We start from the raw sequence: 54,499 nt of genomic DNA, 5'->3' as shown, positions 1-54,499 counted from the left end.
CCAACCCATGGCCATGGATGGCGGCACCGACACCATAAGGCGCGGGCGGAACGTATCGCCGCCCAGCTGGCGCGCGACGCTGCCGATCTCCTGGAAGGCCATGGTCAGCCTGGGCAGCATCTCTACGCCGGCCTCGGTGAGGACGACGCGCCGGTTGACGCGGTGGAACAGCTTGCGGCCCATCTGCTCCTCGACCGCGCGGATGAGCTGGCTGACGGCAGCGGCCGACACCGAAAGCTCTTCCGCTGCCGCGGCAAAGCTGCCTGTACGGGCCGCAGCCTCGAAAGCTTGAAGTCCTTTGAGAGAGGGAGGTACGGCCATAATCACCGAATAGATAAGTTCTGCTTATCTAGATTGCAGAAATCGTCGTTTTTGGAAAGGTTGTTCATTGGCTACAATGGGTTCATCAAACTCCAGTCTGGATCGAAGCACGTGGATCATCGTGACGTAATTTCATCGTTGACGCAGGAGGAGCGCAACCGGCTGACCGCCAAGTCTGATGTTGCGGGCCTCGTTCAGCTTGCTGCTCATTGGGGCGCGATCGTGGTCGTCGGATCGCTGATCGCCGCCAAGGTGCCGTTCTGGCCATTGCTGATGCTGCCGCAAGGTATCCTCATCGTCTTCCTGTTCACGCTGCTGCACGAGACGGTTCATCGTACGGCTTTCGAGGCGCAATGGCTGAACGATGCCGTGGCGCGGGTGTGCAGCCTGGCGATCGCGCTCCCGGCCGACTGGTTCCGCTACTTCCACTTCGCCCACCATCGATACACGCAAGATCCCGACAATGATCCGGAACTGGCGTTCCCCAAGCCGGAGACATGGCGGCAATACCTCGTCCACATATCCGGCATCCCGTTATGGTGGGGCCACCTGAAGACGCTTTATGCCAACGCGGCGGGCGGTGGTCGCGAAAGCTACGTTCCGCCAAAGGGCTATGATAAGGTGCGCATCGAGGCACGCGCCATGATTGCCTTTTATGCCGTGATCCTTCTGCTGGCCGTCTATTTCCGGCTCTCGGTGCTTGTCTATGTCTGGATCTTGCCCGCTCTGTTGGGGCAGCCGTTTCTGCGCCTCTATCTCTTAGCCGAGCACGGCCGTTGTCCGTTCGTCGCCAACATGCTGGAGAACACCAGGACCACGCTGACCAATTGGCTGGTCCGCAGGCTGGCGTGGAACATGCCGTTCCATGCCGAGCATCATGCCTATCCAGGCGTGCCGTTTCATCAACTGCCGCGGTTTCATGCGCTGATCGAGCGGCATCTCAAGGTGGTCGAGCCCGGCTATGTCAGCTTCCACGGCAAATACATCGACACGCTGCGTTGACGATGGCCGGCCTCAGCCGGTCTGGCTGTGCAGTGCTCGGGATTTCAACAGACGCTGGATCTCGGCCGCCGTTGACGGCACGCCGATCAGATAGCCCTGCGCCTCTGTGCAGCCATTGCCGCGCAGGATGTCGAGTTGCACCTCGGTCTCGACCCCCTCGGCGGTGACAGTGATGCCAAGCTCGGCGCCCAGCCCGATGACGGTGCGAACGATCGCCGCGGCGTCACGATTGCCCAGGTCGTGGATGAACGAACGATCGATCTTGATCTTGTCGACGGGAAAACGCCTGAGATAGCCGAGCGAGGAATAGCCGATGCCGAAATCGTCCAGCGCGATGCGGATGCCGAGTTCGCGCAACTGCCGCAGCGTCCTCAGCACCGCCTCGCTTTCGTCCATCAGCACGGTTTCGGTGATTTCAAGTTCCAACCGATCGGCTGGCACGCCGGAGAAAGCCAGCGCCGAGATGACGCTGCGGGCGAAGCTGCCGCTTTTAAGTTGCACGGCCGAGACATTGACCGCGACGCGCAGGCCGGCGGGCCAGTCGGCCGCCGCCGTGCAGGCTTTCCTCAGCGCCCATTCGCCAAGCGGCACGATCAATCCAGTGTCTTCGGCGACCGGAATGAAGCTGTCCGGCGCCACCGTGCCGCGTGTCGGCGAATGCCAGCGCATCAAGGCTTCGGCGCCGACGATCTCCCCGGATGCGATGTTCATGATGGGCTGGAAGTCGAGGTCGAATTCCTGGCGCGGCAGCGCGGTCTCGAGGTCGATCTCCAGCGCACGCCGTGCCTGTACCATAGCGTCCATTCCGGGTTCGAAGAACCGATACTGATTGCGCCCTTCACTCTTCGCCCGGTAAAGCGCCGTATCGGCGTTCCTCAGCAGCGTGTCGGCATCTCCACCGTCGTCGGGGAAAACCGCGATGCCCAGGCTGATGCCGACATGCATCTCGCGGCTCTTGTCGCGGAACGGCTTTCCGATTGTCTCGACGATGCGCTTCGCGAGTTTTTCTGCATTGGCAATGCCCTTGAAGTTGAACTGGATGATGACGAATTCGTCGCCGCCGAAACGGGCGACCACGTCGGTTTCGTTGTGCAGGCAGCGCTGCAGCCTCTCGGCCACGCTCTTCAGCAGCCAGTCCCCGGCCGGATGTCCCCAGGTGTCGTTGACCGCCTTGAAGCGATCGAGATCGAGCGAAAAGATTGCCAGCGGCGTGACCGCCGTGGCTTCCAGCGCAAGGTCGAGCCGTTCGCGAAACATCGAGCGGTTGGGCAGTCCCGTCAGCGTATCGTGATGCGCAAGATGGGTCATGCGCTCTTCGGTGCGGCGACGTTCTGTGACGTCGTCGAAGGTCACTACCCAGCCGCCGCCGTTCATCGGCCGGCGTGTGACCAGAACCGTCCTGCCGTCGGTAAGATGCCGGTAGGCCGAATGCATTTTTGCCGCCGTCAGGCAGGCTTCGGTCTTGGCGACTTCGCTGTCGACGTCGATCTCCGCATAGATGCCGAGTTCCAGCAATCGTTCGAGCGCCTCGCGGTGCGTCGTTCCAAGCGGGAAGTCTGCCGCGGTGACATTGTAGAGTTCAAGAAAACGCCGGTTGCGCACGATCATCTTGCCGTCGGCGCCGTACATCAGCAGGCCTTGCGACATGTTGGCAAGCGCTGCGTCGAAGCGGCGGTGCTGCTCCTTGAGATCCTCTTGCGCGCGGCGCTGCTCGGTGATGTCCTCGTAGATCGAGACCCAGCCGCCCAGAGCCAGAGGGCGGTGCGAGATGCTGACGATGCGGCCGTCCGACAGTGTTTCTTCGTAGGTCGAGGGCTTTGCCTGATCGATATAGGGCTTGCGGATGGCGTAGAGTTCGTCGGCGGTTTGCGAGGCGATGCCGATATCGACGCTGTGGCGCAGAATGTCGAGGAACCGGATGCCGGGCCTTATGACGCTGGCTTCGAGGCAAAAGATGTTCAGGTAGTTGCCGTTGCAGATGATCATCCGCTCGTCGGCGTCGAACATGCACAGGCCGTGCGACATGTTCTCGACCGCAGCCGAAAAGCGTTGGTTCTGCTCGCGCAGTTCGTCTTCCATGTGGCGGGAGCGGTCCATGCCTTCGGCCTCCCGTTTCGGGATGGTCGAACCATCCTTGGCATCAGCGACGGGCATGAGCGCGCCTGCGGACCGTGATCGAACGCGCTATTGTGGCCGCCGCCGGTTAATTTAGCGTTTTAATGCATGTCGCCCAAAAGTGACCTCGGTTTTGGGGGAAACGACATGCATAAAAACAAAGACCTAAAGCGCGGCGCATGAATCCGTTTCAGCGCGACGCGCTTTAGCCGATTGCGGTTGCCGAAACCTGGTGCCGCGACGTCTCGATCGCGGAAAACCGCTTCAGGAACGCATTTTGCGCCCAGGTCACCGAGCGTGGCGTGAAATCGAAGCGGTCGGCATTGAAGCCGCGCGGACGGCCGAAGAACTCGGTCGCCTCGGCGGTCGAAAAGCCGGCGAGCAGCGTTGCCTCGAAATAGGCGGCGATCTGGTCGGCGCGCTTGATCTCCTTGCGCAGCGCAGCACTTGGCTCCGGCGGCAGCGAGAAGCGCAGATGGATGGCGCGCTGCAGCCGCAACTCACAATCCTTGTAGCTGCCGCCCATTACCGATTTGAACGGTGAGATCATGTCGCCGATGACATATTCGGGTGCGTCGTGCAGCAGGGCCGCCAGCCGGGCGTCGGCCGAAGCCTCGGGCACCAGGTCGCGGAACAGCGCTTCGACCAGCAGCGAGTGCTGGGCGACCGAAAAGGCATGCTCGCCGCTGGTCTGGCCGTTCCAGCGGGCAACGCGGGCGAGCCCATGCGCAATGTCTGAAATCTCGATGTCGAGCGGAGAGGGATCGAGCAGGTCGAGCCGGCGGCCCGACAACATGCGCTGCCAGGCGCGTGCCGGCGCGCCGACGCGGTCGGCCGCCATCAGGCCTCCTCCGCGCTGACGGCTTCCTGCGGGAAGGCGAATTTTGCCCAACCGGGAATGGCTAGTGTAACCGGAACGTCCGCCGCCATGATCGGCAGGTCGGCGTCGAGCGCCGCCTTGATCCGGTCGATGCGCGCAATCGCCAGGCCGATCGTGCCGGCGGTCGAGCCGAGCGTGCCAACCGGCCTGCCTTCGACGGTCAGTTCGGTGCCGGGCGCGGGCAGGGACCCGTCAGCCGACACGATCAGAACGCGTCGCCTGGCGGTGCCGCGATGCTGCATGCGCGAGACGACCTCCTGGCCGACATAGCAGCCCTTCTTGAAGCCGACGCCACCGGTTTCGTCCAGCAGCACGTCGTGGGGAAAGGCGTCTCCGAGTTGGTAGTCGCTGCCGCTTTCGGCAATGCCGCCGGCAATGCGGAAGGCTTGCCACGCGGCAAGATCGCTGCGCTCATCTGTTTCGCCATAGGAACGCGTGACGGCACCCTTCGGAAAGCGCGTGTCGGCGGCCGCCGTTGAATCGGATTGCGAGGGTGTTGATTCATGTCCCCATGCAACGGTGACAAATGCCTGATCGGATTTGGCAATCTCGACCTTGGCGCGCAGTTTGTAGAGCGTCAGCCGGCGTATGAAATCGTCCGATATGTCGGCGCGGCATTCGAGCCAAAATGCATTCTCGCCGGTGCGGGAGATCAGGAAATCGAACAGGATCTTGCCTTGCGGCGTCAGCAGCGCACCGGGCTTGGCTTCGCCGGGAGCCAGGATGTCGAGATCGGTGGTCAGGATGTTCTGCAAAAAATGCTCGGCATCCGGACCTGATACGGAAACGAGGGCGCGGTCTTTGAGCTGGGCAAAGGGCATGGGCGGAAAAGCAACCTGATCTTGCAAAACGGTCGGCCTTTACGTAAGCCGCTGGCACTCCCCCCGCAAGAGAGCATGGCCATGATCTACGACCTCATCCTGACAGGCGGCACCGTGGTCAACCACGACGGCGAAGGGGCTCGCGACATCGGCGTGAAGGGCGGGCGCATCGCCGCCATCGGCGATCTCCGCCAGGCCTCGGCGGGCGAGACGATCGACTGCCGCGGCCTGCATATCCTGCCGGGCGTCATTGACAGCCAGGTGCACTTTCGTGAGCCGGGATTGGAGCACAAGGAAGATTTGGAAACGGGTTCGCGCGCGGCCGTGCTTGGCGGCGTCACCGCCGTGTTCGAGATGCCCAACACCAATCCTTTGACCACCAGCGAGGCAGCGCTTGCCGACAAGGTTCGGCGCGGCACGGATCGCATGCATTGCGATTTTGCCTTCTGGGTCGGCGGTACCCGCGAAAACGCTGGGGATGTCGGCGAGCTTGAGCGGTTGCCGGGCGCGGCCGGGATCAAGGTTTTCATGGGCTCGTCCACCGGCGACCTGCTGGTCGAGGACGACGAAGGTGTCGCCTCGATCCTGAGAAACACGCGCCGCCGTGCCGCCTTTCATTCGGAAGACGAATTCCGGCTGCGCGAGCGTCTTGGCGAGCGCATCGAGGGCGACCCGGCATCGCACCCTGTCTGGCGTGACGAGATCGCCGCCTTGCGCTGTACCGAACGGCTTGTGCGCATCGCTCGGCAAGCGCGCGCCCGCATTCATGTCCTGCACATCTCGACCGCCGAGGAGATTTTGCTCCTCGAACAGCACAAGGATGTCGCGACCTGCGAGGCGACGCCGCATCATTTGACGCTCAGCGCCGACGACTATGCGCGGCTCGGCACGCTGATCCAGATGAACCCGCCGGTGCGCGCCGCCCGCCATCGCGACGGCGTCTGGCACGGCATTGCGCAAGGCATCGTCGACGTGCTCGGCTCCGACCATGCGCCGCACACGCTGGCCGAGAAGGCCAAGCCGTATCCGGCCTCACCGTCGGGAATGACCGGCGTGCAGACGCTGGTGCCGATCATGCTCGACCACGTCAATGCCGGTCGGCTGACCTTGCAGCGCTTCGTCGACCTGTCCAGTCATGGCCCGCAGCGCATCTTCGGCATGGCCAGGAAAGGCCGCATCGCCGCCGGCTATGACGCCGACTTCACCATCGTCGACATGATGCGGCGCGAGATGATCACCAATGCGCAGGCCGGCTCGAAAGCCGGCTGGACGCCTTATGATGGCAGGGAAGTGACGGGTTGGCCGGTCGGCACCGTCATTCGAGGCCGACGTGTCATGTGGGAGGGGGAAATCGTCACGCCAGGCCAGGGCAAAGCGGTGGAGTTTTCCGAGGCATTGCCCGTCTAGGCTCCCGGATCTCTGCAGGGCAGAGGCAGAAAGCTCAATCCCCGGCGACGAAGAACGACCACTGTCCGGCAGGCGTGATGCCGACACGGTAGAAGATATAGGCGCCGAACTGCTTCATGTCGTTGAAATCGCCGGCGGTGACGATCTTGAAGAGCTCGACCCGCTGCTTGGCGTCCAGCTTGTCCAGCGGCAGGGCGAAGAAATACGGCCACACATAGAGTTCTTGTGGCGTGCCGGCATCGAGGTGGACGTAGCCGGCATTAAGCACCTCCTCCAGGATGGCCAGAATCTCCTGACCGTCTGGGTCGCCGGAGAGGCCCTTGAGGAAGGCGATGGCGTCGCCGTCTATGTCGGTCAGCGATATCTGTGTCATGCTCTCGCCCGTGCCGATCAACGGCCGCAGCTTTTCGATATCGCCGCCCTTGCAGGCTTCGACGATCAGATCGTGCATGCGCCGCACCGGTTCCGGCAGCTTGCCGAGATCGTAGACGACCTCAGGCACCGGCGTTTCCGGATCGACACGCGGTCTGGTCACGCCGCCATCCGCCGGACTGTCCGGCTCGGCTTCGGCAGGAGCAGTCGGCTGGCTGGCCGGCGGCGGTGTTCCGACCGGATTGGGCATTGGCACGGCGCTTCCGGAGGGCGACATGTCGTCGTCGGCCGGCGGCGTGACTGTCGGGGGGAGCTCTTCGCGCTTGATTTCGCTCAGTGCATACACGGGGCTGCTCGCGAGACACACAAGCAGGGGAATCGCGGCACAGCAAGCGGCGAAGGAGATGCGAAGGACCAAGCCACACGGCTTGCCTGACATCGAAAAACTCACTGCCCGTTTCTCCCTGCTTCCGGGCATGACGCCCGAGCGGCATGTTGCCGTCAAAGAACCGGACCTCGGTTCAGTGCCGCAGCCGTTCAGGTTCGAAGGCGCCAGCAATCACCTTTTCACGCATACGGTCGAGCAGGGCAAGGGCCGAGGTCTCGCCATTGGCACGCAACATCTCGCCGAAGGCTGTTTCGAGCGCTGCTTCGGCAATGATCTCGGGCTCTATCCCGGCGGAGAGACCTTCCGCCCAGGCCTCGCTGTGGCTTTCCACGGCGGTCAGGCGTTTTTCTTCCCTGACCAGCGCGTCGATGTCGTTGACACCATGTTCCATAAGCGAATGTCCACCCTTTCAAGCTGCGATCCGTCGATGTAGATCAGGCCTGATCTGTTCATTTCACACGCAGGGACAATTAAGTATTTGTAAATACGACATTTTTTTGATCGTCTTTTACAAAGCCCAATTGCCTTGTGCGAAGCTGCGTTCAGTCCGAGTCAAACTTAGCCGATTGGGGCGGCCTGCGGGGCGAAAACCTTCAGTTTGAGTTAATTCCGCTTTCGTGCGGTAAGGTTTCGTTAATACTGTTGCAGAAGTGCAACATGAGGATTGCACCAAGAGATCGCCCGGCACAAGCCGATATATCGGCTAATGCCCAGCAATGATCCGGATAGTTGTTGATGAGCGAGTGCCTAGTTGCCGTAACGCGAGGCGATATCGCGAGACAGCGTCTCGCCTTCCTTCATGTAGCGACTGATGGCTTCGGTCGCCGAGGACGTACACCTCGTATAGGTGCCGCCGAAGGAGCGGTAGCCGCGATTGAAGCTGGCAATGAAGCGGGCGCGCCGCTCGGCGTCCGGATTTTCCGAATCGAGCAGTTTTGTCATTTCGACACGCCACTGGTCGCCCTTCTCGCCGCACAGATTGCGGAGGAAATGCAGCGAGCCCAGAACCTCCGCCAGCCGCATCAACCCAGGCTCGAACGGCGATTCGGCGCTGAGCGCGGGCCGTATCGAAACGGTCGCGCCGACCGCAAGGCACACGGCGAGGAGCATGGACGGACGGTTCATAAGCCTTCTCTACCCAACGGCGTGGCTCTGCCAAACAGGATAAGTCTTTGTGGCGAAACAATTTGTCGCCTGCAAGGCGGTTTTCAGGGCTTCGGCCCGTCGTCTCCGTCGGGTTCCAACAACTCCTCGGCCACGGCGAACACCGAGCCGGCGAGCGGCAATGCCGCCATCTCGCTGAGTGTATAGAAGGCCGCCGTCTCTGCGTCGTCGCTGGCTACCGCCTCGCCGCCGGCATAGGCGGCGCCGAAGACCGTGAGGAGATAATCGACCGGGTGGCTGTCATCCCTGCCGTCGATGTGGATTTCCCGCAGCGGGCAATAATTTGTGGCGCGCAAACCGGTTTCTTCCAGAAGTTCGCGCTCTGCCGCTGCCTCCAGCGTCTCGCCGGGTTCGACCTTGCCGCCCGGAAAGGCATAGAGCCCTTGCGAGGGTTGCCGGGCTCGCTTGACCAGAAGCAGGGTGTCTGCACGCACGACGGCGACCGAGACTGCCGGAAGTGTCTTGCGCGCTTCGTTCATGGGTTCCCGATCAGGCGTGTAGGCAGGTCTGTTGTGGACCGCCCAGCATGGGCAAGCTTTAGCGGTTGCGCAATGCCGGTTGCACCGGCACTTTCAGGAACCGAACCTTTCAAAGGGCGCCAATCGACCATGTGCGGACGTTTTGCCTTGACCGCGACGCCGGACCAGACTGCCGCCTTGCTAGGCTTGGCGGAACTGGAGGATTTCCCGGCGCGCTACAACATCGCACCAACCCAGCCGATCCTGATGGCGGTCGCCGGCCCCCCGCGGGCGCCGGGCTCCAATTTGCCCGACCGGCAGCCAATGCTGGTGCGCTGGGGGCTGATCCCGACCTGGGTCAAGGATACCAGGGAGTTTCCGCTGCTGTTCAACGCGCGCTCCGAAGGGGCTACCGAAAAGGCGTCGTTCAAGGCCGCCATGCGCCATCGCCGCGCCTTGGTGCCGGCTTCCGGCTTTTATGAATGGCGGCAAACCGGCGGCAAGAAAGGCCAGCCTTACTGGATCCGGCCCAGGCATGGCGGGTTGGTCGCCTTTGCCGGCCTGGTCGAGACCTATGCCGAGCCGGGCGGTTCGGAAATGGATACCGGCGCCATTCTGACCATCAACGCCAATGCCGATATCGCGCATATCCACGACCGCATGCCTGTGGTGATCGACCCCAGGGATTTCGCCCGTTGGCTGGATTGCCGCACGCTCGAACCGCGTGATGTCGCCGATCTGTTGCGGCCGGCTCAACTCGATTTCTTCGAGGCCATTCCCGTCTCCGGCCTGGTCAACAAGGTCGCCAACACCGGACCGGAGATTCAGGAGCGGGGCGAGATCGGGCCGGAGCCCGAAAAGGTCAAGCGCCAGAAGCCCGGCGCGGACGACAATCAGATGACGTTGTTCTAGCTGAACTGTTCTTCAGCGGCGTATGTCTGCGCCATTTGCCGGGCGCCCTTGGCGCCGGGCCGCACACCACTTCAGGCGGCGCGGGGCGACACGATCTTCTGTACCGGCTTTTTCTTCTTCGCGGTGTGAAGGAGGGCGGCGACGATCGCGGCCGGGCCGATCGCGCGGTAGTGGTTGGCCAGTGCCGGCTGCTTGGCTCGGTTGGCTTCCTGCTTGGTTCGGGGCATGTCTCTCTTCCCAGGTAACATTTTCGTGTCTGCGTTTGATGGCCGATTCTGACCAAATCGTGACGCCTGCTGATCTAGCCGGCGAATGTTTCATGACTGTGCCGACATGTTTAATAAAATGTTTCAGTGCATCATTACCTGTGATCCAGCGACGTTTTTGCCGAAACTTGCGACTTGACGGCAACACATGCCAAGGCGATAAAGCTGCCCATGAAAACGTCTTTCGCCATTTGTGGCATTTGCATTATTGGCTAGCCTCGCGCTGGTCCGGACGTTTTCGCCTCATCTTTCCCCAGATTGGACAAACGCCCCGGCCAGCAGGCTGGAGCCTGATTTGCGTTTCGCGCAGGGCTGGCTTCGTCAAATTGAGTTCTGAACCGGGAAGGCACGAATGTCCGACGCATCGCAGGGCCTGCGCCTCTACAACACGCTGACGCGGACGAAAGAGGATTTCGTCCCGATCGATCCAGACAATGTGCGCATGTATGTCTGCGGCCCGACCGTCTACGACTTTGCCCATATCGGCAATGCCAGGCCGGTGATCGTCTTTGACGTGCTTTTCCGCTTGCTGCGTCACGTCTATGGGCAGGCGCACGTCACCTATGTGCGCAACATCACCGACGTCGACGACAAGATCAACGCGCGCGCTCTACGCGACTTCGGCGGCGAGATCGCTTCCGGAACACTTTCGCTCAACGAGGCGATCAGGCGGGTCACCGAAAAGACCGCCGATCAGTTCCATCGGGACGTGGCGGTTCTCGGCTGCCTGGAGCCGACGGTCGAGCCGCGCGCCACCGAATTCGTCGAGCCCCGCGCCGACGGCAAAGTCGACATGATCACCTTGATTCAAAGCCTGATCGAACGCGGCCATGCCTATGTTGCCGCGGGCGAAGTCCTGTTCGACACCGCGTCGATGCCGGACTACGGCCAGCTGTCGAAGCGCAATCTCGACGAGCAACAGGCCGGTGCTCGCATCGCCGTCGACGCGCACAAGAAAAATCCCGGCGATTTTGTGCTGTGGAAGCTGTCGTCGCCGGAGGAGCCTGGCTGGAATTCGCCATGGGGCAGGGGTCGGCCGGGCTGGCACATCGAATGCTCGGCAATGTCGGCCGCCTATCTCGGCGAGGTGTTCGACATCCATGGCGGCGGCCTCGACCTGATCTTCCCGCACCATGAGAACGAGATCGCCCAGTCGCGCTGCGCCCATGGCACGGACGTGATGGCCAACATCTGGATGCACAACGGCTTCCTGCAGGTCGAAGGTCAGAAAATGTCGAAAAGCGTCGGCAATTTCTATTCGATCAACGAACTGCTCGAGACCGAGACGTTTGGCGGCCGCAAATGGCCGGGCGAGGTGCTGCGGCTGGCAATGCTGATGACGCACTATCGCGAACCAATCGACTTTTCCGTGCGCAAGCTGGAAGAGGCCGAGAACACGCTGCGCAAATGGAAGCGGGCGGCCGACCTTGCGCCGGCCGCCGCAGGACTGCTGCCCGTGCAGGTCATCGATGCCTTGTCGGACGATCTCGCAACCTATGCCGCCTTCCAGGTCTTGACGCAGCTGGCTGGCGAGGCAGCGGACGGCAACGATGCGGCGGCTGCGCTGAAGGCTTCGCTGCTCTTCCTCGGCTTCGATGTCGCGTCGGCGACGGTTGATGAAGACCACGTCGCCAAGGCAATCGCCAAGCGTCTCGCATTCATCGCCGCCAAAAACTGGGCCGAGGCCGACCGCATCCGCGACGAACTGCTGGCGCAAGGTGTACAGTTGAAGGACGGTAAGGATCTGGTCACTGGCGAGCGCATCACCACCTGGGAGGTAAAAAGATGATCGACCATCTCGGCATCACCGTTGCCGATTTCGACGCTTCGAAGGCTTTCTATGACAAGGCGATGGCCCCGCTTGGTGCGGCTCTGCTTTACATGGTGCCACTGGAATATACCGGGGGTGCCAAGGTCGGCGGCTATGGCCGTGACCGGCCGGTGTTCTGGCTGAGTACCGGCAAGGACAAGCCCAGGGATCACCAGCACGTCGCCTTCACCGCGCGCAGCCGCGCCGAGGTCGATGCCTTCCATGCCGCAGCCCTTGCCGCCGGCGGCAAGGACAATGGCGGGCCAGGCCTGCGGCCGCATTATCACCCGAGCTACTATGGCGCCTTCGTCTTCGATCCCGACGGCAACAATGTCGAGGCCGTCTGCCATGTCCCGGAGTGAGCGGTGATGAGCCTCGACAACCGGCCGGTCTACACCGGCGGCTGCCAGTGCGGCGCGGTGCGCTTTCGCGTTGAAGGCGCGCTCGGCGACGCTTCGGTCTGCCATTGCCGCATGTGCCAGAAGGCGTTCGGCTCGTTCTATGCGCCGCTGGTTTCGGTGCGTGGCGCCCGGCTCGACTGGACGCGCGGCGAGCCGAAATACTTCCGCTCCTCCAACCATGTCGATCGCGGTTTTTGCGCCGATTGCGGCACGCCGCTGACCTTCACCGCGCCGGACGGCGTTGGCCTCGCCATCGGCGCGTTCGACAATCCGGCGGAGATCGTGCCGCTGATCCAATGGGGCACCGAGGCAAAGCTGCCTTATGTCGATACGATCCCGCAATTGCCGGGCGAGGAGACGATGGCCGACGTGTCGTCGGCCTCTTATCTGGCGGATCTCGTCTCCTATCAGCATCCGGACCACGACACCGAACAATGGCCGCCAAAGGAAAGATCATGACCGATCAGGTAAGAACCGGCGGCTGCCAGTGTGGCGCCGTGCGTTTTCGCATTCATGGAGCGCTCGGCCGTCCATCGATCTGTCATTGCCGCATGTGCCAGAAGCAGTTCGGCTCGTTCTTCGGTGCACTGGTCACGGTGCCCAGGGACGGCGTCGAATGGACCCATGAAGAGCCGAGCTATTTCCAGTCGTCGGTCAACATCGATCGCGGTTTCTGCGCCCGCTGCGGGACGCCGCTGACCTACCGGCAGCCCGGTGGACTTGAGATCGCTATCGGTGCCTTCGACGACCGCTCCGATCTTGCCCCGCAGATCCAGGTCAACTACGCCGCGCGGCTGCCCTGGGTGGAGACGATCTTCGATCAGCCCGTCCACCAGGATCCTGATTATTACAACAGGCAGGAATCCATCATCTCCTTCCAGCACCCAGACCATGAAACAGCGGACTGGCCGACCAAAGGTTTGCAGCTATGAGCAGTCAATTGCGTACGCTTTATCCCGAGATCGAGGCGTTCGATTCCGGCATGCTGGATGTCGGCGACGGCCATCAGGTCTACTGGGAGCGTTCGGGCACGAGGGGCGCCAAGCCGGCGGTGTTCCTGCATGGCGGGCCGGGCGGCACCATTTCGCCAAAACACCGGCGGCTGTTCGACCCGAAGCTCTACGATGTCATCCTGTTCGACCAGCGCGGCTGCGGAAAATCGACGCCCAACGCCTCGCTCGAAACCAATACGACCTGGCACCTGGTCGCCGACATCGAACGCCTGCGCGAAATGGCCGGCTTCGACAAATGGCTGGTGTTCGGCGGCTCCTGGGGGTCGACGCTGGCGCTCGCCTATGCCGAGACGCATCCCGATCGCGTCAGCGAGTTGGTGGTGCGCGGCATCTACACGCTGACGCGAGCCGAACTCGAATGGTACTATCAATTCGGCGTCTCGGAAATGTTCCCGGACAAATGGGAGCGCTTCCTGGCGCCGATCCCGGAGGCCGAGCGCGGCGACATGATGGCTGCCTACCGCAAGCGGCTGGTCGGCACGGATCGCAAGGCGCAGATCGAGGCGGCCCGCGCCTGGAGCCTGTGGGAAGGCGAAACGATCACGCTTTTGCCCGAGCCGGAGACCAGCGGACCATTTGGGCAGGACGACTATGCCATCGCCTTTGCCCGCATCGAGAACCACTATTTCGTCCATGCCGGCTGGCTGGAGGAAGGGCAGTTGCTGCGCGACGCGCACAAGCTGGCTGACATTCCCGGCACCATCGTCCATGGCCGCTACGACATGCCGTGCCCGGCGCATTATGCCTGGGCGCTGCACAAGGCCTGGCCAAAGGCGGATTTCCACCTGATCGAGGGCGCCGGTCATGCTTATTCGGAGCCGGGGATTTTGGATCGGCTGATCCGCGCGACGGACAAGTTTGCAGGCAAATGACCATGACCCGCGAGCGCCTCTATCTCTTCGACACCACATTGCGCGATGGCCAGCAGACCCCTGGCATCGACTTTTCCGTCGAGGACAAGATCGCCATCGCGAAACTGCTCGATGCTTTTGGCCTCGACTATGTCGAAGGTGGCTATCCTGGCGCCAATCCGACCGACACCGCCTTCTTCCAGGAGAAACGTACGTCGCGCGCCAAATTCGTCGCCTTCGGCATGACCAAACGGGCTGGGGTGTCGGCTTCCAACGATCCCGGCCTTGCGTCGCTCGTGCAATCCAAGTCGGATGCCATCTGCTTCGTCGCCAAGAGTTGGGACTACCATGTCCGTGTCGCGCTCGGCTGCACCAATGAGGAGAACCTCGACGCCATCAAGGCCTCCGTCGAGGCGGCGATCGCCGCCGGCAAGGAGGCGTTGGTCGACTGCGAGCATTTTTTCGACGGCTTCAAGGCCAATCCCGATTATGCGCTGGCCTGCGCCAGGACCGCCTATGATGCCGGCGCGCGCTGGGTGGTGCTGTGTGACACCAATGGCGGCACGCAGCCCTCGGAAGTCCGCGCCATCGTCGAGAAGGTTATTTTATCAGGTATTTCGGGCGATCATCTCGGCATCCATGCCCATGACGACACCGGCCAGGCGGTCGCCAATTCGCTTGCCGCGGTCGAGGCCGGCGTGCGCCAGATCCAGGGCACGCTCAATGGCATCGGCGAGCGCTGCGGCAACGCCAATTTGATCTCGATCGTGCCTACGCTGGCGTTGAAACCGGCCTTCGCCGATCGTTTCGACACCGGTATTTCGGCTGAGGCGCTGACAGGCATTTCCAGGTTATCCCGCGCCTTCGACGAACTCTTGAACCGCGCCCCGGAAGCGCAAGCGCCCTATGTCGGGGCCTCTGCTTTCGCCACCAAGGCGGGCATCCATGCCTCCGCGCTGGCCAAGGAGCCGGCGACCTATGAGCATGTACCCCCGGAAACGGTCGGTAACCGCCGCCGCGTCATGGTTTCGGACCAGGGCGGGAAGGCCAATTTCCTCGCCGAGTTGAGGCGGCGCGGCATCGAGGTGCCGAAGGACGATCACCGGCTCGACGCGCTGATATCAGTGGTCAAGGAGCGCGAGGCCGAGGGCTACGCCTATGAGGGCGCCGATGCCAGCTTCGAGCTCCTGGCACGCAAGATGCTGCACGGCCTGCCGGAGTTCTTCAACGTCACCTCGTTCCGATGCATGGTCGAGCGCCGCTTCGACGCCAACGGGCAATTGAAGACGGTCTCCGAAGCGATCGTCAAGGTGGTGGTCGACGGCGAGGAGAAGATGTCGGTGGCCGAGGGGCATGGCCCGGTCAACGCACTCGACATTGCGCTGCGCAAAGACCTCGGCAAATTCCAGGGCGAGATCGCCGACATGGAGTTGGCCGACTTCAAGGTGCGTATCCTCAATGGCGGCACCGAGGCGATCACCCGCGTTCTGATCGAATCGCACGACGGCACCGGCGCGCGCTGGTGGACGGTCGGCGTTTCCGAAAACATCATCGACGCCTCGTTCCAGGCGCTGATGGATTCCATCGTCTACAAGCTGATGAAGAACCGCGAGATGGCCGGACTGGTGGCCGCCGAATAGGGTTGAACCATCAGCGAAAGTCCATTGATCCATCAGAACTTTGCGATGGTCTTGCCAAGGTGACTGGGCCATAGCGTTGGCCCATGGCCACTGAAGCAATTACCCTGGACGCGGATTCCAAGGCCCGGCGCGGCTTTCTGCTGGCGCTCGGCGCCTATCTGCTGTGGGGATTGCTGCCCTTCTACATGAAGGCGGTCGCTCATCTGCCGCTCGCCGAAGTCATTGCCCATCGCATCGTCTGGTCCGTGCCGATCGCCGCCGCCGTTCTGATCTGGGCCGGCCGCATGGCGGATTTCAAGGCGGCACTGCGCTCGCCGCGCACCATCGCCATGGCCGCGCTGACGGCGGCGCTGATCTCGGTCAACTGGGGCATCTATGTCTGGGCGATCGCTGTCGACCGCACCGTCGAAACCGCGCTCGGCTACTACATCAATCCACTGGTCAACGTCGTCGTCGGCGCGCTGCTGCTTGGCGAGCGGCTCGACCGGCTGCAGATCGCGGCGGTGGTGCTGGCGGCCGTCGCAGTCGCCGTGCTGACCGTCGAGGGCGGCAAGCTGCCCTGGGTGTCGCTGGCGCTGGCGTTTTCCTTCGCCGCCTACGCCTTCTTCCGCAAGACGCTGCCGATCGGACCGAGCCAGGGATTTTTGCTCGAAGTCCTTCTGCTGTCGGTGCCGGCGCTTGGCTACATCGTCTATCTCATCGCGACCGAACAGGACCACATCTTATCCAGCAGTGGCACCGATACGGCATTGCTGATCGGCTGCGGTCCGGTCACATCGATCCCGCTGCTGCTGTTTGCGTTCGGCGCGAGGCTGCTGCGGCTGTCCACCATCGGCATCATGCAGTACATCGCGCCGACCATTGTGTTTCTGATCGCCGTGCTGATCTTCGACGAGCCTTTCGGCACCACCCAGGCGATTGCCTTTGGCCTGATCTGGACAGCGCTCGCGATGTATTCCTGGTCGATGTTCCGTGGCCGCGAGATCCGGCCGGCGGTGCCGGCTGCAAGGTAAGGATCCCCTATGTACCTGCTGCATATCGCCAACAAAAATTATTCCTCATGGTCGCTGCGGCCTTGGGTGTTGATGCGAGAGCTGAACATCCCGTTCGAGGAACGGCTGACGCCATTCCCGACCGCATCGAGTTGGGATCTGTACCGGCCCTTCTCGCCGAGCGGCCGCGTGCCGTGCCTGATCGACGATGGCTGGGCGGTCTGGGATTCGCTGGCCATCGTCGAATATCTGGCCGAACGCCACCATGGCGTGTGGCCTGTCGAGGCCAAGGCGCGCGCCTGGGCACGCTCGGCCGCCGCCGAGATGCATTCGAGCTTCACCGCATTGCGCGGGGCATGCCCGATGAGTTGCGGCGTGCGCGTAAAGCCATTCCCGATGTCCGATGCGCTGAAGCAGGACATCTTTCGCCTCGGCGATCTCTGGAACGATGGCCTTGCCCGTTTCGGCGGGCCGTTTCTGGCCGGCGCTCATTTTACCGCCGTCGACGCTTTCTTTGCCCCGGTGGCGTTCCGCGCCCAGTCCTATGGGCTCTCCTTCGAGGGTGCGGCTGCAGCCTATCCAGCGCAATTGCTTGCCCTGCCGGCGATGCGCGAATGGTATGCGGCTGGCTTGGCCGAGACCTGGCGCGAGCCCGACCACGAAGCGGAAGCCGCCGCCGCCGGCACCGTCATCGAGGATCTTCGCGCCTCGGCGTGAAAGTCGCCGGGCGGGCGTTACATCTGTCCGAGCCGCCTGACAAAGAGATAGGTCGCGCCCGCGATCACCATCGCTACCGCCGTCACCACCCAGAAGCCCATTGGCGTGTCGACCAGCGGCAAGCCGCCGACATTCATGCCGAACAGGCCCGAGATGATGGTCATTGGCAACAGCACCGCCGTCATCACCGACAACACGTACAGCAGCCGGTTCGACTGCGTCGTCAGCTTGGCCATAAGCTCGTCCTGCAACAGCCGGGCGCGTGCCTGCAATTGTTCGCCATCATAGTGCAGCGTCTGCGCCCTGTGCGAAAGACGCGCGGCCATGTCGTTGATGCTGTCGGGCAGGTCGTTACGGTGCGAGTGGTCGAGATGGCGAAACAGATTGGTCAACGTCGCCATCTGCCTGTGGATCACAACCAGATGCCGGCGCGCGTCGACGAGGGATTGCCGTTCATTGTGCCATGCGTCGCAGACGATGCGATCCTCGATCCCGTCGAGGCTGTCGCCGAGTGCCGCAAGTTCAGCCACCATGCCGTCAAAAGACTGGCCGACAACCGCCTCGATCAACTCGGCCGGCGAGCGGAACTTGCGCGATCCATTCTCGATCGCCTTGCGGATGTTGTCGACCGACTGCAGCGGTTGCTTGCGGGCGCCGACCAGCATCGTGTCGTTGAGCGCGAAGCGGAAATGGCCAAGCCCGCCCGCTTCCGCCGAATAGTCATGGCGCAGGTCCGGCAGATCGCCATAGAGCCAGTCGTCCTCGAGGTCGATGTGGCAGCCATGGCTGGCGGACAGGAAAGCTTCGCGCACCGGTGCCGGCAAAGCCTGATCGGCGCCGATCTCATGGCGGGCCCGCATGTCGGAAAGCTGGTAGCTGCGCCATGTCCAGTGCGCGGCGGTGGCGTCCCTGGTTCGCACGCCCTCAGCGGTGAAATGATAGATGAAGAACAATCCGTGCTCGTCGGGCAGGTAGGGCGACAGGTCGGTGCCTTCCGGGGCGAGAGTGATATCCATGGGCGGTGCCAGATGCATGTTCCGAAATGGCACCGCACGGCGGCTGCCTGGCCTTGATTTCTAGCACGAGCGAACCCGGTTCGGTGTGACGGTTTCTTGACAGCCGATCACGGTCTGTCGATCACCCACGTCAATCCGGTGGTGACGCCTTCGCCACCCCGGATTGTGCCCCGGTCAGTGCTTCGGGCCGAAGCCGGGGTAGGGCTTGAGGGGCACGATTGCGGCAATGTCCATCATGCCGGCCTTGACCAGCGGCAAGGTGGCGAGATGGCCGCGAACCTCTGCATCATCGGCGGCTTCGAGCATCATGCCGCTGCCCGGGATGTCGCCTCGGTTCCACACCTGGCGTACCGCGCCTTCGGCATAGAGCGTGCGCCGCTGTTCGGCTTCGCCGGGCAGAAGCGGAGCGAAATCGGCATCGGCAAATTTTTCGGTGTTGCGGGTGAGAAGGGCAAAGAACTGCATGGCGGTCTCCTTTGGTTGGATGGCCGAACTATCGCTCCCGCTGGTCAGACTGTCTAAGACTGGTTAGGCTAAAGTTGAGACCTCGGGGGACTGGAGCCTGGAGAAAAAATGTTCGACCTGCGCCAGATCAGGTATTTCGTCACCGTCGCCGAAACCGGCAATGTCGGGCGCGCCGCCGAGATGCTGCATATTTCCCAGTCGCCACTCAGCCGGCAGATCTTCCAGCTCGAGGAGCAGTTGGGTGTTTCCCTCTTTGAAAGATCGAAGCAGCGGGTCCATCTCAACGCCGAGGGGCGCGCCTTCCTCACCGAGGCCCGCGCCCTGCTGTCCAGTGCGCGACGTTTGGAGGAGTTCGGCCGAAACCTGGCCAGCGGCGCCGTCGGTCGGCTCGCCATCGGCTATGTCGAAGGCGCCGTTCATGCCGGGCTTGTCGCCGGGATGCTGCGCCAGTTCCGTCGCGACCGGCCGGATTTCCACTTGCAACTGAGAAGCCTGCGTTCGGCGGCGCAGTTGGAAGGGCTACGGCAGCGGTCGCTGGATCTGGGCTTTGTCTACTCGCCGCCACCTGATGACGACCCGGATGTCGCCGCCATGGCGCTGCGGCATGAGCCGCTGGTGCTGGCGATCCCCGAAGATGATCCGCTTGTTCAAATACCAGAGGTTGGGCCGCATCACCTTGACGGTCGCACCTGGATCACCGTCGTGCGCCAGCCGGACGACACCAATCGCGGCCAGTTCCTTGCCGCCTGCGCCAAAGCCGGCTTTTTGCCCGACATCGCCTATGAAACGGCGGATCCGCTAACCTCGCTTGGCCTTGTCAGCGCAGGTCTCGGCCTGGCGACGGTGCAAGCCAGCCTGCGTTCCGCTGCGCCGCCGCGGATCGTGTTTCGCGACCTGCCGTGGTTCGACCGCACGGTTTCACTCCATCTCGCCTGGCGGCGTCAAGACCGGCGGGCGGTGATTGCCGATTTGCGGCAGGCTGCGGAGGAAGAGGGCAGTAGGGCAGTAGGGCAGTAGGGCAGTAGGGCAGGACACTCCAGGCAATTCACATACTGCCTTACTGCCCTATTTCCTTACTCCCCTACATTTTGTCGATCACCGACTGCACGCCCTCGGTCGGAGCATCGACGGACGATCCTGCCACCATGATGGCGGCGACGATCGCTTCAGGGTCGTCGACGACCAGCGGCTTGACCCGCTGTGCGGTGTGGATGAAGCCTTCGGCGGCCATGTGATCGAGCAACGCCAGCATCGGATCCCAAAATCCTTTGACATTGGCGAAGACGATCGGCTTGCGATGATGGCCAAGCTGCCCCCAGGTCATGATCTCGACGATCTCCTCGACCGTGCCGATCCCGCCCGGCAGCGCCACAAAGGCGTCGGATTTCTCGAACATCCTGTGCTTGCGCTCGTGCATGTTGTCGGTGATCAAGAGTTCATCGAGCCGGTCAAGCGCGGTTTCGCTCGCTTCCTTGTTGATCAGGAAGCGCGGAATGATGCCCGTTACCTTGCCGCCGGCCTTGAGCGCGCCTTCGGCGACAGCACCCATAATGCCCTTGGTGCCGCCGCCATAGACCAGCCGCAGTCCCGCTTTGGCAATCGAGCGTCCGAGCAGGTGTCCGGCCTTGATATAGGTTTCATCGCGGCCCGGAGACGAGCCGCAATAGACGCAGACGGATCGAATCGTGTTCATGCCGATGATTGGTGATTGGGTCTGAAAGCCGGGTCAAGCCCCAAGAGTTAACAAGTCCGGGCTTTTTCTTGTCGGTATTGGTAAAACAGGCTAGACCGGCGTTAGGTGGCTAAGGGGTAGGGAAGTATGGCGATTAATCCACTGAAGGCGTTTCTGTTCGCGGCGGGTGGGACCGTCGCGGCCGCGGGAACCGCCTATGTATCGGGCGCACTCGACCCGTATCTCAATCCCACGCCGCCGGCGCAAGTGGCGGCGCAGACGCCGCCCGCAGCGCCAAAATCGGCCGATCCCAGCACCGAAGCGCGGCTGCCCGCCGCGGAGGTCCCTGCGGCTCCCGCCGCGGTGCCCCAGGCAACGGCACCGGCCGCACCGGCCGCGGACGCGGCGGCGCCGGCTGCGGCCGGTCCGGTCGCACCGTCCTTCGATGTCGTGCGCGTCGAAAGCAATGGCTCGATTGTCGTCGCCGGCAATGCGGCGCCCAACGCCAAGGTCGAGATCCTCAACGGCTCGACGGTGCTTGGCTCGACGGTCGCTGGTCCCGATGGCGCCTTCGTTATCATTCTCGACGATCCGCTGAAGCCCGGTGATTATACGATCGCGCTGCGCGCGACCACGGGCGATGTCGTAACGCCCTCGGTGCAGACCGCCGTGGTTTCGGTTCCCAAGGATGCGGCCGGCCAGGTGCTGGCCATGGTCGAGGAGCCGGGCAAGCCGGCCGAATTGCTGACCGTTCCCGCGCCCGCGGCAAAGCCGGCTGCTCCGGCCACCGCGCCGGCTGCTCCCGCAGCCGAAGCGCCCGCAACTGCTCCGGCACCAGCCGCCCCAGCACCTGCCGTGGTGGAAGCAGCACCGGCTCCTGCGCCGGCGACGCCGCCCGTTGCAGGCGTGACCGAGCCCAAGATCGTCGTCGAGGCGGTCGAGATCGACGGCAGCAAGATCTTTGTCGCCGGTCTCGCCGATGCCGGCCGCAAGGTGCGCGCCTATGCCAACGACATCCTGCTCGGTGATGCGCAAACGTCGACGGATGGTCATTTCCTGGTCGAGGCGACGCGCGACATTCCGGTCGGCAGCTACACAATACGTGTCGACGGCCTCGATACCGACGGTGTGACAGTTGTGGCCCGCGCAGCCGTGCCGTTCGAGCGCGAGCCGGGCGAAGCGGTCGCCGCCGTGGCACCCTCGGCGCCGAAGCCCGTTCAGCCCAAGCCGGCCGCACCTGCCGCCGCCGAGGCGCCGGCCGCGGCCGGGACGGCTCCGGCCACGACGCCTGCTCCCGCCACCGAGGCTCCGGCCGTTGTGGCGGAGGCGACGCCGCCAAGCGATGTGCCCGAGACCGTGGCGCCCAAGCTTGAACATGCCGACGGCGCCGTCATCATCCGCCGCAACGACACGCTGTGGCGGATCTCGCGGCGCGTCTATGGTCACGGCGTACGATTCTCGACCATCTACCTCGCCAACCAGGACCAGATCAGCGATCCCGACCGCATCTGGCCGGGGCAGGTGTTCAAGGTCCCGGAAAAGTCGAAGGAAGGCGAAGCCGCCGACCTCAAGGCGATGGGCGAGCAGGCAACGACAGCGCCGGCCAAGACGCAGTAGGGTTGGCGATTGGCCAATCTCCCTCCTTGAGGGGGAGGTGGCAGGCCAGAGGGGGCGTCGCGCGTGAAGCGCCGACCTTCTCTTTTCTCCAAACGACGTCGCGTCAGGACGCACCGACCCCCTCTGTCACCTTTGGTGACATCTCCCCCTCAAGGGGGGAGATTAGGTCGCTCTACCCATCGGGGTAGCTTGCCGCAGACCTGCTCATCGTCTATCGCCGATGGACGATGACTGAATCCCTTATGGAAACAAACGCACCTGGCTGCACCCCGGACAGCCGAGCCGTTGCCACCCGGCTGGCAGCACTTTCGCACCCGGCTCGGATCGAAATCCTGAAATACTTGTCCGCAAGCAACTCCTGCTACTGCCGCGAAGTCGTCGATCGGTTCGATCTGGCGCAGTCCACCGTGTCACAACATCTGAAAATACTGGTCGAAGCCGGGCTGGTTCGCTTCGAGCCCGATCGCCAGCGTTCGCGCTATGCGATCGACCGTGCCGCGCTCGCCGATGTTTCTGCATCGGTGGCCGCCCTCGTCAATTCCTGCTGCTCCGGCCGCTGAAAATAAGAAGAAGGCGCCAAAAATGGCCGAAAAAACCGTCTCCGACTCCTCGACCTTCAAGACGCTGCTCAATTTGTGGCCCTATATGTGGCCGGCGGACCGCGCCGATCTGAGAGCCCGGGTCACCTGGGCGACGCTGTTGCTCGTCGTCGCCAAGCTGACGCTGGCCGCCGGTCCTTATTTCTTCAAATGGGCAACGGACGCGCTGGCCGGCGACTCCAAATCGGTACCACCGCTGCCGAGTTTTCTGCTGGCGCCGGTCATGCTGGTCGTCGCCTACAATGTCGTGCGCCTGGTGCAGCTTGGCTTCAATCAGCTGCGCGACGCGCTGTTTGCCCGCGTCGGCCAATACGCGGTGCGCCAGCTCGCCTTCCGCACCTTCGTTCACATGCACCAACTGTCGCTGCGCTTCCATCTCGAGCGCCGCACCGGCGGCCTGTCGCGCATCATCGAGCGCGGCACCAAGGGCATCGAGACGATCGTGCGCTTCATCATGCTCAACACCGCGCCGACCATCCTCGAATTCGCGCTGACCACCGGCATCTTCGCCTACACCTATGGCTGGAAATATGTGGTCGTCGTCGCGGTCACCGTCTGGGTCTATGTCTGGTTCACGGTGCGCGCCAGCGACTGGCGCATCTCGATCCGCCGCGACATGAACGACAGCGACACCGACGCCAACACCAAGGCGATCGACTCGCTGCTCAATTACGAGACGGTCAAATATTTCAACAACGAAAGCATGGAAGCCGAGCGCTTCGACCGCTCCATGGCACGCTACGAGGTCGCCGCGACGCGCATCTGGACCTCGCTCGGCTGGCTGAATTTCGGCCAGGGCATCATCTTCGGCCTCGGCACCGTCATCGTCATGTGCATGTCGGCGCTTGAAGTGCAGGCCGGCACGCAGACGGTCGGTGACTTCGTCTTCATCAACGCCATGCTGATGCAGCTGTCGGTGCCGCTCAATTTCATCGGCTTCATCTACCGCGAAATCCGCCAGGGGCTGACCGACATCGAGCAGATGTTCGACCTTCTGGATGTGCCGCAGGAGATCGTCGACAAGCCGGATGCCAGGCCGCTCGCCGTGAGCGCCGGCAAGGTCGAGTTCCGCGACGTGCATTTTTCCTATGACCCGAACCGCAAGATCCTGAAGGGCATCAGCTTCGAGGTGCCGGCCGGCAAGACCGTCGCCATTGTCGGGCCTTCGGGTGCCGGCAAATCGACCATCTCGCGGCTTCTGTTCCGCTTTTACGACGTTCAGTCCGGCCAGGTGCTGATCGACGGCCAGGATATCAGGGACGTGACGCAGGAGAGCCTGCGTGGCGCGATCGGCATGGTGCCGCAGGACACCGTGCTGTTCAACGACACCATCGCCTACAACATCCGCTACGGCCGCATCGGAGCCAGCGAGGAGGACATGCAGAAAGCCGCTGAACTAGCCCAGATCGGTCCGTTCATCGAGCGATTGCCTGACGGCTACAAGTCGATGGTCGGCGAACGCGGGCTGAAGCTTTCGGGCGGCGAAAAGCAGCGCGTGGCGATCGCCCGCACCATCCTGAAGGCGCCGCCGATCCTGATGCTCGACGAAGCCACCTCGGCGCTCGACAGTCACACCGAGCAGGAGATCCAGGCCGCGCTCGATCTGGTCAGCCGTGGCCGCACCACCATCGTCATCGCCCACCGCCTGTCGACGGTAATCACGGCCGATGAGATCATCGTGCTGCAGGACGGCCAGATCGCCGAGCGCGGCACCCATGCCGAGCTGATGCGCAAGCATGGCCTCTATGCCTCGATGTGGGACCGCCAGCGCGAGGCGACCGAGGCCGAGGAGCGCCTACGCATCGCCCGCGAGGGCGACGAGCTTGGCGTTGTCGTTCGTCGGCGAACGTCGGAGGTGAATTGAAAGTTCGGCGCATGACCTGATTTTGCGCTTGACCTCAACATAAGTTGAGATTGTAGGCCGTTCCTGGAGCCCAAAAAACACCATGATCCAGGAACGGAGAAATCGAAATGAGCAAGACAAATCAGAGCGTTGACGGCCGCAGCGTGTTCAGGGTGGACAAATTCGTTGTGCCTGCCGCCGCCCGCGAGGAGATACTCGCCAAGGTCAGGACAACGCATGAATTGCTGCGCCTGCAACAGGGCTTCGTCCAGGACTTCCTGCTCGAGCAATTCTCCGGGCCGGGCGAATTCAACCTCGTCACCATCGTCGAATGGGAAAGCCAGGCAGCCATCGACAACGTCGTGCCGATCGTCAAGGCCGCGCACGAGCGCATCGCTTTCAACCCGCACGAGATGATCGCCCGGCTCGGCGTGCGCGCCGACATCGCCAACTATCAGCGGGTTCCGGGGCTTTAGAAAAGCCGTTACGGCCAACCGATGCCAGGTGCCGGCGCTTCGACGCTGAACACCTGGCCGGTGCGGGCTTCAGAACGTCTTGGGATTTGGGATCATGGACGGGCAACCTTTTCCCGCGCCTTGAACCGTCGGTATCCCGAATTCTGCCGACAACGATACTGACCGGGCAAGCGGATCGCGACCCCTGCCGGCGCACCCGATACGGCCTTCCCCATTGTTGCGTTGCGGCGAGGGGGGCTTTCGGCTATTGAGGCCGGACTTGGAAACGGAGCCTGTTTTTAGCAGATGAGCCTTGTCGATACGGTCAAGAACGCATTCGTACCGATCCATCGCGAAGGCTATCCCTTCATCGCGGCCTTTGGCGCGGCGACGCTTTTCCTCGGCTATTTCTCCTCGATCCTGTTCTGGATCGGTCTGATCCTGACGGCCTGGTGCGTTTATTTCTTCCGCGATCCCGAGCGCGTCACGCCGGTCGATGACCGCCTGGTGGTCAGCCCCGCCGACGGCATCATCTCGGCGGTCGGACCCGCCGTGCCGCCGCGCGAACTCGGCCTCGGCAATGCAGAGATGACCCGGATCTCGGTGTTCATGAACGTCTTCTCCTGCCACGTGAACCGCGCCCCGGTGCGCGGCCGTATTGCGAAAATCGAGCACCGGCCGGGCAAATTCCTCAATGCCGAACTCGACAAGGCCAGCACCGAGAACGAGCGCAACGGCCTGGTCATCGAGAGCCCCAACGGCACGGTCGCGGCCGTCCAGATCGCCGGCCTGGTGGCGCGCCGCATCGTCTGCTGGGCCGAGGCCGGCGGCTCAATCGGCACTGGCGAGCGTTTTGGCCTGATCCGCTTCGGCTCGCGTGTCGATGTGTTCCTGCCCCTGACCGCCACGCCGCGCGTTGCCGTCGGCCAGACGGCGGTTGGCGGCGAAACCGTGCTGGCTGAATTCGGCGGTGTTGCCGGCACGCCTCTTGTTCGGGTTTCCTGACCGGTGGGCACGCAATACAAAAAGTTCGAGGCCCATGCCAGCGGCGGTCCGCGCATCCGCGAAATCCCGATGCGCATGGTGCTGCCCAATCTGGTCACCGTGCTCGCCATCTGCGCCGGCCTGTCCGGCATCCGCTTCGGCTTCGAAGGCCGCTTCGAGCCGGCGGTGGTGATGGTGCTGCTTGCCGCCTTCCTCGACGGCATCGACGGCCGCCTGGCGCGGATGTTGAAGGCGACCTCCAAATTCGGCGCTCAGATGGATTCGCTGGCCGACATCGTCAATTTCGGCGTTGCCCCGGCTCTGGTGCTCTATGCCTTCCTGCTCGACCGCGCCGGCTCGCCGGGCTGGATCGCGGCACTGCTGTTCGCCATCGCCTGCGGGTTGCGCCTCGCCCGTTTCAACGTGCTCGACGACGAGAAGGGCGATCGCCCCATATGGCAGTCCGAATATTTCGTCGGCGTGCCGGCGCCGGCGGGCGCCGTGCTGGTGATGCTGCCGCTCTATCTCTATTTCCTGCGCACAGGGCTGGAGCCCAGTCGCCCCGCCGCCTTCGTCGCCACCGGCTTCACCATCCTGGTCGCCTTCCTGCTGGTCAGCCGGCTGCCGGTCTATTCCGGCAAGAGCCTAAGGATCCCGGGCGACAGGGTGTTGCCGATCATCCTCGGTGTCGTACTCTACGTGCTCCTGCTGATGACCTATCCATGGTACACGCTGACCGCCTCGGTCGCCGGCTACCTGATCTTCCTGCCATTCAGCGTGCGCGCCTATTCGAAGCGCGCCAAGCGCGAGGGCGAGAAAGTGCCGCCCTCCGATATAGGTTAGAAAATTCGCAGAAGTGCTTGATCTGACTCAGGCCGCGACGCCGAGCCCCAGCCTGTCGATCGCCAATTTCCTCGTCGACACATAGTCGGTCTTGCCGGAACCCAGCACCGGGATTTCCTCCACCTTGACGATGTCGTTCGGCACCATCAGTTCGGCGGCGCCCGCCTGTTTGCCGAATTTGCGCAGCTCGTCGGGATTGGCATCGTCGGCGGTGGTGACCAGCACGATGCGCTCGCCGCGTCTCTTGTCCGGCACCGCCACAGCCGCGTGGCGCTCCTCCGGCCACAGCGACTGCACCAGCATCTCGACCGCCCCTAGCGACACCATCTCGCCGGCGATCTTGGCGAAGCGCTTGGCGCGGCCGCGAATGGTGATGAAGCCCTCGCGGTCGACGGCGACGACGTCGCCGGTATCGTGCCAGCCGGTCAGCGGCTGCAACTCACCGGGGCGGTCCGACGTCATGTAGCCCATCATCAGGTTCGGCCCGTCGAGCCACAATTGGCCGGCGTCGGAGATGCCCTCGACCGGCTCCAGCTTCATGCGCATGGCAGGCAGCAGCCGGCCGACCGTGCCGTCGCGGCCATGGATTGCCGTGTTGACGGCAACCACCGGTGCCGCCTCGGTCAGCCCGAAACCTTCGATGATCTCGGCCTGGAAGCGCTCGCGATAGACGCGGCGGGTTTCCGGCTTCACCGCCTCGGCGCCGGCGACGACGAAGCGCAGGCTGGAAAAATCGCCGTCCTTGGCGGTGCGCGCATAGTTGGCGAGGAACGTGTCGGTGCCGAACATAATGGTCGGCTTCACCTTGCGCGCCACCTCGGGGATGATCTTGTAGTGCAGCGGCGAGGGGTAGAGGAACAGCTTTACCCCGGTGACCAGCGGCAGGATGGTGCCGCCCGTCAGGCCGAAGGAGTGGAACACCGGCAGCACGTTGAGCAGGATGTCGGCCGGCGAGATGGTGATCCGCGCCTCGGCCTGCATGGCGTTGGCGTACAGGTTCTTGTGCGACAGCACGACCGCCTTCGGCGTGCCTTCCGAGCCCGAGGTAAACAGAATCACGGCCGGCTTGGCCGCATCCTGCCGCTGCAGCGGCCAGCGCCACAGCAGAGCGGCGGCAAGCTTGTCCAGCGCGGTAACGCTCTCCCGCACATCCTCCAGCCACAGCAGCCTGGCACCACCCTTTTCGACCGCCGCGACGATATCGGCCAGATCGGCCTTCTCGACGAAGGCGCGGGAGGAAATCACGGTCCTTATCACCGCCGTGCGCACGGCAGCGGTGACGCTCGCCGGTCCGGCCGTATAGTTGATCATCGCCGCCACCCGGCCGGACGACAGAAGCCCAGTGAGCGACAGCACGACCCCATTGGCATTGGGCAGCATCACGCCGACCGCCTCGCCCGGAGCCGTCACCGCCTCAAAGCGCCTGCCCAGGACGCGGGCGCCGATGAACAGCTTGCGGTAGGTCAGCGCCCCGGAGATCACGTCCTCGATGATGGTATGCGAAGCGCCGACGCGGTCGGCGGCATCGCGCATGGCCAGGAACAGGCCACGATCGAGGTTGGTGCCGAAGAGCCGCGCCTCGGCGACACGGTCGAACAGCGCGTTGGTGTTCGAGGCCTGATCGGGGTTCCGCGCCACCAGTTCGGCGATGGTCATAGGTTCCAGCACGCTGATCGACAGCTGCGGAAACCAGTGTCGTGGCGCCTTGTCCGCGGGTGTCAGCGACACCGGCAGGCCGCGCGCGCCGCCGACGAAGATCGGCACGATCTTGGCATCGGCCTGCATGGCGATGCGGGTGACGGCACGAAACAACCGAAACATCTTGACGTCAGGCTCGACCGCATCCGGCAGATAGACGGCGAGCCGGCCCTTGCCCCTCAGCACGCGCACCAGCCGGCGGCTGACGAAGAGATGTTCGGCGTTGAAAGCGATGGTACGGCCAAGCTCGCGCCAAGGTTCAAGCCACGGCGAGCGCGCCGAGGCCTCGTCGAGTATGTGCAGTGTGTCTTCCGGCAGCAGCGACAGCATCAGCGCCGGTTCGAAGCGCGATTGATGCGAGATGACGTAGATGACTGGAGCCTGCGCCTGGCGGGCGATCCTGATACGGCTGTCGGCGATCCGGTAGGCGAGCTTGAACGGCACATAGAGCAGCGCCTGGGTAAAGCGCAGGCCGAGGCGGAATTTTTCCACCACTCCGATCAGCAGCCAGGCCAGAACAAGACCCGCAAGCAGCGCCAGTGTCAGGACCATGCCGCGTCTCTCCCAACATTCTTAGCATCTCGGCTCTTTTGCGGCCGCTTCGGCCAGAACCTAGACGATGTGGGAGCAAGGTCAATGCGGAGCTTTTGCTTCCCTTGGTGCGGGAAGCTGCTTGTCATGCCGCCTGCAGCCGTCCACTGATGAAACGAAATTCCTGCGTCTTGCCGCCATAGCCGTAAGCGGCTGCCGGCACTTCATGTACGAAGGCGTAGCTCTCCTCGTGCACGCCGCCCAGCAGACGGCCGAAGGCCGCGAAGATCGCCTTCAGATAGGCCTCCAGCTCAAGCTTGGTGTTGGTGCCGTCGACCACCTTGATATCAAGCCAGAACGTGCTGGTGCCGTGCTCGGCCAGCGACTCGCCGCCGGCGAACCAGTGCTGCGGATCGACATAGGACACGGCAACTGCCGTGATCGTCGGGTCCTTGCGCAGCTGCGTCGCGGTGATTTCGGTGGCCTCCTTTGCGATGCTGGCTGAAAGAGCCGCGTCGGGCTTGCCGGTGACGCTGATGTTGATGATGGGCATTTTTCTTCTCCTTGGCTTGAGCGGCGTCCGATTGCCGTTGAAACAGCCATGCCACCAACTTTAGATCAAAAAAATCGAATTGTTTTTAATTGAAGATTCGATAACATCGAAGTATGGAAACGCTCGATCCCGATCTGCTCCGAACCTTCCTCGCTTTCGTCGACAGCGGCTCACTGGCCCAGGCGGCTGCAAGCATCGGCCGTTCGCCCTCGGCGGTGACCACCCAGATGCAGCGGCTGGAGGAAATCGTCGGTGAGCCGTTGCTGGCGCCGCAAGGGCGAGGGCGCGGCTTGACCCCTGCAGGCGAAGACCTCGTCGGCCATGCCAGGCGGATCCTTGCCGCCCATCGCGAGGCATGGCTGACACTGAAGGGCGCCCGGGCTGCCGGACGCGTCGCCATCGGCACGACACAGGATTTCGCCGACAGCGGCCTGCCGGATCTGCTGCGTGCCTTCGCCGTCAGTCATCCGCGCGTCAGGATCGAACTGCGGGTCGGCCGTTCCGCCGAGCTGGCGCAGGCGCTGCAGTCTGGCGGCCTCGATCTGGCGATCGTCATGCGCCAGGCAGCGGCGTTGGACGAGGTCGGCGTGCTGCGCGAGCCGATGATATGGCTGTGTTCGCAAAAAGGGCTGGCTTCGCGGCAGGAGGAATTGCCGCTGGCGCTGCTCGATCCGTATTGCGGTTTTCGCGAGGCAGCACTTGCCGCACTCGATGCTGCCGGCCGCCGCTACCGCATCGCTGCCGGCAGCGCCAGTCTGGCCGGCCTGCGCACGGCGGTGAACGCCGGTGTCGCGCTGACGCTGCGAACGGCTCGCTTTGCCCATTCCGGCATTGTCGAGGCGCCGCGCGAGCTTGGCCTGCCGCAGGTTCCAATGGCTGAGTTCGCCATCCGGTTGCGCGCTGGCTCCGATGGTCCGGCGGGCGATCTGGCGGCCCTTCTCAGCGGCAACCTTGCCTTGTCGGGCTGAATGCCCAAAGAAAAAGCCGACCTTACGGTCGGCTTGGAGTAGGACGGGCCGAGGGGTTTGGGGGGACTTGGGGATGGCCCGTCGCACCCATAATGCCTGACCCGGATGATGGTTCCGTGACTGTGTCACTTTTTTAAGAAATATTTGACGCCACGCGTTGCGGGCCGGCCATGCGTTGCGAGCGGGCCCTCAGCCAATCCCGCCCCGCATGGGCGAACACCGCGCACAACACGATGACGCCGCCGATCATGCTGGCGGCTGGTGCAATCTCGCCCAGGAACAGGAAGGCAAACAGGATCGCGAACGGCACTTCGGCCGAGCCGAGCAGTCCGGATTCGGCCGGCGGGATGAGCCGCGCGCCCTCCGTCCACAGGATCGAGGACAACGCAAAGGACGCGCCGAACGTGGCGAGCAGAACGGCATCCCTTTGCGAAACCGCCAGCGGATCGGTGACGAACCAGCCGAGCAGGAACAGCAGGAACGCCGAAACCGCGCCGGCCCACACCACCGGCGTGTCGCGGAACGCGCGCACCATGATCATGTAGAGGCCGCTGCCGATGGTCATCAGCAGTGCCAGTCCGTCGCCGAACAGATTGCCGGTGCCGAAGCCGGACCAGACCATGATCGCCACGCCGCACAGCGACACGGCGGCGGCGACCATCGTCTGCAACCGGAAGGGTTCGCGCGTCAGAACCCAGGCCAGCAGCGCGGTGACGAAAGGTGCTGTGGCATAGATGACCGCGACATTGGCGACGAAGGTGAACTTGAACGCCGAGATGAAGGCGATGCTGGCCAGAGCTCCCTCTACCGCCAGCAGCCAGCCGCGCCAGCCAAGCCGCAGCGTTTCGCGGTTGCCGGAACGGTGACGCCGCCACAGCACATAGAAGCTGATCAGGATCGCGCCGACAAAGCCGCGCCAGCAGATGATGGTCAGCGGGTCGGCATGGATCGACTTGGTCAGCACGCCCGTCAGGCCGAACACTGCCGCCGATGACGACACCAGGATGATGCCGAGCGTACGCTCTGCCGCAGTGTCGATGGTAGCTGCAATCTCAGTCATGCTGCCAGCCTACGCCGCTTGGTCCTGACATCGTAGTGTCAGCAATCATGGCCATGCACATCATAGCCGTTTGCGGAAATGCTCGGTGCCGACGATCAACAGGCCGGCGGCGACGATCAGCGCAGCGCCCAGGAACACCTCGCGGCGCGGCACGTCGCCCCAGATCGCAAAGCCGAGTGCGAATGCCCACAACAGCGAGGTGTATTCCAGCGGCGCGAGGACCGAAGCCGGTGTGCGCTTCATGCCTTCGAACAGAAGATATTGTGCCAGGCCGCCGAGTGCGCCGACGCTGGCAAGGAGCAGCAACTGAGCCCCGTCCGGTGTCCGCCACAACAACAATGCCGGCACCGCCGAAAACAGCAGGAAATAGAAATTGTTGAGCAGGAGCTGGATCATCGAGCGCTCGGCAAGGGCGGTCTTGCGCAAGAGCACGATGGCGATGCCCCACAAGAAGGCCGCCGCCAGCACCAGCAGCACCGGCACGGACAGGCCGAGATGGGTCGGATCGCAAGCGACGAACACGCCGGCAAAGCCGATCAGCACCGCCAGCCAGCGCAGCATCGGCACCTTTTCGCCGAGCAGGAACACTGAAAGCACTGTGACGATGATCGGGGCCGCATAATAGACGGTGGTCAGCTCGGCGAGCTGCAGGCTGCGCGCGGCGTTGTAGTAACAGAGCCACGCAGCAAGCGTGAAGGCACTGCGCACCAGCATCGGCCGCACGATCGGCGAGCGCATCGTGTCGGCAAACAACTGTCGTCCGCCGATCGCCGCGCACGCGCCCAGAATGGCAATGCTGCGGAAGAACATGATCTGCCAGACGCTCATGCCGACGACCAACAGCTTGATCGAAGCATCCTGTGTCGAAAACAGCAAATAGGCCGCACCGGTCAGCAGGATGCCTGCAAGCACCCGCTCGCGTGTTTCGAGAATGGCGATATCGGCCATAAGGCGCGTGGGACCAAATTGCCGGAGCGGCAGAATGCTGTGAGGAGCGACACGAGGAGCTGTGAATTCAGTTCCCTCGGCACCAAGCTATAAGGGCGAAAATCGCTGCGGCGCTACGCCAGCCCGCTGGTTATGTTGGGGCAGGGGTCCATGCCGAGCTGCACTGTCGCCAAGCCTACTGCGTCGCCTGGTAAAGCTCCGAAGCGGCTTCTTTCAGCGCGCGTCGGCCGTCGGACCTGAAATACATCATGTGCCCGCCCTCGACGACATCGAGACGGATAGGCTTGGCATCGGCGAGCGATGGGATCTGGTTCACCAGGTAGCGCGAGGCGAGGTAAGGCGTGACCAGGTCGGTGTAGCCGTTGACGATCACGACACCAAGCGAAGGGTTCAGTGAGCGTGCGCGCTGCAGATCGTCCATCACTCCGGCATAGCCTTGCCGCGAGGCGCTGGTCCCGTAATCCCATTTGTGGCTGATTTCGCCATTGAGCAGCCGATAGCTGACATCGGTGCGGAAGTTCAGCTCTTCGCGGATATAGCCGACGAACGCCGACGTCAGCGCCGGCACGCTGCGGTCGAGCACCGGATCCGGGCCGGCGGTGCGGGCGCTCTCAGGCGCGATGTCGGCTGTGCCGATCGTGGCGTCATAAGGGCTGAGCACCTTGCTGCTGGCGCGAGCGAATTCCCTTGCGAACAGGCCGGTGGGGATGCGAGCGGAGTTCCGCTGCACCAAATCGAGTGGCAGGCCGGTGATCTCAGCGACGCGCTGGCTCGCCAGCCGCCTGCCTTGCTCCAGTCCGCTGGTGATTGCCGTGAGGTAATCGCCCATCGCATAGTGTTCGACTTCGGCCAGCTTCTCCCGCAATGCATCGCCGCTGACGCCTTCGGTGCGTAGCCGCACCGCCGCCAGGGAAGGCAGTTCGAGCGCCCAATGCAGCGGCTCGAATTCGTCGGGCTGCACCAGCGTGAACTCCAGCGCCGGCGAGATCAGCACGATGCCGCTCGGACTGATGCCGATATCTTCCTGCAATGTCCTGGCGAGCAGCGCCGCGCGGAACCCGCCATAGCTTTCGCCGGCGAGGAACAGCGGCGACCCGGTGCGGCCGTTCTGCGCGAGATAGAGCCGGATGAAGGCGCCAATCGAGCTGGCATCCTGGTTGACGCCCCAGAAATCGCGCGTGTCCTGCCCCGGTGCCTCGCGGCTATAGCCGGTTCCCACCGGATCGACGAAGACGAGATCCGTCATGTCGAGCCAGCTGTCCGGATTGTCGATCAGTCTTTGCGGTGAGGGCAGGAGTTCGCCGTCGGCTCCCGTCGCGATTATCCGTGGACCGAGTGCGCCGAGATGCAGATAGGCGGACGCTGCTCCAGGGCCGCCATTGAACACGAAGGTGATCGGCCGCTGCGGGTCTTTGGCCACGCTCGCCGGCGGCTCCAGCGTGTAGGCGACATAGAAGATCTCCGCCGTGACGTCGCCGTTGCCCGATAGCAGCGACAGGGTCGCTGCCTTTGCCTGGTAATCCAGCTTGCGCCCGGCCAGTGTGATCGAATGGTTGGTGGTCTGCGGCGGCGGCAGCAGGGACAGCACACCGCCCGCAGGTGCCGGCCGCTCCGCCGTTTCAGCCAGGACGGGCTGCGCCAGGACGGCAAGCATCGGCAGGATGAGGAAGATCAGTTTCAGCTTGACCAGCATGATGGCTCCGCGAGAACGACTCCCGCATAGGTATGGCCGAGAGGATCGAAGTCAAAGGAAATGGCTGTCTTGAACCTGCAACGGCTTGCGCTAATGTGAGCCGGAATGCAGTCGAACATCTCTCTCGATCGGTTTGGACACTGGAGCGGTGGTGTCGCCGCCGCGGCCATGGCTGCAACGCCCGAAGAACTGTCCGCTCGCTTCACAGCGGCGGCGAGCGGGCTGCTTGGCTCCGACCGCGCCTATGTCGGCTTTTACCGTCGCGACATCACATCCCTGACCATCGACGATGCCGGCCCCGATCGCTGGAACCGCGACTACGATGCACGACTGTATCGCCAGGATCCCTTCTTCCAGAGGTTCGCCAGCACAAGACAGGATTTCCTGTTGCCGCTGTCGGCACTCCGCAATGGCGACTTCCAGCGTACCCCCTACTATCGCGAATTCTTCGGCCCTTCCGACAGTTTCGACGAGATCACCGGCGTGTTCAATCTCGACGGGCTGACCGCTGGCTATGTCACCTTCCTGCGGCGAAACGGGGCACCGGCCTTTGGCGATCAGGATTTGGAGATGGCTTGCGCGGCAAGCAGCGCGACAAGGCTCATTCTGCAAAGATTGCTTCATCTGTGCCGCTCCCGGGACAAGGGCGCCGCAATCGGTGACGGACGCTCGCGGCTGAGCAGGCGCGAGGCCGAGGTTGCGCGGCATCTGGTCGAGGGTGGCAACGCCAAGACGATTTCGCGAAGCCTCGCCGTCTCACCCGGCACCGTCCGCAACCACATCAAGCAGATCTACCGCAAGCTCGGCGTGCACTCCCAGGTCGAGCTGCTGGCGGCCTTCCGCGAAGCCGCTTGAGCCTGACGGCTTACGCCGGCGCTATTGCCCCGTCACGATGCGCGTCCACATGCGGTTTTGTGATCGCAGCAGCTTTGGGTCGTTGTTGTCGACCACGAACAGCTTGGCCTTCACGGCATCAGGCGGAAAGACGCCGGGATCGCTGGCTATCGCCTTGTCCATCAGCGGCAGGGATTCCGGTATCGCATTGGCATAGGAGACATAGCTGGAATTGGCCGCGGCGATATCGGGCCGCAGATTGAAGTTGATCCAGGCCTGGGCGTTGTCGGGATGCGGCGCATCTTTCGGCACCACCATCGTATCGAAGTTGATGAGCGTGCCTTCTCTGGGGATGGAATAGGCGATCTCCAGCTTCTTCACGGATTCCGCCGCACGGGTCCTTGCCTGAAGTATGTCGCCCGACCAGCCCAACACCACGCAGATGTCGCCGTTGGCGAGGTCGTTGATGTATTTCGACGAATGGAAATAGCGGATGTAGGGCCGCACCTTGCCCATCAGGTCCTCGACCTTGGCGAGGTCGTCGGGACTGGTCGATCTGGGGTCGATGTGAAGATAGTTCATCGCCATCGGGATGACTTCAGCCGGCGCATCGATCATGGCCACGCCGCAATCGGAGAGCTTCTTGACCACGTCCACGTCGAAGACCATGGCGAAGGAATCCGTCGGCGCGTCCGGCAGCCTCTGTTTCACGGCGGCGACGTTGTAGCCAATGCCGTCGGTGACGGCCATATAGGGCACGGCATGCAGGTTCTGCGGGTCGGCGCCTGCGATCAGCGCCAGGGCCTGCGGATCGATCTTCGAATGGTTGGCAAGCTTCGATTTGTCGAGTTCCAGGAACGCCCCCGCCTTCACCTGGTTCTTCAGGAACGGATAGGCTGAGGGGTAGACTACGTCATATCCCGAGCCGCCGGTGAGCAGCTTGGTTTCAAGTACCTCGTTGCCGTCATAGACATCGTAGCGAACCTTGATGCCCGTTTCCTTCTCGAATTTCTCGGCGGTGTCCGGCGCGATGTAGTCGGACCAGTTGTAGACGTTGACGATCTTTTCCTCGTCAGCCGAAGCCGCATTTGCGCAGACGCCGCAGGCAAGCAGGGTTGAGAAGATCAGAGCGCGCATAGATGTCCTCCGTTTTCGCTATCTGTTTTCGGCATGCGTCGTCCCTCAGCGTCGCTGCGGGGCATAGACCGGCAAGGTGATGCAGGCGACATTGCCGCCGCCCAGCAAGATCTCGCGCGAGTTCTCGATGCCGACTATCTTGTGGTCGGGAAACAGCTCGGCCAGCGTCTGCTTGGCCTTCACATCGAGATCGCAGCCGAACTGCGGTACCACCACGACGCTGTTGCCCGGATAGTAGTTGATGTAGCTCGCCGCGATCCGGTTTCCGGCCGGTCGCGCCCAGGTCGAATCCAGCCGGTCCACGCTCTCGCTTTCTTCCGGCGTCATCTCGATCGGCAGGGGATGCGGCAGCCGGTGGATCTCCAGTGCGCGGCCACGCGCATCACGGGCCGAACGCAGCACCTCTTCGGCTTCTCGCACAATCTCATATTGCGGGTCCTCCCGATTGTCGGTCCAGCTCAGCACGACCACGCCGGGGCGCACGAAGCAGCAGACGTCATCGACATGGCCGTCGGTTTCGTCGAAGGCAAGGCCACGCGGCAGCCAGATGACGGTGTCGACGCCGAGATAGTCACCAAGCTGGCGTTCCACCTCGGCCTTGCCGAGATGAGCGTTGCGATTTCGGTTGAGCAGGCATTGCTCCGTCGTGATGAGGGTGCCCTGGCCGTCGCATTGCAACCCGCCGCCCTCGGCGATCAGCGGTGCGCGGTAGCGATCCATGTTCTCGATTTCGAGCACTTTTTGCGCTGCCAGATCATCGAGGTCCCATGGCGCGTAGAGGCCGCCGTCAAAACCGCCATAGGCGTTGAAGATCCAATCGACGCCACGCACGCCGCCTTGATCGTTGACGACGAAATTGGGACCGCTGTCGCGCAACCAGGAATCGTTGGTGGACATCTCCACGACACGCACATGGCCGGGCAATCGCGCTCGGGCATTCTGCCACTGGCGAGCGGAGGCCGCCACCGTCACTGGCTCGCTTTGCGCGATCGCCGCGGCGACATCCACGAACAGCTTTTGCGCGGGCTTGGCGCCGAGGCGCCAGGTGTCCGGCCGCTCCGGCCAGATCAGCCAGCAGCCTGACTTTGGTTCGAATTCGCCGGGCGCGCGAAACCCATCCTGTTTCGGCCTTGTCGAGAGGGTACGGGGCATCTTGGGACCGCCGGGAAATGGAGTGATGACTTGCCCGGATCAGACGTTTTTGGGACCTTGTCCGTCAATGTCCCATTTGGGATATCGGTGTTGACCGCTGTCTCCTGTTGCGGAACGGCATTGCCTTGCCACGGTGATCGGCGCAAATCTCGACCGGACGGCGTATGCCGGTGACGCAAGCAGTCGACGAAAGGGGAAAAGCGGATGGATGCGACCGAACTGAAGGCCATGCAGGCGCCGCTGAAGCAGGCCTACCGTGACGATGCTTCGCAGGCTCTGATCACGCTTCGCGCCAAGGGCTCGATCGATGACCAGTCGGTTGCCTGCAAGGTGGAGACGGGCAGGGCGCTCGCCATCGCCGGCTTGCATCCGGCAACAGGCGGCTCAGGGCTTGAACTCTGCTCGGGCGACATGCTGCTGGAGGCCTTGGTCGCCTGCGCCGGGGTGACGCTCAAGGCGGTGGCGACGGCGCTCGAGTTCAAGCTCGGCGCCGCCACGGTGGAGGCCGAAGGCGATCTCGATTTTCGCGGCACGCTCGGTGTCGCCAAGGATGCACCGGTCGGCTTTCGCGCCATCCGGCTCAATTTCAACCTCGACACCGCTGAGCCGCAGGAGCGGGTAGACTCGCTGCTGAAGCTGACCGAGCGTTATTGCGTGGTGTTCCAGACCATCAGCCAGAAGCCGGAGCTGACGGTGAGCGCACGCCGCTGATGCTTACTGCGCCGACGGTTCTTCGGCGTCGCCCTCGTCAGTGAAGGGCGAGGCGCTCGGCACGCATTGCACCGACCAGCCGGCCGGTGTCGGCTGCTTCTGATATTCGGTGATGGCGGCGGTGCACTGTTCGCGTTTGTCGAAGGTGCTGGGCAGCACGACCATGCCGCCTTGCGGGCCGGCGATTACCAGATACCAGACCAACGCTGCTGCGGTCGTAGCCATGGGGATTTCCTTGTTCTGCCAGTTGGGCGCTGTTGTGGGAGTCGCTGTGACCCTACCAACTCCATGGAAATGACGAAAGCCTGACCGCCGCACAGCTTCCCGCCGTCACATCACAGCCGCGTGATGTGACGGGGGTTTCCAGCCCGATTTCGAAGCGCAATCGGCTCAGTTGGTGGCAAAACAATAGAACAAGCCATCGCCCCCGGTGCCCTTGAGCGCCTCCTGGCTGCAGCCGCCGCGCGAGGCGTGCGAGGAATTCCAGGATTTGGCCGCTGCCGAATCGTCGAGACCGGCGCGGTCATGATGGCCCATCATCGCGGCGCCTTCCGCCCCGCTCATCGTCCAGTCGCCGCAGGTCTGGTCGGCGATCTTGGTGCCGTCGGGCTTGGAGCCGGTCAGCACGTCGTGGCGGTTGGGCGTGTCGCCGCGGCCGTTGACCGCTTCGCCTTTCTCGTTGAGCGCTGTCTGTTTGGTGATGCCGTTGGCATCGCTGTGCAACGAGGCAACATCGTCGGCGATCTTGACGCCCTTGGCGTTCACCCATGGCCCCTTGCCGATGCGGTCGCGGGCGTCGGTGTCGCTGGTCGACAGATAGGCGGCCCAACTTTTGCCGGTGACGCCGGCGGCTTCCGCCAGCGACGCGCAATGCGCGTCGGCGCCCTTGAGGCCGCCGAGGTCGGCACCCTTGCTGGAACCGACACTGGTGACGAAGAAGCTCATCTTGGCATCTTGCGAGTAAGCGGCGCCCGCGGCTGCGATCAGGGTGGCGGCGGTGGCGAGAAGCAGTTTACGCATGTCGGTCCTCCGGTTGGTCTTCGACGGGTTACATCAGAAGAAACGTTGCCGGAGGCCTGTTTAATCCCTACGCATGTCGCCTAAAAGTATGCAGTGGTTTTTGGGAAACCGACATGCGGCAAAAAAGGCTCTAGTTTTATTCCGGCTGGCGATAGGCGACGAACCGATTGTGCTTGGCCTGGAAGATCAATCCGGTCTCTTTCAGGTCCGGGCTGGCCAGCGGCACGATGCGTTTGGCGATCTCGGAGGGATGCGGCAACGTCTCGGGATCTTCGCCCGGCACTGCTTGGGCACGCATGGCGGTGCGGGTGGCGCCGGGGTCGGCGGCATTGACCCGGAGCGGCAGGCTCTGCGTCTCATGCGCCCAGGAGCGCATCATCGTCTCCACCGCGGCCTTGGACGCCGCGTAGGGTGCCCAGAAGGCACGCGCCGAGTGCGCTGCGTTGGAAGACAGGATGATCGCTCGTCCAGCGTCGGAGAGCCGCAGCAGGGGGTCGACGGAGCGGATCACCCGCCAGGTCGAGGTGACGTTGATGGTCATCACCTTCTCGAAGGTTTTTGCTTCGACATGACCGATCGGCGAGATGACGCCGAGCACGCCGGCATTGGCGACGAGAATGTCGAGCTTGCCCCAGCGTTCGTGGATGGCGCCGCCCAGGCGGTCGATGCCGGCCATGTCGGCGAGGTCGAGCGGCACCAGTGTCGCCTGGCCGCCGGCCGCTTTGATCTGGTCGTCGAGCTCTTCCAGTCCTCCGACAGTGCGCGCCACCGCAATGACATGCGCGCCGGCGGCAGCCAATTCCTTGGCAATGAAATAGCCGATGCCGCGCGAGGCGCCGGTGACGACCGCAACGCGATCGGAAAGGTCGAGGGTCATGCGATGGATTCCGGGAATTTGACTAACGCTGATGGCGGTCCGGCCTACGTCCCGCTCGTCGCCAGCAGCGACAGCGTGCGCACATTGTCGTGGCCTTCGAAGTCGAGCAGGCGGGTTGGATACTGGCCGGTGAAGCAGGCATCGCAGAATTGCGGCTGGTCGTTATCGCGGCTGGCCTCGCCGACCGCGCGGTAGAGCCCGTCAATGGTGAGGAAGCCGAGCGAATCGACGCGAATGAACTCGGCCATCTCCTCGATCGACATGCGCGATGCCAGGAGCTTCGATTTCTCCGGCGTGTCGACACCGTAGAAACAGGAGGCGCGTGTCGGCGGTGAGGCGATGCGCATATGCACCTCCTTGGCGCCGGCGTCGCGCACCATCTGCACGATCTTCTGGCTGGTGGTGCCGCGCACGATACTGTCGTCGACCAGCACCACGCGCTTGCCCTCGATCATGCGGCGGTTGGCATTGTGCTTCAGCTTGACGCCCATGTGGCGGATCGAATCGCCCGGCTGAATGAAGGTGCGGCCGACATAATGATTGCGGATGATGCCGAGTTCGAAGGGAATGCCTGCGGCCTGGCTGAAGCCGATCGCCGCCGGCGTGCCCGAATCCGGCACCGGCACGACGATGTCCGCCTCGACCGGGCTTTCAACCGCCAGCTCGGCGCCGATGCGCTTGCGCACCTCATAGACGTTGCGGCCTTCCACCGAGGAATCCGGCCGCGCGAAATAGACATATTCGAAAATGCAGAAGCGGGTCTTCTGCGGCTCGAAGGGGAACAGGCTCTCGATGCCCTTGGACGTGACGACGACCATCTCGCCGGGCTTCAGGTCGCGAACGAAACGCGCGCCGATGATGTCGAGCGCGCAGGTTTCGGAGGCCAGGATCCAGGCGCCGTCGAGATCGCCGAGCACCAGCGGCCGGATGCCGAGCGGATCGCGGCAGCCGATCATCTTCTTGGCCGTCATCGCCACCAGCGAGAAAGCGCCCTCGACCTGTCGCACCGCATCGATGAAGCGCGAGTTCAAATCGCGCTCCTTGCTGGTGGCGACGAGATGCAAAAGCGTCTCGGTGTCGGAGGTGGAGGAGAAGATCGCGCCTTGCTTCTGCAGCGCGCGCTGCACGGTCATGGCGTTGGTCAGATTGCCGTTGTGGGCGACGGCGAAGCCGCCATCGGCCAATTCGGCGAAAAAGGGCTGGATGTTGCGCATGCCGGCGCCGCCAGTCGTGGCGTAGCGCGTATGGCCGATGGCGCGGTTGCCTTGCAGGCTGTCGATGACGCGCTGCTTGGTGAAGGTGTCGCCGATCAGGCCGACATGGCGTTCGACATGGAACTGGCTGCCGTCATAGGAAACGATGCCTGCCGCTTCCTGGCCGCGATGCTGCAGCGCATGCAGGCCCAATGTGACGATGGCCGCCGCGTCCTGCCGGCCGAAAATGCCGAACACACCGCATTCGTCGTGGAAATGGTCGTCGGCCTCGGCGGAAAGCACGTCGTCTGCGTCTGCCATCTTAAGCTCCGCTAAAATCGCCATATAATGCGGGTTCGCGCCGAAAGCAACGCGGGCCGTGCGGTCGTTCACACCATCGTCGGATCCTGACGCCGTTTTCGGCGTCAGTTTGCCGGCGCCGCCGGTGCCGGAGCGTTGTTGGCCGGAGGTGTTGCGTCATTGTCGTCAGGCGCTGGCGTGTTGGCATCGTCGCCGCCCGCCGGAGCATCCGCAGCCGGTGCGTCCGGAGCAGCTGGCGTCTCGGCGGCCGGCTGATTCGGATTGAGCTTCTTGAGAATGGCGTTTTCCGGATCCTCGGGCAGCAGGCTTTCGAGCTTGGCGCCGATCTGCTCGAGCAGCGGTCGCGACTTGGCCTCCGTGACCCAGGCCGGTGCCTTGGCGCCAGCCAGCCAGTTGAAGAACAGCAGGGCGACGGCGACGACCAGGATGCCGCGCGCGGCGCCGTAGAGGAAACCCAGCGTACGGTCGAGCGCGCCGATTCGGGAATCGATGATCCAGTCGGCGAGCTTCATGGTGATGACCGAGACGACGATCAGCGCGACGATGAAGACGACGCCGGCGGCGGCCGCCATGGCGATCTTTTCATTCTCGATGTAGGGCGCGAGGTAAGGCACAACCGGCTTGTAGAAGAAGAACGCCGCCGCTGCCGCCGCTGCCCAGGAGACGACGGACAGGACTTCACGCGAAAAGCCGCGAACCATGGCGAGCATCGCCGAGACCAGAGTGAAGCCGACGAGAATTCCGTCAAGCAGCGTAATCGGCATGTCTTTCGCCCCACTCCATGAGCCGCATTATAGCGCGGAACATCGGGCTCTGGGTCCGATGCTCTAATCTTCTTCGTCCACGCGGCTTCGGCGTGAGCCGGCTATGCGTGCCACGAGGTCGGCAAGCTCGGTCGGCTGGAAAGAACCGGCCCCGATCCCCCCTGCCAGTTCCCCGCTGCCCGAGGGCAGAACCGCGCTTCCAAAACCCAGCTTTTCGGCTTCCTTGAGGCGCTGTTGCGCATGCGCAACCGGCCTCACGGCGCCCGAAAGGCTGATTTCGCCGAAATAGACGCAATCGGCGGGAAGGGCAAGACCGGTGAGCGAGGAAACCAGGGCGGCAGCCACTGCCAGATCGGCAGCGGGTTCCGAAATCCGGTAGCCGCCGGCGACGTTGAGATAGACATCGTGGCTGCCGAAGCGCACCCCGCAATGGGCTTCGAGAACCGCCAGGATCATCGACAGCCGGGCGCCGTCCCAGCCGACGACGGCGCGGCGCGGCGTGCCGAGCGAGGAGGGCGCGACCAGCGCCTGGATCTCGACCAGCACTGGCCTTGTCCCCTCCATGCCGGCGAAAACCGCGGCGCCGGGCGATTTTGCATGGCGCTCGCCAAGGAAAAGCTCGGACGGATTGGCAACTTCGCGCAGGCCCTTGTCCGACATTTCGAAGACGCCGATCTCGTCGGTCGGTCCAAAACGGTTCTTCACCGTGCGCAGGATGCGGTAGTGGTGGCCGCCTTCGCCTTCGAAGTAGAGCACGGCGTCGACCATATGCTCGACGACGCGCGGCCCGGCGATCTGGCCTTCCTTGGTGACATGGCCGACCAGCACGATCGCAGCACCCGTGGATTTCGCATAGCGGATCATCGCCTGGGCGGCGGCGCGCACCTGTGTGACGGTGCCCGGTGCCGAATCGGCAAGGTCGGTCCACAGCGTCTGGATCGAATCCAGGATGACGAGATCAGGCCGCTTGCCGTCGGCGATCGTCGCCAGGATGTCCTCGACATTGGTCTCGGCGGCAAGTTCCACCGGAGAAGAGGCGACGCCAAGCCGCTGCGCCCGCAGCCTGATCTGCGCGACCGCCTCTTCGCCCGAGACATAGACGATGCGGTGGCCTTTTGATGCTAGCGCCGCGGCCGCCTGGGTGAGCAGCGTCGACTTGCCGATACCAGGATCGCCGCCGACCAGCAGCGCCGAGCCGCGCACGAAACCACCGCCGGTGGCGCGATCGAGTTCGCCGATGCCCGAAATGATGCGTGGCGCATCCTCGATGTCGCCGGACAGCGTGGTCAGCACCACCGCGCGGCCCTTGCGGGCATTGCGCGTGTTGGCCGGTCCTGAGCCGATGCCGCCGGACGTGCCTTCCTCGACCAGCGTGTTCCACTCGCCGCAGGCATCGCATTTGCCGGCCCAGCGCTGATGCACCGATCCGCAGCTCTGGCAGATGAATTGGACCCGGGATTTGGCCATCAGTTTATCGGTTCCAAGAGGTATTTCTGGCGATCCGAATAAATCGGCAAAGCCTCTTTGATCGCGTCGAAATGCATGCGGCGCTGTCCGTTGTTCACGGCCCAATTGTCGTATGCTGACCAACACGCGTGGATGAACAAGCCGACCGCCAAATCGTTGTCTCGCTTGACTTCTTCGTGCAGTGTTTCCAGCAGTCGCCTAAGTCCTAGGGAGAGGCGGTGGTCCTGAAGCCGATGCATGACAAGGAATGCACACCCGATCGCAGCGAGAGACGTGTCATGCTGAGACTCCACGGACCAACGTTCCAAAAGGCCAAGCAGATCATCAATGTCGGAGGTCTTGCCCAGCTTCCAAATGCGGTAGAGCCCGGTAACTGCCGCGCTGCGGGTATAGTCTTCGACATGCTTGGCAAGGAATTTCCTCACCAATTCAATGTTCCCGGGCGTCGGTTCGCTTGAATAGCAGAACACCAGCAAACCGGCATGCGATTGAGGACGAGAAATTGACCCGGCTGATTTCAAATAATTAGTGAGTTGCTCGCGTTCTTCCTCGGAGATTTCGTACTCTTCAAATTTCATCCTCTGATAGATATTGCTAAAGTCCAATCGGTTGCTCCGCGACCATGCCTACTCGAACCTTTCCGGCAGATGATGCTCCTCGGCGAGGTCGGAGAAGCGGGTGAACTCGCCCTGGAAGGCAAGGCTGACGGTGCCGGTCGGTCCGTGGCGCTGCTTGGCGATGATCACTTCGGCCTTGCCCTGGACCTCGATCATCTTCGTCTCCCAGGCGAGATGCTCGGGCGTGCCTTTCTCCGGCTCCTTGTTCTTGATGTAATATTCCTCGCGGTACACGAACAGCACCACGTCGGCGTCCTGCTCGATCGAACCCGATTCGCGCAGGTCGGACAGCTGAGGATGTTTGTCGTCGCGGCTTTCGACCTGACGCGAGAGCTGTGAGAGGGCGATGATCGGCACGCCCAGCTCCTTGCCGAGCGCCTTCAGCCCGGTAGTGATCTCGGTGATTTCCTGGACGCGGTTCTGCGATGCCTTGGCGGACGAACCCTGCATCAGCTGGATATAGTCGATGACCATCAGGTCAAGCCCGCGCTGACGCTTGAGGCGGCGGGCGCGCGCCGCAAGCTGGGCAATGGAAATACCGCCCGTCTGGTCGATATAGAGCGGCCGTTTATGGTTCTCCTGCGTGTAGGCAACGAGCTTGCCGAAATCGGCCTCCGTCAGATCGCCGCGCCGGATTTTCGACGATGGGATCTCGGTCTGCTCGGAGATGATGCGGGTGGCCAGCTGCTCCGACGACATTTCGAGCGAGAAGAAACCGACGACGCCGCCATTGGCCGCCTTGACCGAACCGTCGGCCTGCTGGGCAGGCTCATAGGCGGCAGCGATGTTGTAGGCGATGTTGGTGGCCAGCGACGTCTTGCCCATGCCTGGGCGGCCGGCGATGATGATCAAATCCGACGGCTGCAGCCCGCCCATACGATGATCGAGATCGCGCAGGCCGGTGGCAATGCCGGACAGGTGGCCATCGCGCATATAGGCCGCGCTGGCCATGTCGACGGCATTCTTCAACGCATCGGAAAAGCTCTCGAAACCGCCATCGTAGCGGCCGTTTTCGGCCAGCTCGAACAGCCGCCGCTCGGCATCCTCGATCTGTTCACCGGGCGCCATGTCGACCGGCGCGTCATAGGCGATGTTGACCATGTCCTCGCCGACCGTGATCAACGCGCGGCGCGTCGCAAGGTCATAGATGGCGCGGCCATAGTCCGTGGCGTTGACGACGGTCACAGCCTCGACCGCCAGCCGCACGACATATTGCGCCATCGTCATGTCGCCGACCTTCTCGTCGGCGGGCAGGAAGGTTTTCAGCGTGATCGGCGTCGCGACCTTGCCCATACGGATGAACTCGGACGCCACCTCGAAGATCTTGCGGTGCAGCGGCTCGTAGAAATGGCTGGCCTTGAGGAAGTCCGAGACGCGATAGAAGGCGTCGTTGTTGACGAGGATGGCGCCGAGCAGCGCTTGCTCGGCCTCGATGTTGTTGGGCGCTTCACGATAAAGCGGTGTTTCCGCCACGCCGAATTTTCGCGCTGCTTCTGCCATGATATCCCCGATTTCGATCCCGGCCTTTCGATATCAGAACGTGACAAGTCCATGCTGACTTATCTGCACCAGTGCCTGTCCAATCAGCTTTGATACCCGCGATTCACAGCCGAGTTTTTTCGGTGGAAAGAATCACAATTGACTCGAATCGAAAGAACGATTGTAGCGCATCTATAGGGAGAACAAAACGAGAAAACAAGAATGGTGCCCTGTGCAGCCATCCCGCTTAAAGCTGACCGAGTCGCCCCTCGATGAACCGGCGTTCCGCCGGTTGCCGGGTCAACTCGATCGCCCGCCGGTAGGAGGTCCTTGCCGCTTCGGTCAAGCCAAGCCTGCGCTGCATGTCTGCTCGCGCCGCGTGCGCCAGATGGTAGCCGTCCAGCCCGCCTTGTGCCATGACCGCCTCGATTGCCGCCAGTCCATCCTGCGGGCCGTCGCGCATGCCTATGGCCGCGGCTCGGTTGAGTGCCACGACCGGTGAGGGGTCGACGCGGCCGAGCACATCGTAAAGCGCGACGATCTGTACCCAGTCGGTCTCCGCCGTGCCTGCCGCCTCGGCGTGGACGGAAGCAATGGCCGCTTGCAGGATGTAAGGTCCGATGCGGCGCGAGGCGATCGCCCGACCGATCAGGCCGTCGGCCTCGGCGATCAGCGAACGGTCCCACAGCGTGCGGTCCTGATCGTCCAGCAGGACAAGGTCGCCGCTGGCATTGACTCGCGTCGCGCGCCGCGCCTCGTGCAGCAGCATCAGGGCAAGCAGCCCTTGCGCCTCCGGCTGGTCGAGCAGTTCGACCATCAGCCGGCCGAGCCGGATCGCCTCGGCGCACAGATCGGCCCGCGTCAGGCTCGGCCCCTCGGTGGCCGCGTAACCCTCGTTGAAGATCAGGTATATGACCTGCAGCGCGCTCTCGAGACGCACCGGCAGGTCGGCGCGGTCGGGCACCTCGTAGGGGATCGCCTCGTCCCGGATCTTCGCCTTGGCCCGCACGATGCGTTGCGCAATGGTCGGTGCAGGCGTCAGATAGGCGCGGGCGATCTCTTCGGTGGTCAAACCACCCACTTCGCGCAGGGTCAGGGCGATGCGTGCATCCGGCGCCAGCGCCGGATGGCAGCAGACGAAGATGAGCCGCAATTCATCGTCCTGGATGTCTTCCGGCATGGCTGGTTCCGGCGTCGGCTCCGCCAGAGCCGTGAGCTCGGGAAGGGCCCCGGCCAGCCGCGCTTCCCGGCGCCAGCGGTCGATGGTCCTGAAGCGGCCGGCCGAGACCAGCCAGGAATAGGGGTTGGCCGGCACACCCTGGCGCGGCCATTGCTCGGCGGCAGCAGTGAAGGCCTCATGCAAGGCCTCCTCCGCCGCGTCGAAACCGCCGAGCAGGCGGATCAAGGTCGCCAGCACGCGCCGCGCCTCGGTGCGGTAGGCCGCCTCCAGGGCATCGCGGGGGCTGGTGGTGCTCACAGGACCGGCGGCGGCTGGCTGAAGTCGACGACCGGGCGAACTTCGACAAAGCCGATCGTTGCCAGTGGATGGCCGCTCGCCACTCGCACCGCCTCGTTGAGATCGCGGGCCTCGATGACGATGATGCCGCCCAGGATCTCCTTGGTCTCCATGAACGGGCCGTCGACGGTCGACATCTTGCCGTCGCGGACCTGCACGGTCATCGCCTCTTCTGGCAGCACCAGGGCCTCGGCGGTTACAAAGTGGCCGCTGGCTTTGAGCACCTCGTCATATCCGGAGCACTCGGCCAGCACGGCATTGGCCTCCGGGCTGCCGCCGAACAATGTTTTGGGGTGGTAATAGATGAGACAGGCGTAACGCATGGTGGGTTTCCTTTTCCAGGATTGTCGAAAACTAGGGTTCTTGGGATCAGGCGTCGAGGATCGGCGCAAAGCCGCCATGGACCCGGCGCTGGTTGTCGTAGGGCATGGTGTCGGCATACATGCGCGGATCGGCAATCACCTTTTTCCAGGCGTCATCGCGCACCTGCTTCGACGGCCATTCGACCCAGGCATAGACGACGACCTCGTCGCCCGTCGCTTTCACGGCGCCACGGTAGTCGGTGACCTCGCCGTCGGGAACATCGTCGCCCCACGCTTCGACAACGCGGGTTGCGCCGTGTTCCTTGATCACCGCGGCCTGCTTCGTCGCTACGGCAAGGTAGGCCTGCTTGTTGGCGGCCGGCACCGGCACCAGCGAGCCATCGATATAGCCCGTCTTGCCGGTCGTGTTCAGGTCGATGAAGGGCGTGAAGCCACCGATGATCATGCGCTTGCCGTCAAAGGGCATGGAAGCGCCGATCTCCGCCATGCGCGGGTCGCTCATCATCGTCTGATAGGCCGCGTCCGCCGCCGCCTTGTCCGCGTATTCGTGCCATGAAAAGGTGATGACTTCATCCGGCTTTGCCTTCACGGCTCCCTTGAAGTCGGTGATCTTGCCGCCGGGCACGTCGTCGCCCCATCCTTCGACCATGCGGGTGGTGCCGAACTCCTTCAGCACCGATGCCACCTCGGCGACATGCCTGCGGTAAGCTTCCTTGTTGGCGGCGGGCACCGCGGCGACAAACCCTGCGATATAGCTCATTGCGTTTCTCCTATTGGCTGATGCCGTTTGACACTCTTGGCGTCTCGAAAGGTCCGAGAACGCCAATGGTCGAACGGCACGGCCTGGATTCGACATCGCTTCGAAATTTTTCTTCGAGGCGGTCGCAAACGCTGCTGCTGTCTATTCGGAAGCCAGCCTGTCGCCCCAGTCCAGCCGCCGGGCCAGCTTGAAGTCGGCGCCGTCGCGCTTGGTGAACAAGCGCTCGGCGGCGGTGCCGTCGTCCCGGCAAAGTTTGAGCAGAACCTTGCCGGAACCGGATTTCGGCGGCGCAAGAACCCGCGCCTGGTGCGATGTGAGTCCGTCGCGAGAAGCCGCGACATAGATGAATTTCTCATCTTCCCACGGCACGTCGGCGTCCTTGGCCAGCCGGTGCAGGCGCGAGCGGGCGACGCGGCGGGAAAAGTGGCACCAGTCGGGCGCGGTGAGCGGGCAGGGCGCCTGATGCGGGCAAGGCGCAAGCACATGCGCGCCCGCCTCGATCAACTGCCGGCGCACGGCAAGGATGCGCTGCCAGCCGGCGGGGGTGCCCGGCTCGACCACAAGCAGCGTGTCGGCGGTGAGTTGCCAGAGGCGGTCGATGAGCTTCGGCAGTGATGCGGGAGCGATTTCGTCGAGCACATAGGCGCACGTGACCAGATCGGCCGGCTCGATGTCGGCAAGGTCGATGGTGGCATCACCGGCCAGCCATCTGGTCTGGGCGGCAATTGTGTCGCCGGCAAGCGTCTCGCCGACCTTGCGCACCGCGGCACTGGCTTCGAACAACACTGCCTGTTCGAGATCGGGCCACTGGTCGGTCGTGGCCCAAAGCACCGTGCCAGGGCCGGCGCCGACATCGAGCAGGCTTCTGGGTTGAAAGCCGGGCTTTGCGTCGCTCAGCGCGTCGAGGCTGGCGCGGATCGCGGCATAGGTCGCCGGCAGCCGCGTCGCCAGATAGGCTTTCACCGCCAGGTCCTCGGCCATGTGCAAACGGCCGTCACGCAACTCGGCACGATAACGGTCGGACAGCGTTTTTGCCGCTTGCTTGAGTACCGCAAGAGGAACGTTTTCGAGCAGGCGCTCGACACCTTGGCGAAGGGAGGCCGGCAACTCCATCTCAGGCGCCCCGCGGGACGAGAAGGATCACCGAAGCGCCGGAAATGCAGAGCGCGGCACCGGCAAGATCCCAGCGGTCGGGGCGAACGCCCTCCACCAGCCACAGCCAGCCAAGCGACGCCGCGATGTAGATGCCGCCATAGGCGGCGTAGGCGCGGCCGGCGGCTGACATGTCCACCAGCGCCAGCAGGAAGCCGAACAGGGCAAGCGAGGCGAGGCCGGGAAGAAGCCAAAGCGGCGACTTTTCGAGCCGCCACCAGGCCCAGAACGAAAAGCAGCCGGCGATCTCGGCCAGAGCGGCGGCGGCATAGAGGACGTAGGTCATGAAAAAAAGGTCCCGCGACAGTCACGGGACCTTTTTCAGTGCAGGCGCCGGCAATGGCAAGCGGCAATGCTATTCCTGGTCGGCAACCTTGCGGCGGCGAGCCGGCTTGGCGGCCGGGCTCTTTTTGACGGGAGCCGTTTCACGATGCCCCATGTCGCGCATCTCAAGCGCTTTTTCGCATTTGGCCATGTAGTCGCGTGTCATCGGCAGCGTGTCGTTCTTCTTGGCGATCTGGATCTGGAAGATCACCAGGTCCTGCCAGCGGAAGGCGGCTTCCGAGGCCGCCAGGTAGAATTCCCACATGCGGCAGAAACGCTCGTCATAGATCGCCTTGGCCTTGTCGCGATTGGCGGCGAAGCGCACGCCCCAGTGCTTCAGCGTATCGGCATAGTGGAGCCGCAGGATCTCGACGTCGGTGACGACCAGGCCCGACTTTTCGATCGCCGGCATGACTTCCGAGAGCGACGGGATGTAGCCGCCCGGGAAGATGTATTTGCGGATGAAGGCGCTGGTCGCCCACGGCACGCCGGAACGGCCGATCGTGTGCAACAGCATCACGCCATCGGGCTTGAGCAGCGTCGCGCTCTTGTCGAAGAAGGTGCGGTAGTGGTTGACGCCGACATGCTCGAACATGCCGACCGAGACGATGCGGTCGAAACGCTCGTTGAGTTCGCGGTAGTCCTTCAGCTCGAAATGCACACGGCTTTCCAGCCCTTGCGCGTGCGCCCGGTCGGTGGCTACGCCATGCTGCTCGGTCGACAGAGTCACGCCCTGCACGTCGACGTCGAACGCCTTGGCGAGGTAGAGGCCAAGCCCGCCCCAGCCGGAGCCGATGTCGAGCACGGTCTGGCCGGCCTTCAGCCGGAGCTTGGCGGCGATGTGGCGTTTCTTGGCGGCCTGCGCTTCGTCGAGCGTCATGTCCGGCTGCTCGAAATAGGCGCAGGAATATTGCATGTCCTCGTCGAGGAAGAGCCGGTAGAGGTCGCCCGACAAATCGTAGTGTCGCTGCACGTTGCGCCGCGAGCGCGAGGCGGTGTTGATCTGCTGCAGCCGGCGGAAGGCGTGGCGCAAGCCTTCGATGGCCTTCGACCAGGTGGCGTCGATGCCGCCGCTGCCCATGTTCTGGAAGGCGATGCGCATCACGCCCAGCACGCCGCCTTCGAGAATGTCGAGTTCGCCGTCCATGTAGGCTTCAGGCACCGCCAACATCGGATCGAAGGTGATGGCGCGCTCGGCATGCGCGGTCTTGATGTGCATGTGCACCGGTTCGCCGCTGCCGTCGCCGAAAACCACAGCCGAGCCCTTGGGACCAGTCACCTTGAGATTGCCGGTACGCACCAGGCGGTCGAGAACGCGCTTTAACAGAATATTCATGACCAAATGTCCCCTCTCGGCCAGACAGGCTGCCTTGGCGCGTGACCGCGAAAATCAGTGTCGATTTCCCCGAAGATCTTGCGCCGAACCAAAGTTGCACAGCGTGCTTTGCGCGGCCAAAGGACGCGCGACGCCATAGTCTGCAACAATATATAGGGGTTCGAAAAGTTCCATTTGGCACAAAAATGCCCGGGCGAGAGGCCCGGGCATTGGTCCAGCATGGCTGGATGACGGCAAAGTGATCGAAGCACGCTTCAATCGAGATCGGAGCGCAGCTTCAACCTCTTTGCTATGGATGATCAGGCGTTGTCTTCGCCGCCTTCAAACTCGGTGTTCGGATCGAAGAAGTTCTCCGGCCGGGCGTTGTCGTTGATGTCGTCGCCATAGATGGCTTCGGCGGTGGTCAGAGTCTCGCCCTTGGCCTGGCGCTCGGCTTCGTCGGCCGTGCGGGCGATGTTGAGCGTGACGGTGACCTCGACTTCCGGATGCAGCGCGATCGCCACATTGGTGACACCGATGGTCTTGATCGGCTGGTTGAGCAGGATCTGGTTGCGGTTGATCGAGAAACCTTCCGCCGTCAGCAGATCGGCGATGTCGCGGGTCGAAACGGAACCGTAAAGCTGTCCGGTTTCGCCGGCGGAGCGAACGGCGATGAAGCTCTTGCCGTCGAGCTTTTCGGCGACCTGGGCTGCTTCCGACTTGCGCTCGAGGTTACGGGCTTCGAGTTGGGCGCGCTGGCCTTCGAACTTCTTCTTGTTGGCTTCGTTGGCGCGCAGCGCCTTACCCTGCGGCAGCAGGAAGTTACGGGCGAAGCCGTCCTTGACCTTGACGGTATCGCCCATCTGGCCGAGACGGGAAACGCGTTCGAGAAGAATGACGTCCATGGTTTTGTTCCTTCGGTTGGGCGCCAATCGATCGATGAGATCGACGCCGAATGTCTTGGGAACAGGTCAGGAAGCTTGAGCGCCTTTGGCGCTGGTGTCGCTGTCCTGCCTGTTGCGGCAGTTAGAGGTTTTGACCTCAACCCGGGATTTGATGTTCGGCCCTGCGGCGCCCGTCGCCGTGGGAAAGAGCGGGCGGCGAACCGCCCGCATTTGAGATATTAGCGAACCACGTAGGGCAGCAGGCCGAGGAAGCGGGCGCGCTTGATCGCCTTGGCGAGTTCGCGCTGCTTCTTCTGGCTGACGGCGGTGATGCGCGACGGCACGATCTTGCCGCGCTCAGAAATGTAGCGCTGCAGCAGACGCACGTCCTTGTAGTCGATCTTGGGCGCGTTGGCGCCGGAGAACGGGCAGGTCTTGCGGCGGCGATGGAACGGGCGCCGGGTCGGGATCTGATTGATGTCGACCATTATTCTGCACCCCCTTCAAAGCCTTCGCGCGGACGGCGCGGACCACGATCGGCACCAGCGTCGCCGAACGAGCGCGGCGGACGATCGCCACGGTCGCCGCGATCACGATCGCCGAACGAGCGCGGACCACGATCGCCACGGTCGCGGTCGCCGAAGCCGCCGCGTTCCGAGCGCTCTTCGCGCTTCTGCATCATGGCCGACGGGCCTTCCTCATGCGCTTCGACCTTGATGGTCAGGAAACGCAGCACGTCCTCGGACAGGCCCATCTGGCGCTCCATCTCGTTGAGCGCGGCAGCCGGGCAATTCAAATCCATCAGCGTGTAGTAAGCCTTCCGGTTCTTGTTGACCCGGTAGGTGAGGGACTTCAGTCCCCAGTTCTCGACCCGGCCGACGGACCCGCCATTAGCGGAGATGACACCCTTGTACTGTTCGACAAGCGCATCGACCTGCTGCTGCGAGAGGTCCTGCCGGGCAAGAAACACATGTTCGTAAAGAGCCATTATGTCCTATGCCTTTCTTCGTTTCTCTCCCGGTTCCCGGCGGCAAAAGCCTCTGCAACTTCTCTGACCCGCAAACCCTCGAAGGGGCAGGGGGAAGAAAGGAGCATGACGAGACGGTCGAGAGCGGAGACACGGGAGGCGGAAGCACTTCCGGCTTCACACGAAGGTTCTGAAAAACCTCCGGCCCTCCGTTCAGCCCCCAGCAAGGACCGGCAGATTGCGGGCGTCTATACAGCAATCCGGCCGCAAAGCAAGCGCAAGCGGCATTCCCGTGTGTCATAGCCGATGATCGGGGAGCAGCAACGGTCGGAGTTGTGGTTTCCGGCAACCACGTCTTAACCACACCAGCAGGTTGTGTGGAGTTGAAGCCTGGCCATCAACGGTCGATTCATCATCGAAGGCGCAAAAGCCCGGACAACCGCGCAAAAGCGGCAAGCATTTCCGGGGGTAAGGATGCTTTTCAACAAATTCTGGCGCTCGAAGAGCGGCAATTTCACGCTTGTGCTGGGACTGGGTTTGCCGGTCATCCTGACGGCAGTCGCTTTCGCAACCGATGTCTCGACCCTTATGCGAGCCAAGAGCAATCTGCAGAACGCTCTTGATTCGGCAAATCTTGCTTCTTCGCACCTTGGCGATCTCGACATCACCCGCAATGACGCTTTCAACCGCTATTTCCAGGCCAACATCGTCGGTCATGGCGAACTCGGCAATGCGCAGGCGACGCTGACTGTCGATAAGGGCGTCAACTTCGTCAAGACAAAGGCGATTGCCTCGGCGGACGTCAATCTCAACTTCGCCTTCCTGTTCGGCGACAGCAAGCACATCGTGGTCGATGCCTCGGCGGTCGAATCGAACAACCAGCTCGAAGTCGTGCTGGTACTGGACAACACCGGCTCGATGGCCGGCGCGCGCATGACGGCGCTGAGGACGGCGACAAAATCGTTGCTCGACACGCTCGAAGCGGCGAAATCGCCGACGCGCAAGATCCGCGCCTCGCTGGTTCCATTCGTAACCGCCGTCAACGTCAATGGCGACGGCTTCGACCCGTCCTGGATCGACATGGACGGCAAGTCCTCAACCAACGGCGTCAATTTTCCCGTCATCGACGGCAAGCGGCCGAACCACATGGCGCTTTTCAAACAGCTCAAGAAGACCGGATGGACCGATGCCGGATGGAATGGCACCGGATG

At 63.2% G+C, this 54,499-nt stretch carries 58 protein-coding genes (2 of these 58 cut by a window edge); 22 read left to right on the top strand and 36 right to left on the bottom strand.

The window, feature by feature from the left end:
* Nucleotides 1-321 carry the 5' end (the start) of a LysR substrate-binding domain-containing protein gene (locus NP945_RS04395; protein ID WP_256745664.1) on the bottom strand. The gene continues 591 nt to the left of window position 1, outside the view, so 321 of the gene's 912 nt are visible here — the first part of the coding sequence; the start codon lies at nucleotides 319-321; its stop codon lies beyond the left edge, outside the window.
* A 111-nt stretch (nucleotides 322-432) separates the two neighbouring features.
* Between NP945_RS04395 and NP945_RS04390 the strand changes: the two genes are divergently transcribed.
* Nucleotides 433-1,323: a fatty acid desaturase family protein gene (locus NP945_RS04390; protein WP_256745663.1), complete on the top strand. Its 891-nt coding sequence runs from the start codon at nucleotides 433-435 to the stop codon at nucleotides 1,321-1,323.
* A gap of 12 nt (nucleotides 1,324-1,335) precedes the next feature.
* On the opposite strand, the gene NP945_RS04385 is transcribed toward NP945_RS04390, so the two are convergent.
* From NP945_RS04385 to NP945_RS04375, 3 genes are all read right to left on the bottom strand, one after another.
* Entirely contained in the window at nucleotides 1,336-3,477 is a 2,142-nt protein-coding gene (locus tag NP945_RS04385; RefSeq protein ID WP_256745662.1) for a bifunctional diguanylate cyclase/phosphodiesterase, read from the bottom strand.
* Between the two features lie 166 nt (nucleotides 3,478-3,643).
* Nucleotides 3,644-4,279, bottom strand: a complete 636-nt coding sequence (locus tag NP945_RS04380) for an HD family hydrolase (RefSeq protein WP_127322742.1) — start codon at nucleotides 4,277-4,279, stop codon at nucleotides 3,644-3,646.
* The gene (locus NP945_RS04375; RefSeq protein ID WP_256745661.1) at nucleotides 4,279-5,139 is read right to left on the bottom strand and encodes a folate-binding protein YgfZ; all 861 of its coding nucleotides are present in this window, start codon (nucleotides 5,137-5,139) and stop codon (nucleotides 4,279-4,281) included. Before NP945_RS04375 ends, NP945_RS04380 begins: the two co-directional genes overlap by 1 nt.
* 75 nt (nucleotides 5,140-5,214) lie before the next feature.
* Between NP945_RS04375 and NP945_RS04370 the strand changes: the two genes are divergently transcribed.
* Nucleotides 5,215-6,546, top strand: coding sequence for a dihydroorotase (locus NP945_RS04370; RefSeq protein WP_256745660.1), 1,332 nt, complete (start codon nucleotides 5,215-5,217; stop codon nucleotides 6,544-6,546).
* 34 nt (nucleotides 6,547-6,580) lie between these two features.
* Here the strand turns inward: NP945_RS04370 and NP945_RS04365 are convergent, their stop codons facing one another.
* The 4 genes from NP945_RS04365 to NP945_RS04350 all read right to left on the bottom strand — a co-directional run bounded on the left by NP945_RS04365 (nucleotide 6,581) and on the right by NP945_RS04350 (nucleotide 8,949).
* On the bottom strand, nucleotides 6,581-7,369 hold the full coding sequence (locus tag NP945_RS04365) for a hypothetical protein (protein ID WP_164762549.1): 789 nt from the start codon (nucleotides 7,367-7,369) through the stop codon (nucleotides 6,581-6,583).
* Between the two features lie 70 nt (nucleotides 7,370-7,439).
* Nucleotides 7,440-7,697: a hypothetical protein gene (locus NP945_RS04360; RefSeq protein WP_008874920.1), complete on the bottom strand. Its 258-nt coding sequence runs from the start codon at nucleotides 7,695-7,697 to the stop codon at nucleotides 7,440-7,442.
* Between the two features lie 356 nt (nucleotides 7,698-8,053).
* On the bottom strand, nucleotides 8,054-8,431 hold the full coding sequence (locus tag NP945_RS04355; protein ID WP_127322208.1) for a TIGR02301 family protein: 378 nt from the start codon (nucleotides 8,429-8,431) through the stop codon (nucleotides 8,054-8,056).
* A gap of 83 nt (nucleotides 8,432-8,514) precedes the next feature.
* Nucleotides 8,515-8,949, bottom strand: a complete 435-nt coding sequence (locus NP945_RS04350; RefSeq protein WP_128363017.1) for an NUDIX hydrolase — start codon at nucleotides 8,947-8,949, stop codon at nucleotides 8,515-8,517.
* A 129-nt stretch (nucleotides 8,950-9,078) separates the two neighbouring features.
* Here NP945_RS04350 and NP945_RS04345 point away from each other — a divergent pair, with 129 nt between their 5' ends.
* Complete coding sequence (locus NP945_RS04345) at nucleotides 9,079-9,840, top strand: SOS response-associated peptidase (RefSeq protein ID WP_128363016.1); 762 nt, start codon at nucleotides 9,079-9,081, stop codon at nucleotides 9,838-9,840.
* A 71-nt stretch (nucleotides 9,841-9,911) separates the two neighbouring features.
* Here NP945_RS04345 and NP945_RS04340 read toward each other — a convergent pair whose 3' ends face one another.
* A complete protein-coding gene (locus tag NP945_RS04340) occupies nucleotides 9,912-10,067 on the bottom strand; it encodes a hypothetical protein (RefSeq protein WP_081738801.1) in 156 nt (51 codons plus the stop codon).
* 391 nt (nucleotides 10,068-10,458) lie between these two features.
* Between NP945_RS04340 and cysS the strand changes: the two genes are divergently transcribed.
* The 8 genes from cysS (at nucleotide 10,459) to NP945_RS04300 (ending at nucleotide 17,530) form a co-directional block, all read left to right on the top strand.
* Nucleotides 10,459-11,895: a cysteine--tRNA ligase gene (gene cysS, locus NP945_RS04335; RefSeq protein WP_256745659.1), complete on the top strand. Its 1,437-nt coding sequence runs from the start codon at nucleotides 10,459-10,461 to the stop codon at nucleotides 11,893-11,895.
* Complete coding sequence (locus NP945_RS04330) at nucleotides 11,892-12,278, top strand: VOC family protein (RefSeq protein ID WP_127268542.1); 387 nt, start codon at nucleotides 11,892-11,894, stop codon at nucleotides 12,276-12,278. Before cysS ends, NP945_RS04330 begins: the two co-directional genes overlap by 4 nt.
* A 6-nt stretch (nucleotides 12,279-12,284) precedes the next feature.
* Entirely contained in the window at nucleotides 12,285-12,776 is a 492-nt protein-coding gene (locus tag NP945_RS04325; protein WP_127268543.1) for a GFA family protein, read from the top strand.
* Nucleotides 12,773-13,249 carry a GFA family protein gene (locus NP945_RS04320; protein ID WP_027038010.1) on the top strand — a complete coding sequence of 159 codons (477 nt, stop codon included), beginning with the start codon at nucleotides 12,773-12,775 and terminating at the stop codon, nucleotides 13,247-13,249. The genes NP945_RS04325 and NP945_RS04320 overlap by 4 nt, the downstream gene beginning before the upstream one ends.
* Nucleotides 13,246-14,202: a prolyl aminopeptidase gene (gene pip / locus NP945_RS04315; protein ID WP_127397059.1), complete on the top strand. Its 957-nt coding sequence runs from the start codon at nucleotides 13,246-13,248 to the stop codon at nucleotides 14,200-14,202. Before NP945_RS04320 ends, pip begins: the two co-directional genes overlap by 4 nt.
* Nucleotides 14,199-15,821: a citramalate synthase gene (cimA, locus tag NP945_RS04310; protein WP_174800330.1), complete on the top strand. Its 1,623-nt coding sequence runs from the start codon at nucleotides 14,199-14,201 to the stop codon at nucleotides 15,819-15,821. Before pip ends, cimA begins: the two co-directional genes overlap by 4 nt.
* 83 nt (nucleotides 15,822-15,904) lie before the next feature.
* A complete protein-coding gene (rarD, locus tag NP945_RS04305) occupies nucleotides 15,905-16,834 on the top strand; it encodes an EamA family transporter RarD (RefSeq protein ID WP_127271670.1) in 930 nt (309 codons plus the stop codon).
* A gap of 9 nt (nucleotides 16,835-16,843) precedes the next feature.
* Nucleotides 16,844-17,530: a glutathione S-transferase family protein gene (locus tag NP945_RS04300; protein ID WP_127271665.1), complete on the top strand. Its 687-nt coding sequence runs from the start codon at nucleotides 16,844-16,846 to the stop codon at nucleotides 17,528-17,530.
* A 17-nt stretch (nucleotides 17,531-17,547) separates the two neighbouring features.
* Here the strand turns inward: NP945_RS04300 and NP945_RS04295 are convergent, their stop codons facing one another.
* Both NP945_RS04295 and NP945_RS04290 read right to left on the bottom strand, forming a co-directional pair.
* Complete coding sequence (locus tag NP945_RS04295) at nucleotides 17,548-18,546, bottom strand: transporter (RefSeq protein WP_128310068.1); 999 nt, start codon at nucleotides 18,544-18,546, stop codon at nucleotides 17,548-17,550.
* 174 nt (nucleotides 18,547-18,720) lie between these two features.
* Nucleotides 18,721-19,011, bottom strand: coding sequence for a muconolactone Delta-isomerase family protein (locus NP945_RS04290; protein ID WP_127271666.1), 291 nt, complete (start codon nucleotides 19,009-19,011; stop codon nucleotides 18,721-18,723).
* 108 nt (nucleotides 19,012-19,119) lie between these two features.
* On the opposite strand from NP945_RS04290, the gene NP945_RS04285 reads away from it, so the two are divergent.
* Nucleotides 19,120-20,028, top strand: coding sequence for a LysR substrate-binding domain-containing protein (locus NP945_RS04285; RefSeq protein ID WP_256745658.1), 909 nt, complete (start codon nucleotides 19,120-19,122; stop codon nucleotides 20,026-20,028).
* Between the two features lie 64 nt (nucleotides 20,029-20,092).
* Here NP945_RS04285 and NP945_RS04280 read toward each other — a convergent pair whose 3' ends face one another.
* A complete protein-coding gene (locus tag NP945_RS04280) occupies nucleotides 20,093-20,704 on the bottom strand; it encodes a TIGR00730 family Rossman fold protein (RefSeq protein ID WP_127332138.1) in 612 nt (203 codons plus the stop codon).
* Nucleotides 20,705-20,830: 126 nt separating this feature from the next.
* On the opposite strand from NP945_RS04280, the gene NP945_RS04275 reads away from it, so the two are divergent.
* The 6 genes from NP945_RS04275 to NP945_RS04250 all read left to right on the top strand — a co-directional run bounded on the left by NP945_RS04275 (nucleotide 20,831) and on the right by NP945_RS04250 (nucleotide 27,024).
* Nucleotides 20,831-22,300 (top strand): LysM peptidoglycan-binding domain-containing protein, encoded by a 1,470-nt coding sequence (locus NP945_RS04275; RefSeq protein WP_256745657.1) that lies wholly within the window; start codon nucleotides 20,831-20,833, stop codon nucleotides 22,298-22,300.
* Nucleotides 22,301-22,527: 227 nt separating this feature from the next.
* Nucleotides 22,528-22,860, top strand: coding sequence for a helix-turn-helix transcriptional regulator (locus tag NP945_RS04270; RefSeq protein WP_127323175.1), 333 nt, complete (start codon nucleotides 22,528-22,530; stop codon nucleotides 22,858-22,860).
* Nucleotides 22,861-22,882: 22 nt separating this feature from the next.
* Entirely contained in the window at nucleotides 22,883-24,763 is a 1,881-nt protein-coding gene (locus NP945_RS04265) for an ABC transporter ATP-binding protein/permease (RefSeq protein WP_256745656.1), read from the top strand.
* Between the two features lie 107 nt (nucleotides 24,764-24,870).
* Nucleotides 24,871-25,218 (top strand): antibiotic biosynthesis monooxygenase, encoded by a 348-nt coding sequence (locus NP945_RS04260; RefSeq protein WP_256745655.1) that lies wholly within the window; start codon nucleotides 24,871-24,873, stop codon nucleotides 25,216-25,218.
* Between the two features lie 285 nt (nucleotides 25,219-25,503).
* Nucleotides 25,504-26,202 (top strand): phosphatidylserine decarboxylase, encoded by a 699-nt coding sequence (locus tag NP945_RS04255; RefSeq protein WP_127268237.1) that lies wholly within the window; start codon nucleotides 25,504-25,506, stop codon nucleotides 26,200-26,202.
* Nucleotides 26,203-26,205: 3 nt separating this feature from the next.
* On the top strand, nucleotides 26,206-27,024 hold the full coding sequence (locus tag NP945_RS04250; protein ID WP_127268236.1) for a phosphatidylcholine/phosphatidylserine synthase: 819 nt from the start codon (nucleotides 26,206-26,208) through the stop codon (nucleotides 27,022-27,024).
* Between the two features lie 27 nt (nucleotides 27,025-27,051).
* On the opposite strand, the gene NP945_RS04245 is transcribed toward NP945_RS04250, so the two are convergent.
* Complete coding sequence (locus NP945_RS04245) at nucleotides 27,052-29,274, bottom strand: AMP-binding protein (RefSeq protein WP_256745654.1); 2,223 nt, start codon at nucleotides 29,272-29,274, stop codon at nucleotides 27,052-27,054.
* A gap of 124 nt (nucleotides 29,275-29,398) precedes the next feature.
* The gene (locus NP945_RS04240; protein WP_256745653.1) at nucleotides 29,399-29,806 is read right to left on the bottom strand and encodes a 4-oxalocrotonate tautomerase family protein; all 408 of its coding nucleotides are present in this window, start codon (nucleotides 29,804-29,806) and stop codon (nucleotides 29,399-29,401) included.
* A gap of 113 nt (nucleotides 29,807-29,919) precedes the next feature.
* Here NP945_RS04240 and NP945_RS04235 point away from each other — a divergent pair, with 113 nt between their 5' ends.
* Nucleotides 29,920-30,774 (top strand): LysR substrate-binding domain-containing protein, encoded by an 855-nt coding sequence (locus tag NP945_RS04235; protein ID WP_256745652.1) that lies wholly within the window; start codon nucleotides 29,920-29,922, stop codon nucleotides 30,772-30,774.
* A 133-nt stretch (nucleotides 30,775-30,907) separates the two neighbouring features.
* On the opposite strand, the gene NP945_RS04230 is transcribed toward NP945_RS04235, so the two are convergent.
* From NP945_RS04230 to NP945_RS04220, 3 genes are all read right to left on the bottom strand, one after another.
* Nucleotides 30,908-31,834, bottom strand: coding sequence for a DMT family transporter (locus NP945_RS04230; RefSeq protein WP_256745651.1), 927 nt, complete (start codon nucleotides 31,832-31,834; stop codon nucleotides 30,908-30,910).
* A 60-nt stretch (nucleotides 31,835-31,894) separates the two neighbouring features.
* Nucleotides 31,895-32,782: a DMT family transporter gene (locus NP945_RS04225; RefSeq protein ID WP_127321134.1), complete on the bottom strand. Its 888-nt coding sequence runs from the start codon at nucleotides 32,780-32,782 to the stop codon at nucleotides 31,895-31,897.
* Nucleotides 32,783-32,957: 175 nt separating this feature from the next.
* Nucleotides 32,958-34,475, bottom strand: a complete 1,518-nt coding sequence (locus NP945_RS04220) for a S10 family peptidase (RefSeq protein ID WP_256745650.1) — start codon at nucleotides 34,473-34,475, stop codon at nucleotides 32,958-32,960.
* A gap of 105 nt (nucleotides 34,476-34,580) precedes the next feature.
* On the opposite strand from NP945_RS04220, the gene NP945_RS04215 reads away from it, so the two are divergent.
* On the top strand, nucleotides 34,581-35,330 hold the full coding sequence (locus NP945_RS04215) for a helix-turn-helix transcriptional regulator (RefSeq protein WP_127321132.1): 750 nt from the start codon (nucleotides 34,581-34,583) through the stop codon (nucleotides 35,328-35,330).
* Between the two features lie 21 nt (nucleotides 35,331-35,351).
* Here the strand turns inward: NP945_RS04215 and NP945_RS04210 are convergent, their stop codons facing one another.
* The gene (locus NP945_RS04210) at nucleotides 35,352-36,446 is read right to left on the bottom strand and encodes a polyamine ABC transporter substrate-binding protein (protein WP_127269957.1); all 1,095 of its coding nucleotides are present in this window, start codon (nucleotides 36,444-36,446) and stop codon (nucleotides 35,352-35,354) included.
* A gap of 45 nt (nucleotides 36,447-36,491) precedes the next feature.
* Nucleotides 36,492-37,598, bottom strand: a complete 1,107-nt coding sequence (aguA, locus tag NP945_RS04205; RefSeq protein WP_127321130.1) for an agmatine deiminase — start codon at nucleotides 37,596-37,598, stop codon at nucleotides 36,492-36,494.
* A gap of 204 nt (nucleotides 37,599-37,802) precedes the next feature.
* Here aguA and NP945_RS04200 point away from each other — a divergent pair, with 204 nt between their 5' ends.
* Nucleotides 37,803-38,309: an OsmC family protein gene (locus tag NP945_RS04200; protein WP_127269953.1), complete on the top strand. Its 507-nt coding sequence runs from the start codon at nucleotides 37,803-37,805 to the stop codon at nucleotides 38,307-38,309.
* Between the two features lie 3 nt (nucleotides 38,310-38,312).
* On the opposite strand, the gene NP945_RS04195 is transcribed toward NP945_RS04200, so the two are convergent.
* The 17 genes from NP945_RS04195 to rpsF all read right to left on the bottom strand — a co-directional run bounded on the left by NP945_RS04195 (nucleotide 38,313) and on the right by rpsF (nucleotide 53,309).
* Nucleotides 38,313-38,534, bottom strand: coding sequence for a hypothetical protein (locus NP945_RS04195; protein ID WP_013532531.1), 222 nt, complete (start codon nucleotides 38,532-38,534; stop codon nucleotides 38,313-38,315).
* A 165-nt stretch (nucleotides 38,535-38,699) separates the two neighbouring features.
* Nucleotides 38,700-39,329 carry a hypothetical protein gene (locus NP945_RS04190; protein ID WP_256745649.1) on the bottom strand — a complete coding sequence of 210 codons (630 nt, stop codon included), beginning with the start codon at nucleotides 39,327-39,329 and terminating at the stop codon, nucleotides 38,700-38,702.
* Between the two features lie 136 nt (nucleotides 39,330-39,465).
* A complete protein-coding gene (locus NP945_RS04185; RefSeq protein ID WP_256745648.1) occupies nucleotides 39,466-40,206 on the bottom strand; it encodes an SDR family NAD(P)-dependent oxidoreductase in 741 nt (246 codons plus the stop codon).
* A gap of 44 nt (nucleotides 40,207-40,250) precedes the next feature.
* Nucleotides 40,251-41,720 (bottom strand): amidophosphoribosyltransferase, encoded by a 1,470-nt coding sequence (gene purF, locus NP945_RS04180; RefSeq protein ID WP_013532528.1) that lies wholly within the window; start codon nucleotides 41,718-41,720, stop codon nucleotides 40,251-40,253.
* A gap of 104 nt (nucleotides 41,721-41,824) precedes the next feature.
* Entirely contained in the window at nucleotides 41,825-42,484 is a 660-nt protein-coding gene (locus NP945_RS04175; RefSeq protein WP_127267853.1) for a CvpA family protein, read from the bottom strand.
* A gap of 63 nt (nucleotides 42,485-42,547) precedes the next feature.
* Nucleotides 42,548-43,951, bottom strand: coding sequence for a DNA repair protein RadA (gene radA, locus NP945_RS04170; RefSeq protein WP_013532526.1), 1,404 nt, complete (start codon nucleotides 43,949-43,951; stop codon nucleotides 42,548-42,550).
* Entirely contained in the window at nucleotides 43,951-44,556 is a 606-nt protein-coding gene (locus NP945_RS04165) for a hypothetical protein (RefSeq protein ID WP_256745647.1), read from the bottom strand. Before NP945_RS04165 ends, radA begins: the two co-directional genes overlap by 1 nt.
* A gap of 21 nt (nucleotides 44,557-44,577) precedes the next feature.
* Entirely contained in the window at nucleotides 44,578-46,068 is a 1,491-nt protein-coding gene (locus NP945_RS04160; protein WP_127261333.1) for a replicative DNA helicase, read from the bottom strand.
* A 226-nt stretch (nucleotides 46,069-46,294) separates the two neighbouring features.
* Nucleotides 46,295-47,524: an RNA polymerase sigma factor gene (locus tag NP945_RS04155; RefSeq protein WP_256745646.1), complete on the bottom strand. Its 1,230-nt coding sequence runs from the start codon at nucleotides 47,522-47,524 to the stop codon at nucleotides 46,295-46,297.
* Nucleotides 47,521-47,886, bottom strand: a complete 366-nt coding sequence (locus NP945_RS04150; RefSeq protein WP_027037981.1) for a YciI family protein — start codon at nucleotides 47,884-47,886, stop codon at nucleotides 47,521-47,523. The genes NP945_RS04155 and NP945_RS04150 overlap by 4 nt, the downstream gene beginning before the upstream one ends.
* 46 nt (nucleotides 47,887-47,932) lie before the next feature.
* Nucleotides 47,933-48,646 (bottom strand): DUF1428 domain-containing protein, encoded by a 714-nt coding sequence (locus NP945_RS04145; RefSeq protein WP_127267849.1) that lies wholly within the window; start codon nucleotides 48,644-48,646, stop codon nucleotides 47,933-47,935.
* A gap of 141 nt (nucleotides 48,647-48,787) precedes the next feature.
* Nucleotides 48,788-49,759, bottom strand: coding sequence for a small ribosomal subunit Rsm22 family protein (locus NP945_RS04140; RefSeq protein ID WP_127272491.1), 972 nt, complete (start codon nucleotides 49,757-49,759; stop codon nucleotides 48,788-48,790).
* Nucleotide 49,760: 1 nt separating this feature from the next.
* Nucleotides 49,761-50,084, bottom strand: a complete 324-nt coding sequence (locus NP945_RS04135) for a YnfA family protein (protein WP_256745645.1) — start codon at nucleotides 50,082-50,084, stop codon at nucleotides 49,761-49,763.
* 69 nt (nucleotides 50,085-50,153) lie between these two features.
* Nucleotides 50,154-51,458 (bottom strand): cyclopropane-fatty-acyl-phospholipid synthase family protein, encoded by a 1,305-nt coding sequence (locus tag NP945_RS04130; RefSeq protein WP_127272489.1) that lies wholly within the window; start codon nucleotides 51,456-51,458, stop codon nucleotides 50,154-50,156.
* Nucleotides 51,459-51,757: 299 nt separating this feature from the next.
* Nucleotides 51,758-52,342 carry a 50S ribosomal protein L9 gene (rplI, locus tag NP945_RS04125; RefSeq protein ID WP_023813757.1) on the bottom strand — a complete coding sequence of 195 codons (585 nt, stop codon included), beginning with the start codon at nucleotides 52,340-52,342 and terminating at the stop codon, nucleotides 51,758-51,760.
* 218 nt (nucleotides 52,343-52,560) lie between these two features.
* Nucleotides 52,561-52,809, bottom strand: a complete 249-nt coding sequence (gene rpsR, locus NP945_RS04120) for a 30S ribosomal protein S18 (RefSeq protein ID WP_006203718.1) — start codon at nucleotides 52,807-52,809, stop codon at nucleotides 52,561-52,563.
* A complete protein-coding gene (gene rpsF / locus NP945_RS04115) occupies nucleotides 52,809-53,309 on the bottom strand; it encodes a 30S ribosomal protein S6 (RefSeq protein ID WP_013532520.1) in 501 nt (166 codons plus the stop codon). Before rpsF ends, rpsR begins: the two co-directional genes overlap by 1 nt.
* A gap of 453 nt (nucleotides 53,310-53,762) precedes the next feature.
* On the opposite strand from rpsF, the gene NP945_RS04110 reads away from it, so the two are divergent.
* Nucleotides 53,763-54,499 carry the 5' end (the start) of a pilus assembly protein gene (locus NP945_RS04110; protein ID WP_256745644.1) on the top strand. It continues 922 nt past the right edge of the window, so only the first 737 of its 1,659 coding nucleotides appear in the window; the start codon lies at nucleotides 53,763-53,765; its stop codon lies beyond the right edge, outside the window.

Source organism: Mesorhizobium sp. LMG17149 (genome assembly GCF_024518695.1).
Lineage (GTDB): Bacteria > Pseudomonadota > Alphaproteobacteria > Rhizobiales > Rhizobiaceae > Mesorhizobium.
The sequence above is the reverse complement of the archived record's forward strand: the minus strand, read 5'-3'. Positions and strand labels throughout refer to the sequence as shown.

What these genes read in the sequence shown, in the direction of transcription:
- radA (WP_013532526.1), bottom strand. Translation starts at nt 43,951, where the DNA reads ATGGCCAAATCCCGGGTCCAATTCATCTGCCAGAGCTGCGGATCGGTG.
- NP945_RS04240 (WP_256745653.1), bottom strand. Translation starts at nt 29,806, where the DNA reads ATGCCCATCATCAACATCAGCGTCACCGGCAAGCCCGACGCGGCTCTT.
- NP945_RS04330 (WP_127268542.1), top strand. Translation starts at nt 11,892, where the DNA reads ATGATCGACCATCTCGGCATCACCGTTGCCGATTTCGACGCTTCGAAG.
- rpsF (WP_013532520.1), bottom strand. Translation starts at nt 53,309, where the DNA reads ATGGCTCTTTACGAACATGTGTTTCTTGCCCGGCAGGACCTCTCGCAG.
- NP945_RS04245 (WP_256745654.1), bottom strand. Translation starts at nt 29,274, where the DNA reads ATGGTCCTGACACTGGCGCTGCTTGCGGGTCTTGTTCTGGCCTGGCTG.
- NP945_RS04375 (WP_256745661.1), bottom strand. Translation starts at nt 5,139, where the DNA reads ATGCCCTTTGCCCAGCTCAAAGACCGCGCCCTCGTTTCCGTATCAGGT.
- NP945_RS04370 (WP_256745660.1), top strand. Translation starts at nt 5,215, where the DNA reads ATGGCCATGATCTACGACCTCATCCTGACAGGCGGCACCGTGGTCAAC.
- NP945_RS04350 (WP_128363017.1), bottom strand. Translation starts at nt 8,949, where the DNA reads ATGAACGAAGCGCGCAAGACACTTCCGGCAGTCTCGGTCGCCGTCGTG.
- NP945_RS04325 (WP_127268543.1), top strand. Translation starts at nt 12,285, where the DNA reads ATGAGCCTCGACAACCGGCCGGTCTACACCGGCGGCTGCCAGTGCGGC.
- NP945_RS04280 (WP_127332138.1), bottom strand. Translation starts at nt 20,704, where the DNA reads ATGAACACGATTCGATCCGTCTGCGTCTATTGCGGCTCGTCTCCGGGC.
- NP945_RS04380 (WP_127322742.1), bottom strand. Translation starts at nt 4,279, where the DNA reads ATGGCGGCCGACCGCGTCGGCGCGCCGGCACGCGCCTGGCAGCGCATG.
- NP945_RS04225 (WP_127321134.1), bottom strand. Translation starts at nt 32,782, where the DNA reads ATGGCCGATATCGCCATTCTCGAAACACGCGAGCGGGTGCTTGCAGGC.
- NP945_RS04255 (WP_127268237.1), top strand. Translation starts at nt 25,504, where the DNA reads ATGAGCCTTGTCGATACGGTCAAGAACGCATTCGTACCGATCCATCGC.
- NP945_RS04215 (WP_127321132.1), top strand. Translation starts at nt 34,581, where the DNA reads ATGCAGTCGAACATCTCTCTCGATCGGTTTGGACACTGGAGCGGTGGT.
- NP945_RS04160 (WP_127261333.1), bottom strand. Translation starts at nt 46,068, where the DNA reads ATGGCAGAAGCAGCGCGAAAATTCGGCGTGGCGGAAACACCGCTTTAT.
- NP945_RS04140 (WP_127272491.1), bottom strand. Translation starts at nt 49,759, where the DNA reads ATGGAGTTGCCGGCCTCCCTTCGCCAAGGTGTCGAGCGCCTGCTCGAA.
- NP945_RS04300 (WP_127271665.1), top strand. Translation starts at nt 16,844, where the DNA reads ATGTACCTGCTGCATATCGCCAACAAAAATTATTCCTCATGGTCGCTG.
- NP945_RS04150 (WP_027037981.1), bottom strand. Translation starts at nt 47,886, where the DNA reads ATGCGTTACGCCTGTCTCATCTATTACCACCCCAAAACATTGTTCGGC.
- NP945_RS04185 (WP_256745648.1), bottom strand. Translation starts at nt 40,206, where the DNA reads ATGACCCTCGACCTTTCCGATCGCGTTGCGGTCGTCACCGGCGCCTCG.
- rplI (WP_023813757.1), bottom strand. Translation starts at nt 52,342, where the DNA reads ATGGACGTCATTCTTCTCGAACGCGTTTCCCGTCTCGGCCAGATGGGC.
- pip (WP_127397059.1), top strand. Translation starts at nt 13,246, where the DNA reads ATGAGCAGTCAATTGCGTACGCTTTATCCCGAGATCGAGGCGTTCGAT.
- NP945_RS04345 (WP_128363016.1), top strand. Translation starts at nt 9,079, where the DNA reads ATGTGCGGACGTTTTGCCTTGACCGCGACGCCGGACCAGACTGCCGCC.
- NP945_RS04285 (WP_256745658.1), top strand. Translation starts at nt 19,120, where the DNA reads ATGTTCGACCTGCGCCAGATCAGGTATTTCGTCACCGTCGCCGAAACC.
- NP945_RS04360 (WP_008874920.1), bottom strand. Translation starts at nt 7,697, where the DNA reads ATGGAACATGGTGTCAACGACATCGACGCGCTGGTCAGGGAAGAAAAA.
- NP945_RS04295 (WP_128310068.1), bottom strand. Translation starts at nt 18,546, where the DNA reads ATGGATATCACTCTCGCCCCGGAAGGCACCGACCTGTCGCCCTACCTG.
- rarD (WP_127271670.1), top strand. Translation starts at nt 15,905, where the DNA reads ATGGCCACTGAAGCAATTACCCTGGACGCGGATTCCAAGGCCCGGCGC.
- NP945_RS04135 (WP_256745645.1), bottom strand. Translation starts at nt 50,084, where the DNA reads ATGACCTACGTCCTCTATGCCGCCGCCGCTCTGGCCGAGATCGCCGGC.
- NP945_RS04290 (WP_127271666.1), bottom strand. Translation starts at nt 19,011, where the DNA reads ATGCAGTTCTTTGCCCTTCTCACCCGCAACACCGAAAAATTTGCCGAT.
- NP945_RS04235 (WP_256745652.1), top strand. Translation starts at nt 29,920, where the DNA reads ATGGAAACGCTCGATCCCGATCTGCTCCGAACCTTCCTCGCTTTCGTC.
- NP945_RS04195 (WP_013532531.1), bottom strand. Translation starts at nt 38,534, where the DNA reads ATGGCTACGACCGCAGCAGCGTTGGTCTGGTATCTGGTAATCGCCGGC.
- NP945_RS04200 (WP_127269953.1), top strand. Translation starts at nt 37,803, where the DNA reads ATGGATGCGACCGAACTGAAGGCCATGCAGGCGCCGCTGAAGCAGGCC.
- NP945_RS04210 (WP_127269957.1), bottom strand. Translation starts at nt 36,446, where the DNA reads ATGCGCGCTCTGATCTTCTCAACCCTGCTTGCCTGCGGCGTCTGCGCA.
- cysS (WP_256745659.1), top strand. Translation starts at nt 10,459, where the DNA reads ATGTCCGACGCATCGCAGGGCCTGCGCCTCTACAACACGCTGACGCGG.
- NP945_RS04145 (WP_127267849.1), bottom strand. Translation starts at nt 48,646, where the DNA reads ATGAGCTATATCGCAGGGTTTGTCGCCGCGGTGCCCGCCGCCAACAAG.
- NP945_RS04190 (WP_256745649.1), bottom strand. Translation starts at nt 39,329, where the DNA reads ATGCGTAAACTGCTTCTCGCCACCGCCGCCACCCTGATCGCAGCCGCG.
- NP945_RS04230 (WP_256745651.1), bottom strand. Translation starts at nt 31,834, where the DNA reads ATGACTGAGATTGCAGCTACCATCGACACTGCGGCAGAGCGTACGCTC.
- NP945_RS04260 (WP_256745655.1), top strand. Translation starts at nt 24,871, where the DNA reads ATGAGCAAGACAAATCAGAGCGTTGACGGCCGCAGCGTGTTCAGGGTG.
- NP945_RS04220 (WP_256745650.1), bottom strand. Translation starts at nt 34,475, where the DNA reads ATGCTGGTCAAGCTGAAACTGATCTTCCTCATCCTGCCGATGCTTGCC.
- NP945_RS04265 (WP_256745656.1), top strand. Translation starts at nt 22,883, where the DNA reads ATGGCCGAAAAAACCGTCTCCGACTCCTCGACCTTCAAGACGCTGCTC.
- NP945_RS04275 (WP_256745657.1), top strand. Translation starts at nt 20,831, where the DNA reads ATGGCGATTAATCCACTGAAGGCGTTTCTGTTCGCGGCGGGTGGGACC.
- NP945_RS04355 (WP_127322208.1), bottom strand. Translation starts at nt 8,431, where the DNA reads ATGAACCGTCCGTCCATGCTCCTCGCCGTGTGCCTTGCGGTCGGCGCG.
- rpsR (WP_006203718.1), bottom strand. Translation starts at nt 52,809, where the DNA reads ATGGTCGACATCAATCAGATCCCGACCCGGCGCCCGTTCCATCGCCGC.
- NP945_RS04270 (WP_127323175.1), top strand. Translation starts at nt 22,528, where the DNA reads ATGACTGAATCCCTTATGGAAACAAACGCACCTGGCTGCACCCCGGAC.
- NP945_RS04175 (WP_127267853.1), bottom strand. Translation starts at nt 42,484, where the DNA reads ATGCCGATTACGCTGCTTGACGGAATTCTCGTCGGCTTCACTCTGGTC.
- NP945_RS04130 (WP_127272489.1), bottom strand. Translation starts at nt 51,458, where the DNA reads ATGAATATTCTGTTAAAGCGCGTTCTCGACCGCCTGGTGCGTACCGGC.
- purF (WP_013532528.1), bottom strand. Translation starts at nt 41,720, where the DNA reads ATGGCAGACGCAGACGACGTGCTTTCCGCCGAGGCCGACGACCATTTC.
- NP945_RS04320 (WP_027038010.1), top strand. Translation starts at nt 12,773, where the DNA reads ATGACCGATCAGGTAAGAACCGGCGGCTGCCAGTGTGGCGCCGTGCGT.
- aguA (WP_127321130.1), bottom strand. Translation starts at nt 37,598, where the DNA reads ATGCCCCGTACCCTCTCGACAAGGCCGAAACAGGATGGGTTTCGCGCG.
- cimA (WP_174800330.1), top strand. Translation starts at nt 14,199, where the DNA reads ATGACCATGACCCGCGAGCGCCTCTATCTCTTCGACACCACATTGCGC.
- NP945_RS04385 (WP_256745662.1), bottom strand. Translation starts at nt 3,477, where the DNA reads ATGCCCGTCGCTGATGCCAAGGATGGTTCGACCATCCCGAAACGGGAG.
- NP945_RS04340 (WP_081738801.1), bottom strand. Translation starts at nt 10,067, where the DNA reads ATGCCCCGAACCAAGCAGGAAGCCAACCGAGCCAAGCAGCCGGCACTG.